Below are 57,671 nucleotides of genomic sequence, written 5' to 3' on the forward strand. Positions count from 1 at the left end.
GCCCAGTGGCCAGCCGGAACGTCGCTGAACGGGTTGGCAGCATAAGCAGAAGCGGTTACGCCCAGTGCCATAGCCATTGCCAGTACTAAAGATTTCTTCATTTTGTTTTCCTCCTTCTCAGAAAAACCTTTAATTTATTATAAGGTGCTTCCGGAGGAAAAGAATTTATCCGCGCCCGCTCGAGTGACCGTGTTTCCTCTGCTTTGCAGATAAATCACTTCTCCTGTTCGCACCATATAATCCATTGTTAATACACTTCGGACATCAAAATGTAAATTACTTTGTTTATTATAACAAATCAACTTAGATTTTGTAAAGTATCAATTCAAAAAACTTTACATGAACTAGCAACATTTTCATAACAAATAACCGGGGCTTTTTATGCCCCGGTTATAAAATATCACTGCTTACAATTCTGCTAAAGCCTGTCATTTTTTATTTTAACTTAAGTGTACGGTTAATATACCGTTTCAGTTCGGAAGCAAACACCATTTGCTGCCAGTCATTTTTCAAGGTTAAAACTTCTTCAATTTCATCCCTGTAATACAGTTTCTTATGATAGTATTTGCCTGTCAGCCTGTTATAAGAAGCATATTCGCCTTTCATAAAGATCTCCAGGCTGGGTTCACGGCGGAAGTTAATGGGTTTTTCCTTTATCTCGTCCAGCCGCATGGCCACAACAATTTCCGAATCGGTTTTTTCGCAAAGATCTTTCAAGGTTGCCTGGTCATACGATTTTAAGCCTTCTTCCGGAATTACGGCAGCTACTTTCTCATCGTCCAGCAGTTCATACTCGGGATACTTGAACTTATCAACCATAATATCCCAATAATAGCCGTTAAAATCACCGGCCCGTTCCACCAGTTCATCGTTAACCTGAATGGGCACAACCGCGACACGCGAGGCTTCCGCTGTTCCTGTATAGGCGACGTTCATAAAAAAGACAGCCAGTGTGACAAATATAATAGCAAATAATTTCTTCATTCCTTTTCCTCCTGAAAATAAGACTGTAGACCATCTGAATAACTACTGATTATGATATCACACTTTATCTAATTGTGCCAGTGTCAATTGTGAACTTTTGCAGAATTTGAAACCAGATATTGCCTCATGAAAAAGCGGGACTGCTTACACAGCCCCGCCTGTCTTTAAAACGTATTATTATATTCACAAACTGTTCAAGCCCAAACCGATATTACACAGATCCGTAATCGTATATACCGTTTGAAAGCTCACTTATCTGAAACCATCAGCAAATCAGAAGCGCAGCTGGATTTCATTCCACAGAGTCTGATGCTTGTCGTCATTCTGGCGGCCCTTCAGGTCATACCACTGAATGCTGTACATCATGTTCTTTGCTAAGGTGTACGACGCATTCAGGCTGTATCCCTTATAGCCCTGAGTAAACATGGCATCCATGCCGCCACCATTCATAGTATGCGCCACAGCAGAGCCTGCGGGTGCATAATAGTATTTTGCCTGTAACCCAATAGAACCAGGTTTGTTGAATTTCGCACCGGCAATATCAGCTGTTACAACAAAACCGTCCTTTTTGGCGCCATCCGCAATATATCCTTTATTATCGCTGTCGGTATGCAGATAAACTACGCCCAGACCGAATTTATCTGCCAGTCTGCCATACAGGTTGACGTTAAAGATGTCCAGATCGTCGCCAGTTGCTGCCTTAAACCGGTCATAGCCTGCGTCAAGCTTAACCTTTTTACCGAGGTTTACGCCAAGATTGGCACCATAGGCTTCATCCATTTCGGGATTCCAGCCCCATGTCTGTGCTTCGGTCGGTTTACCATAATAAGCGCCAATTCTGAATTTTTTGCCGTAGTCTAAGAAGATGCCGTCGAACTTATCATCATAGATGTTACCGTCGCCTAAATATGCCCAGGTGCGGCCAGCCCGTACGTTCATACCACCCAGCCGGCCATTGACATATGCATACGTCATTAATGTTTCTTCTTCTCCGGTGTTAGACATCGCCGGTTTGCCAGTCCGATGGAAGAACTGGTTATTTTCCAGACGGGCTACATAATTCCAGTTGTCATTAACCTTGCCATTGAAAATCAGACGGGTACGCAAACGGTTGCGGGAGGCTTTGTCATCCCCGTTTTTATTGCTTTGATAACTCCAGCGGACCTGGCCGGTAATCTTTACGTTATCAGCTTTCTTTTCCAGAGCTGCCACGCGAACGCCCAGGGCATCCAGTTCATCAGCAAATTCAGCAGCCAGTTTGTCTACGTTGGCGCCTTTTGCCATTGCTTTCGCAACGATCTGGGCCATTTCATAACGGGTCATCAGGCGGTCGCCACGGAAAGTGTCGTCACCATAGCCTTCGATTACGCCGGCAGCTGCCAGTTTGGAGATGCTGTCATAAGCCCAGTGGCCAGCCGGAACGTCGCTGAACGGGTTGGCAGCATAAGCAGAAGCGGTTACGCCCAGTGCCATAGCCATTGCCAGTACTAAAGATTTTTTCATTGCGTTTTCCTCCTTTTAGAAAAACATATTGTATTTATTACAAAACGTTTTTCTGTTCCGGAAGCCTTGCGTTTCCTGCGCGAGTGACCTTGTTTCCTCTGCATCCCGCAATTAATCCTTTACAGAATCACGTCTGCAATCATAAGGAAAATTAATACATATATGAAAGTTATTAGTAATTAATTTTATTAGCAATAATATCACGATTTATTTTTTTTGTCAAGAAAAAACGACATACAAAAAACGGAGCCGCCGAAGCGACTCCGCCTTTCTTTTTTGAAATATTAAATTCTGATTCGACAAGCGTCAAATTAGAAGGTGAACATCAAGTGAGCGCCTAATGTTCTGTTCTTGTCTTTCGAAACTTTGCCCTTCCAATCATAGTAAGCAACGGTGCCGACAATGTTCTTGGCAAAAGCATAGGATGCTTTTACTTCATAGCCCTTCCAGCCTTCGCGGGCAAGAGTCTTGTATACGTAGTCAGCGCCAACAGTCATCGGGGAGCAATCATCGGTGTAGGACATCGGAATCATGCCGCCTACATCCATGTATCTTGCTGCGAGGCCCCAGCTGCCCGGTTTGTTGGCTTTAGCGCCTGCAAAGCCCAGGTCAACTACATAACCGTTCTTGGAGTCGCCGTCCTGAACCTTTTCACTGGTGTGCAGATAACGGAACCCTAAGTTAAAGTCTTTACCCAGACCGGCTTTCAGACCTACGTTGAAAATCTTGTTGTCGTCAACTACCGGAACAATGGCATCCCAGCCATGACCCTCAGTTGCATCCTTAAATACATCATAACCCACATCCAGGCCAACTTTGCCAAACTTGGTCGCTAAGCCTACGCCGTACATTTCATCATACGGAGTGGTCCAGGCTGCATCGTTTGTGGAAGAAGACGGTTTGCCATAGTAAGCATAAATATTAGCTTTGCCAGCACCGTAACCGAGTTTCACGCCGTCCATACGGGCATCATATACAACACCGTCGCCTAATTTGTTCTGGAAACGGCCGGCAGTAACTTTCATGCCGCCGATACGGCCATCAACCCAGGCGCGCTGGAAGCTGGTGTTTTCATCACCAATTCCATTGGTGAAATCCTGTACGTTCTGTACCATAGCAGTGTATTTCCAGCTGTCGTTTACCTGGCCGGCAAACCACAGACGGGAACGCAGGTCATGTTTGCGTTTCTTATCGCCGGCATCTCTCTTGTTGGTGGCATAGTAACGATAACGAACCTGGCCGGTGATCTTTACGTTGTCAGCTTTCTTTTCCAGAGCTGCTACGCGAACGCCCAGGGCATCCAGTTCATCAGCAAATTCAGCAGCCAGTTTGTCTACGTTGGCGCCTTTTGCCATTGCTTTCGCAACGATCTGGGCCATTTCATAACGGGTCATCAGGCGGTCGCCGCGGAAGGTGTCGTCGCCATAGCCTTCGATTACGCCGGCAGCTGCCAGTTTGGAGATGCTGTCATAAGCCCAGTGGCCAGCCGGAACGTCGCTGAACGGGTTGGCAGCATAAGCAGAAGCGGTTACGCCCAGTGCCATAGCCATTGCCAGTACTAAAGATTTTTTCATAGTGTTTTCCTCCTTCTTAGAAAAACAAATTTGTATTTATTACAAAACGTTTTTCCAGTCGGATTCTCCGCACGCTTCCTGCGCGAGTGACCTTGTTTCCTCTGCATCACATGCAGGATATCTTTCCGGAACCACGTCTGTAACCGATAACAGACAGACTATGAAATCCTCATAATCCAAATAGAATGTACCACTTTGTTGAAATTTTGTCAAGTTTTTTATAAAAATTTTTTAGCCATTCTCAATAACGGGTTGTTTTGTTCAGTCAAGTCAAATCCCGATTTATCTCTTCAGTTTTCCTTTTTCACATTTTGGACATTCTGTTTGCGCCCACGCCAGTCGTGCATTTAACAAAAAACGGAGCCGCCTGAGCGGCTCCGCCTTTGTTTAGGGATTATTTTACCGGGTTACGGTTTATTGAACTGTACCGGTGATTGCCTGTGCAGTTATTTATGCCTTCAACAGCAGCTTAGAACGTAATGTTGAATTCAGACCAGATAACTTTGGCATCATCTTCAGCTTTCAGCGCCTCTGTATCATAGTAAGTTACGCTGGCAATCATATTCTTTGCCACCGTTACTTCAGCGCCGACAGACCAGCCTTTGAAGCCGCTGTCAAAGTCGGTTTCGCCATCAATGGTGTGAATCAGGTAGGTGCCTCTGCCCTGATGGTAGTAATTAGCGTTCAAGCCCCAGCTGCCGGGTTCGGAAGCCTCTGCTCCTTTATAGCCTAAGCCGAACACATAACCGTCTTTCTTGGTTTCCGAGCCTCTGTATTTATCGCGGTCGGAACGCAGGTACATAGCATCGAATGCCAGGTCTTTTGCCAGATTGAAATTAGCGCCTACATACCAGATGCCAACATTGTCTTTGCCGTCATAGTCAGCCTCTCCGTCGTCTCCCAATTTGGCTTTTAAATAGCCGGCTTTGGCATTTACAAAGCTGTCTTCAATGTTGCTGCCGATTTCCGCATTCCAGAAACTCTTTGAAACCGAATTGGTAGGAGCATCTTCATTTAAGTCAGTCAGTTTACCGTAGGCACCGCTTACATACCATTTATTGCCATAAGACAGTTTGATTGCGTCATGCTCGCCATCATAGATAGCGCCGTCAGCAAACACATCATCGTCGCGGCCGGCAATTACATTTAACCCGCCCAGACGGCCTTCCAGTTTGGCAATGTTGAACTCGGTTTTTTCATCGCCTGTATTAGACACAGTGTCATCGCCAGAATCATGGAACCACTGCTGGTTCTGGATACGTCCTACATAATTCCAGTTGTCATTTACCTTACCGGTAAAATACAGACGGGTACGCAGGCCGGTTTCACTGGATTTGTCGTCATTATTAGGCTTTTTATAACCGTAATGGAAACGAACTTCACCGGTAATCTTAACATTATCAGCTTTCTTTTCCAAAGCTGCTACGCGTACGCCCAGGGAATCCAGTTCGTCAGCAAATTCAGCAGCCAGTTTGTCTACGTTGGCGCCTTTTGCCATTGCTTTCGCAACGATCTGGGCCATTTCATAACGGGTCATCAGACGGTCACCGCGGAAGGTGTCATCGCCATAACCTTCGATTACGCCGGCAGCCGCCAGTTTGGAGATGCTGTCATAGGCCCAGTGGCCGGCCGGTACATCGGAGAACGGGTTGGCAGCATAAGCAGAAGCGGTTACGCCTAATGCCATAGCCATTGCCAGTACTAAAGATTTTTTCATGTTGTTTGCCTCCTTTAAGACAATTAAAAATTATTATATAAATTGTCAGAAGGCTCTGCAGGCTGTTGCTTCTTTGGGCGAGTTGCCTGGTTTCCTCTCCAGTTCCACCACAACACGCAAAGGTTCCGGCAAATTATATCAAAATAATATTTTATCAGAGTAATTCTAGCACAAACAGTAATTAATTGCAATAAGTATTTTTATTTAATCACCTATCTTTTGCTTTTAATAAAAAGCACTCTTTGTCCCGGTATGACTTTGCGCTGCACAAAACAGCCCGCAAAAAAAGCAGGAGAGCCTTCCGGCTCTCCTGCTGACCGTTCTGTTGTTCAAAATGTTCCCGCTTTATATGCTTCCACTTTTTCCCGCATGGTCATGGGACGGGCTGCTTTATCATCCGTATTCGTCCTGGCTTCCGCTTTTATGCTCCTGTTTGGTTCCGTCTTATCTTTCTTATTTTCCATCTGCATTCCGGCTGAAAGCTTTACAGCGTTTTTACTGCTGCTTAAAATCTCCCGCAGCCTTTTTTCAACCTCGTCCGCGCCCACAACCCCGTCAAAACTCATAACAGGCCGTTCGCCTACCAGCAGGGTGTTTTCACTGTTGGTCCAGACCGGTTCGTACTGCCTGCCTTCGTGGAACACGGAAGACAAATTCCCGGCAATCAGGAAGGCCTGTTCCTGGGGGCTCATGGTACTGGTTTTTTCCGGAGTATAAAAAGGCTGCCCCATTACGGAAATCAACCCGTTTTCTTCATTAACTTTTACCTGTTTGCCGCTCCACTCTGTAATCTTCTTATTATAATTAGTGCGACGCGCCAGACTGGTGGGATGGTCGTTGAACAGTTCCGCGAAACCGCTGGATTTACTGCCGTTCTGTTCCAGGATATGCTGCCACAGGGCCGCTCCGGCGCCCACATTGTACCCGGCTGCCACGGCATAATCAAATGCCAGTTTGTCCGCCTGACTTTCCATCGGTTTTGTCACCCATTTGGCAGTGCCGACAGTACTTACCAGGGCCGCGCCGACAGAAGAAGCCGTGTTCCGGTTCTGGCTGGCATACAGGGCCGCTACAATAGATACCGGCAAAGCCCGCTTCACACCGGCAGCGGGATGGTTTTTCTGTCCATGCCCCATTTCATGGGCAATGACAAAAGCCAGCTCGTCTTCATTATAATTCAACTTTGTAAAAGCGCCGATGTTGACGCTCATGTTATGGCCCAGAGTACAGAACGCATTGAAGGATTTGTCATTATTGACAAAATAATTGTACGGCTTTTTAACGATTGACTCATCGGTAAGCGCCACCGCGTCGGACAGCCGGGTCATGATACGGGCCAGCATGGCGTTGGCCGCAGGATCGGTATTTACACCGTACTTATCCTTGATCTGCCCCATGTATTTGTCCCTGCCATTGTTATCCAGATAGCTGACCTGCTTGTTAAGGTACGCATACTCTGCCCCTACCTGGAACAACGCCAGCCCGGCAGAAAGCCAGTCCCAGGCCAGGGCCTGTTTTGGCATTACGGCTCCTGAGGCAAGGGTCAGACAAAGCGCAGCGGATACAGTAGTACGAAAAACTGTCGATTTTTTCATTGATGCCACCTCCAACAGTTTATGAGCAAATAGAACCTGTGACGGTTAAGACTTTTTTAAAATCGTCCAGCCGTCCTCCTGGTACACCTTGTCTTCTTTCATCAGACGGCCCAGGGCACGCTTAAAGGCTGCTTTGGAAATACCAAATTTCGTTTTAATGATCTCTGCCGGGGTATCGTCACAGTACGGCATGCGCCCGTTCCGGGACTGCAGCGTTTCCAGGATTACCTGCGCATCGTCCACCATGGCGTTTTCTTTCTGCTTGCGCAGTGATACATCTACGTGCCCGTCTTCCCGGATGAACGTAATGCGGGCCGTGATTTGTTCCCCATAGGCAAGATACCGTTTCGGATCTGTTTCGCTCCGGTGCAGAAACGCGATGTGCCGGTCGTTGGTGAAAAGGAAGAAACCGTCTTTGGTAATATTATAAATAGTCCCTGTAACAAGGTCTCCCACTTTGGCGTCCCCGCCAATGGGTTTCGCCGCCCGGGCCAGATCCTTGTCCACCCTCATGGTCACCGCAGGGCGACCGCTTTTGTCCCGGTACAGTTTGATCCATATCTTCTGGTTGGGGTTTACTCTTCCCAGCATTTCCGTATAAGGGAGAAAAACGCCCCGTTCCCCGCCGATATCCACGAATCCCCCGTCTTTTGTTACGTTGATGACTTTGGCGTAGCCTAACTGCCCCTCTTTCATCTTGGGCAGCTTCATGCTGGCGGTAAGGCGCCTGTGGGGATCCAGATACAGGTACACCCGCACTTCATCCCCGGCTTTTACCGGGGTCAGCTGCTGCAGCTTATGCAGCAGGATATCGTCCGACGTATTGCCGGTGCCTGCGTCCAGAAAGGCTCCCATTTCGGAGACCCGGGAAACTTTCATGGTCACTACATCGCCGGCTTTATAACGCAGGTTATTCTCCATCATCGGTCCCCTTGAATTCTTCGCTGGGCGCGTCAGCCCACAGCTGTTCCAGATTATAGAAGTTCCGTTCCTCTTCCAGGAACACATGGACCACTGCATCACCAAAATCCATCAGCACCCAGCGGCCATCGTTATACCCTTCCTTATGGTTGCAGAACACCTGCTGTTCCGCCAGTTTGTCTTCAATGGCATCGGCAATGGCCCGTACCAGGGTAGTATTGGACGCACTGGCAATGACAAAATAATCTGTCATGTAGGATATTCCTTCCATGTTCAGAAGCAGTATATCTTTTCCTTTTTTATCGTCCGCAATCTTTGCAATTTTCTCTGCCAATTCTCTCGGCTGCATGGTCATACAGTCTACCTCCGCTTACGTTTCATTTTAGTTTTTGTTTCAACATGTTCTCAGTTCTTTGGCGCCGCCTGGGGCTTATTGCTGATTACCGGTTTGCGTATCACAGGGGGCGCGCTCTTTTTTGGTGCCGGCTTCGGCGCATTGGATACCGAAGAGGAAGATTTAGATGAACCGCCTGTTCCTGATGAGGAAACGCTTGAGCCGCCGGCTTTCTGTTGCGACGTTGCTTTCTTTTCCGATTCGGACCGGCGGACTTCCGCGGCTTTCTTGCCGGTTTCTGAAGAGGACCTTCTGGCGGCAGCCGCCGCAGCACTCCGCTGCGAATCGCTGTTGCTGCCTTCGCCCAGGTCATCTACGCCTGTCACCGGATCACTGGCCCCCGAATCCTCTTTCAGCGCCATAAAGGGAATGTCTACCTCTGTCAGCGATTTTTCGATTTCCGCCCGGTTGGATCTCCAGTAGCTGATGCCGCTGGAAGGTGAATCATAGAAGTTTCCATACAACATACCAGACTTGATATTGTTGTCGGACATAATATTAAAGCTGCGGGCGGCCTTCAGCATGGTCACCGTGTCCATGTCCGTTTCCACATATTCTTTCGCTGTGGCCAGAAGTTTCGGTATCTTGGTTATATTCTCCACGGAGAACATCTGCAGTCCCAGTGCTTTCAGGAATTTCTGCTGGCGCTGTACCCGGCCGATGTCACCCAGCTCGTCAGACCGGAACCGTACATACTGGCCGCTCTTTTCCCCGTCCAGATGCTGGTACCCGTGCTTGATATCGATTTTCAGGTTAGCCCAGGGATCTTCGTAATGCATGTCCCTGTCAACATACAAGTCCACGCCGCCGATCAGGTTGATGATTTCAATAAATCCCTTCCAGTTCGCCAGGGCGTAATAGTGGATGGGGATGCGCAACAAATTGGCAATCGTCTGTTTGGCCATGGCGACCCCGCCATACGTATAGGCAGAGTTCAGTTTTTCATACCCGGTATGCCCCGGCAGGATGACCATGGTATCCCGGGGCAGGGAAATCAGTGAAATTTTATGGAATTCCGGATCGAAACTGGCTACGATCATGGCGTCGGTACGCTTTGGTTCGCTGTCGTCCGCTTCACTGTCGCCGTCGTCAATCCCAAGCAGCAGCACATTGATGCGCTGGTTCAGTTTTTCGTCTTTCTCAATGGCAGGATCTGCCGCAACGACCTTCTTTTCCGGAGCATGGATGATATTGGTGTACACCCATACCGAACCCCAGAAAACAGAGGTCAGCAGCACAGCCAGCACAACCAGCAGCAAAAACAGCCGTCCCCAGCGAAGTCTCCGCCGTTTAGGCCGGTGATAGTGCCTGTTGTCATTGCCGTTATGTTCCGCAGGGTTTCCGTTTCTTTTTTCTGAATCCATTTATATCCTCTTTTTTATTCTGATTTCAGTTCTTCTTTTTGGGCTTTTCTTTTATGGACTGCGCTGTTTTGGTTTCCGCCGCCAGCTGGTTGTATCCCGCAATGGCGTCCGGATGGATCAGCAGACCGTCTTCCAGCAGATACCGGATGGTGTTTTCATAAGACAGAAGCATGCCTCTGTCCAGATTCTTAAAAGAGGCTTCCCGGATCTCTTCCACGCCTTCAAAATCCCGCCCCGGTTCAATCAGGTCCGCCAGGAAAACAATCTTTGCGGTTTGCGTCATATCAGCTGTGCCTGTGGAATGATACCGGATGGCATCCAGCACTTCCCTGTCATCAGGACTTACGCCATATTTATAGATAGCATAATACACGCCCAGCTTGGCATGCAACAGGATAGGTTGTGCCTCTTCTACCGGATCGACAGGGATTCCCAGTTCCTTTGCTTTGGCAACGCTGTATTCTTTGGAAATCTGACGCCCGCAGTCATGGATCAGTGCCGCCACAGCTACTTTCTGTATATCTGCATGGTAATGCTCCGCCATTTTCAGCGCCGTCTCGTAAACGCGCACGGAATGTTCATAGCGTTTCGGTTTCAGGCTCTGCTGCAAACGGATACGCATTTCTTCTATGGTCATTGTTGAGTTCTTCTCTCCCTTTTCCATAACAAACAGTTAGTCAACTATCTTCACGGCGCAGCCCGGTACAGGCCCCGTTCATAAATATACTGCTCCACCGCCAGAGGCGTCATGCCCCGGATAGGTTTTCCTTCCCGCAGCCGTTTCCGTATTTCAGTTGAAGAAATAGCTGTGTCCGGCACCTCTGCGTGGATGATTTTTTCAGTCACCCAGGCGCCGTAAGCTTTGGTCAGCCTTGCTACACCAATTTTCCCTTCATAACCCGGGCGCTCCGCCGCTACAAAATGTACCAGCCGCAACAGATCCGGAACCCGGTACCAGGTGTACAGCTGTGTCAGGGAGTCTTCGCCTATAATCAGGTAAATCTCCGCATCAGGCCACAGTTCCTGCATGAAGTTTACGGTATCGTAGGTGTAGGATATGCCACCGCGGTCAAACTCCAGACTGCTCACCACAAAATTTTCATATTTTTTTACAGCTAGTTTCACCATAGCCAGACGGTCCTGCCAGGACGCAAAGTCTGACCGGGTCTGCTTATGGGGTGGGATATAGGCAGGTAAAAAAACTACCCTGTCAAAGTCCAGCTGCCGCTGCACCGCATAAGCCATACGCAGATGCCCCACATGGATTGGGTCAAAGGTTCCTCCCATGATCGCCAGCCGTTCCATGACCTTTCCTCCCGCACAAAGAAACATTTTTACCTGCGTTTCGATGATAGAAAAAACGCAAATCATGTTTCCAAAAGTATTACATTATATTATAGCAATCTATCCCTGCTTTTGTAAATAAAAGCAAGAAGAAATCCCCTCTTATTTCACATTTTAAAATACCATAATTCAGGCAAGAGATACAGCGGGAGCGGGGCCGGCGGATTATCCATCACCAGTTCTTTATGTAATATATTACACCTTCCAAAACAACAATGACAGCAATCAGCAGTAAAAGCAGCCTGAACCGGTCTTTTATATCAAAAATGGTTTTAGGCCTTCTCAGAAATTCCGAGAAGGCCTGTAAAAAATTCTTGATTCTTAGCACTGTGCTCCGCTCATCCTGCATATTGCATTCCTTTTTATTCATACCGCAATGCTTCGATGGGATCCAGCAATGCGGCTTTTCGCGCCGGATAAATGCCAAAGAATACGCCGATACCTACAGAGAACACTACGGAAATGATAATGATCGGAACCGAGATAACGGTCTTCCACTCTGCAAAGGTACTGATGGCATAGGAGGCGCCGATACCCAGCACCACACCTAAGAAACCGCCGATGATACCGATAACAGCTGATTCAATCAGGAACTGGAGCAGGATATTATTGTACGTTGCTCCCAGCGCTTTCCGGATTCCGATTTCCCGGGTGCGTTCCGTTACGGATACCAGCATAATGTTCATGATGCCGATGCCGCCTACCAGCAGGCTGATGGCTGCTATGCAGCCCAGCAACATGGTAATGGTGTTGGCCGTGCTCATCATGGTGTCCATCAGCGCCGCCAGGTTACGCACGGAGAAGTCATCGTCATCCGAGTTTTTGATCCGGTGACGGATGCGCAGCAGGTTTTCCACTTCCGCCTGCACGCTGTCAATGACGTTTTCATTCATTGCCTGTATGGTAATGTTATTCACGTACGTGATGCCCATCATACGGTTCATTGCCGTGGTCAGGGGAACGAAGACCACGTCATCCTGATCCTGACCACCGGAAGACTGGCCTTTGGCACCCAGTACACCGACAACCTTAAAAGGTGCTTTATTGATGCGGATGGTCTTGCCTACTGGATCCCCGTCGGGAAACAGGTTCTCCACAATAGTCTTGCCGATGACACAGACCCGGTCCTTGCCTGCCATGTCATGGTCGTTTATATTACGGCCTTCCTCCACCGTATAGTCACGGATATCAATAATGTTAGGGGTCGAGCCCTGCACATTGGTCGTCCAGTTCTGATTGCCCACCACCAGCTGGTAACCGCGGGAGACCATAGGCGCTACATATTTGATCCCGTCAATATTCTTTTCAATAGCTTTGGCATCCTCATCAGTCAGCCGTGCTCCGCTGCCGGCCTGAATGCGGGCCCCGGTAGCCGTACGGCCCCCGGACTGGACGATGAGCAGATTGCTGCCAAGACGGGAAATATTATCTTTAATCTGTTCCTTGACCCCAAAACCCAGACTGACCATGGCGATAACGGCGCCTACGCCGATGATGATGCCCAGCAGCGTCAGCAGTGTGCGCAGCTTGTTGGATATCATGCCGTCAATGGCCATCTTAATAGACTCATTGAACATAATCGTGTACCAGCCTTTCGTCACTGTTCAGGTGACCGTCCCGCATCACCAGGATGCGTTTGGTCTGCTGCCCGATATCCGGCTCATGGGTAACCATGACGATCGTCTTGCCCATGGCATTCAGTTTCTTAAAAATTTCCATGATTTCATAACTGGATTTAGTATCTAAGTTTCCTGTAGGCTCGTCCGCCATAACGATTGCCGGATTATTGACCAGTGCCCGGGCGATAGCCACCCGCTGCCGCTGCCCGCCGGACAGTTCGTTTGGTTTGTGGTCCACACGGTCCTCCAATCCTACATCACGCAGGGCAATCCGGGCTCGTTCCAGCCGCTCTTCCTCCGGCACTCCGGCATAGACAAGCGGCAGCGCTACATTCTGCAGTGCCGTAATTTTGGAAAGCAGATTAAAGTTCTGGAATACAAAACCAATCTTGGCATTCCGGGTACGGGCAAGTTCGTCGTCGCTCAGCCCCGCCACTTCTTTTCCATCCAGGTAATACCTACCGGAAGTGGGACGGTCCAGACAGCCCAGAATATTCATCATGGTGGATTTGCCGCTGCCGGAAGGTCCCATGATAGCGATAAAATCCCCCTCTTCCACGCTGAAGTTCACATGATCCAGCGCCTGCAGGATGGTATCGCCCATGATAAACTGTTTCACTATATCTTCCAGCACAATGACATCTGCCATGTTCATCCCTCATTTCCAATCTTTAATGTCCGCCGCCCGGCATCGGCCCTCTCCTGGTATTGTTTGTCTGCTTCGCTTTCAGCGTTTTCACCAGCAGCTTGTCACCCTGACGCAGTTGGTCGCTCTTGACGGCTACGCTGTCATCGCCGGCCATGCCCACTTCTACATCAATTTCCGTTTCCTGCTTGGTCTTCGGATCGTATTTCTTAACATACTTGCGGCCGCCGTCATAGAAGATGCAGTTCTGGGGAACCATCAGTACATCGCCTGCCTCGCTGATGATAATGTTGGCCCGGGCCGTCATGGTGGGGAACAGTTTATTTTTGGAGTTGATGACATCCACATACACTTTATAATAAACCACATTGTTCGTGGTGGTAGCGCTGCGGGAAATCAGCCGCACCACGCCTTCAAAGGTCTCTTCCGGATAGGAATCAACCGTAAACTCCACTTTCTGCCCCACTTTAATCTGCCCGATATCCGATTCGTCTACCAAAGTCTCAATCTGCATCTTGTCCAGGTTGGCAATGGACATGATGACCTGGGGCGAGCTGATACCGGAACTGATGGTCTGACCGACCGGGGTAGGCTTGCCGATTACATAACCGTCGATAGGAGAATAAATATAAGTATCGTTGGTATTCGACACTGCCTGCTCGTGGGCTGCTTTGGCCACCCTGTAGTTCATCATAGCTGTATCATATTGCTGCCGCGAGATTGCGCCTTGATTCAAAAGCGTTGCATAACGGTTAAGGGTCAGCGTTGCTTCATTCAGAGTAGCTTCCCGCTGCTCTTCCGTAGCTTTCAGTGACGAGTCATCCAGACGCAGCAGCAGCTGTCCGGCGGTCACATGATCGTTTTCCGCCACCAGCACCTCTACGATACGTCCCGTAATTTTGGAGCTGATATCCACGTTGTCCAGCGCGGTAAGGCTGCCGGTAGCCGAAACACTCTTCTGCAGGTTTCCGTATTCCACAGAAGCAGTTTTTACGGTTTCTGTTTTAGCCGCTTTCTGACTCTGGTAGTATTTATAACCCCCGAAACAGGCTCCGATCAACACCGCCAAAAATAAAAGGGCGTACAGATTGTTTTTAATAAACTTCAACATGGTAATCACTCTCCCGTATTGCTTTATCATGTATCTTTACGATAATTTATGTTTTACCGGTTTCTTTATGGCTATATTGTAATTTATAATTATGACATTTTTATGTTAGGAATTACAAAATTACATAATTATTACTATTATTCGAGCTTATAACAATCTCGTCAGTAAACAACGGCTCATCAAGTCCGCGTACAAATTAATATCTTCTCATTTAAGCAGACGGTTTTGCAGCTCCTCCAGGGTTGCGCCGGTAATTCCTGTCACCTGTTTTAAATAACCCAGAGGCGATCCTCCCAGTCTGCACATTTCGTCATGGGCTGTCTGCAGGCAGTCTGCATCTGCCAGATACATCATGCGCAGCACCTCTTTTGCCTGCTCATTCCGGTACTTTTCCGGAAGATTCTCCATCTTCTGTTCCAGCCAGGGCTCCACCACGGTATTGGTCTCCATGTAATCTGCCGCAATGATATCCCAGGAAACGTTCAGAGCGGTCAGCAAAAACACTGTGATAATCCCGGTCCGGTCTTTGCCCCCGTTGCAATGATACAACAGGGCACCGGTCTCCTGAGCCAGCAACAATTCAAAAAACCGGCGTGCGGCATGCTGGGCCTGCTTCGTTGTGATAAATTTACGGTAAATATCCTGCAGATACTGCCGGGGTGTATAGGACGGTCCGCTGGTCATATTGATCAGGGTATCCAGCACGCTGACCTTTTTCTGTGCCGTGCCTGCAAATGCCCCAAAGCCCATCTGGTCGTCGCTTAACAGGGGAATGCGGGAATAAGCTGCAATTCCCCATTGGGGATCCGGGCGTTCTTCACCTTCTATGGCGCTCCGCAGATCCACAACCGTACGGACCCGGCAGGTTCCCAGCAGGTACGTTGCGTCGGCAGCGCTGAGTTCGCTTAAGCGGCCGCTGCGAATCAGTTTGTTCCGCTTTATGGTGCGTCCATCCAGGGTTACAGTCTCCCCCAGATCACGGATATTTTTCTGCTTTTCCAGAATGATAGGAATCATGGGCGGACCTGTCCGTCTCCGCTGATCAGATATTTATAGGTTGTTAATTCCGGAAGGGCCATGGGACCCCGGGCGTGGAGTTTCTGGGAACTGATGCCGATTTCCGCGCCAAATCCGAACTGGAAGCCGTCAGAATAGCGGGTGGTAGTGTTCACATATACACAGGCCGCATCCACCATCTGCTGGAACTTGCGGGCGTTAGCATAATTACGGGTCAGGATTGCTTCACTGTGTTTGGTTCCGTAACGGGCAATATGGTCCAGTGCTTCGTCCAGGCCGGACACAACTTTTACAGAGAGGCGAAGATCTCCGTACTCCGTAGCCCAGTCTTCTTCCGTAGCAGGCAGGGCCTCTTTATCCATTGCGCAGACGGTTTCATCGCCGATGATTTGTACACCGTTCTCTTTGAATACCTCCAGCATATGGGGCAGGAAATCCTGCACCGCGTCTTTATGGACCAGTAACGTTTCCATGGCATTGCAGGCCGCCGGGCGCTGGGTCTTGGCGTTGACCAGGATCGGCTCGGCCTGGGCATAGTCGGCGCCGGCATCCACAAAGGTGTGGCAGACGCCTACACCGGTTTCAATTACCGGTACACTGGCATTTCCTACCACAGCCTGGATCAGCCGTCCGCTGCCCCGGGGGATCACAACGTCCACCAGCCCGTTCAGGGTGATCAGCTCCTGTACTGCCGCATGGTCCGTGCTGGTGATGAATTGGATGCTGCCTGCAGGAATACCGGACTGCTCTGCAGCCTTTCGCAGGACATCAGCGATTTTTGTATTGGAATGAATGGCTTCACTGCCGCCTTTCAGGATTACCGCATTACCGCTCTTCATGCACAGACCAATCGCGTCCGCGGTCACATTAGGCCGGGCTTCGTAAATGATGCCGATTACACCCAGGGGCACCCGGATTTTGGTAATCGTCAGCCCGTTCGGCAATGTACTGCCACCGATGATTTCCCCTACAGGATCTTTCAATGCCGCTACCTGGCGCAGGCCTTCCGCCATGTCCGCCAGCCGGGCAGGGGTTAGCAGCAGCCGGTCCAGCAGAGACTCTTTCAGGCCCTTTGCTTTCCCTGCTTCCATATCCCTGGTATTGGCTGCCAGAATTTCTTCCTGTTCTGCCAGCAAGGCGTCTGCCATAGCTTCCAGGGCTTTATTTTTGATTACCGGTGAAACCGCAGCCAGCTTTCTTGCCGCTGCCGCGGCTTCCGTCGCCTGTTCCCGTATCGTCATCTTCGCACCTTCTTTTCTCACAATATCACCAGGTCATCCCGGTGGATGACTTCATCATAGGTCTTCTCGCCTAAAATGCTTACAATGTCGCTGCTCTTATGTCCCTTAATCTTTTCCAGTTCCAGGGAAGAATAATGCGTGAGTCCACGGGCCAGCTCATTACCGTCTTCATCCCTTACACTGACAGTATGCCCGGCCTCGAATTCACCGGAAACATCCTTTATTCCAGCGGGCAGGATGCTGCTGCCCCCCGGCCGGCGGATGGCTTTCGCACAGCCTGCGTCAACCGTCAGGGATCCTTCAATTCGGGAGCCGAAAGCCAGCCAGCGTTTACGGAACTGCAGACGGTTTTCCCGGGAGATAAACAAGGTTCCCAGTTGTTCCCCCTGCAGGATCCGGGTGATGGCATTGGGTTCCGTACCCGACGCGATAATCATGCTGATTCCGGAACTGGTTGCAGCTTTTGCCGCCTGGATCTTGGTAAACATGCCGCCGGTGCCAAAACCGCTGCCTGCCGCCCCGGCGCTTGCTTCCACTTCCGGTGTAATCTCCCTAACCTCATACACAAGCTTTGCATCCGGATGGGTTTTTGGGTTGGCTGTGTACAGCCCGTCTATATCACTGAGCAATATGTCCAGATCCGCATCTACAATGCCCGCAACCAGGGCAGACATATTGTCGTTATCGCCGATTTTCAGGTCATCCAGGGCCACCACGTCATTTTCGTTGACGATGGGGATGACCCCCTGTTTTAACAGTTCCATAAAGGTGTTGCGTGAATTGGTATAGCGGTGACGGTCCAACACCTCCGTACGGGTCAGAAGCACCTGGGCCACGATCTGTCCGTACTCTGCAAACAGTTTTTCATAGGTATTCATCAGGATACCCTGCCCAACCGCTGCCGCCGCCTGTTTGCCCGGAATGGTCTTCGGTTTTTCCTTCAGTCCCAGCCGTTCCGAGCCAACTGCTACAGCGCCGCTGGTAACCAGGATCACTTCCAGTCCCTTGTTATGCAGATCCGCCAGTTCCCGGCACAGATGATCTATCCGGGCGAAATTGCGGCTGCAATTGGGATAGGTAATGGTACTGGTACCCACCTTCACGACAATGCGTTTTACTTTTGCCAGATCTTTCCGGTTACGAATCATAACATACACTTCCCCTCAGGCACACGTTTCACTATTCCCGGTCAGCCCATTTACTCTTCTGATAGTTGAACACCATATCCAGGATCCGCACAGTCTGTCCTTCCTGGATGCCTGCTTCCAGCAGCGCTTCTTCAATCTTCAGGCGTTTCCAGATCAGCTGGAACCGGTACAGCGCTTCTGAATTATCAAAATTCGTCATGGCTACCAGCCGTTCAATGTTCTTGCCTTTTACTTCAAAATCGGCATCTTCGGCGCCCCGGATGATTTCAAAGCTGTCCGGATCGCCTTCTTCGACAACTCCGATCTCTTCTTCCGGTTCCGCCACATACTGCCGGGCCATCTCGTAAGCTTTCCACATCAGCTCCTGCAGGCCTTCTCCTGTGGCCGCGGAGACCGGCATGATCTCATAGCCTTTTTCTTCAACATATTCTTTTAATATAACAAAATTATCCGCACTGTCCGGCAGGTCCATCTTGTTGGCAACCACCAGCTGTTTACGGCGGGCCAGTCTGGCGCTGTAGGCTTCCAGTTCATGATTGATCTTCTCAAAGTCCTCAATGGGGTCACGGCCTTCACAGCCGGAAACATCAACGACATGAAGCAAGACTTTGGTCCGTTCAATGTGACGCAGGAAGTCATGGCCCAGGCCCACGCCTTCCGCGGCGCCTTCAATCAGCCCGGGAATGTCCGCCAGCACAAAGCTCTGTTCTTCACTCAGGCGCACAACTCCCAGCACGGGAGTCAGTGTGGTAAAATGATAGGCCGCGATTTCCGGTTTTGCCGCGCTCACCCGGGAGATGATGCTGGACTTGCCCACGCTGGGATAGCCCACCAGACCCACATCTGCCAGCAGCTTCAGTTCCAGCCGCAGCCAGCCTTTGGTTCCCGGTTCCCCTTTTTCCGCAAAGGTCGGGGCCCGTTTGGTGCTGGTGGCATAGCAGGCGTTTCCTTTTCCGCCCCGGCCGCCTTTTGCCGCTACAAACTCCTGCCCGTCTTCCGTCAGGTCCGCGATCATGATATTTGTTTCGTCATCCCGAACTACGGTACCCAGAGGAACTTTAATGATTACATCTTCCCCCCGGTGCCCGGTCATATTGGAAACGCCGCCATTGTCACCGCGCTTCGCTATGAATTTCCGCTTATACCTGAAATCGATCAGTGTGTTCAGGCTGTTATCCGCCCGCAAAATCACGTTGCCCCCCCGGCCGCCGTTTCCGCCGTTGGGACCGCCTTTTTCTACAAATTTCTCACGGCGGAAGCTGCTCATGCCGTCGCCGCCGTTACCTGCTTCTACATAAATTCTTGCTTTATCAATAAACATAAATGGACTCCTGACTACTATATAATATTTTAATTATAAATTATATCACAAAAGCTTACCATGCGGCAACAACGCCATCGGCGCGGGGCTCGGTAGCTGCCGCGTAAACGCCGTCAGGCTGACGGACAATGATCTGGCCTCTGCCAAAAGATGTAAACTCTTCCATAACCTTGATGTCATGTCCCCGCTGCTTCAGATTTTCTACCATTGTTTGATCAAACGATGCTTCCACTTCCACGGTTTTTCCACCTGTCCACTGCCAGCGGGGCGCATCCAGCGCTTCCTGGGGATTTAACCCGAAGTCAACCAGGTTATTGACCACCTGCACCTGCCCCTGGGGCTGCATAAAGGCTCCCATGACGCCAAAGGGACCTACCGGCTCCCCGTCCTTCATTAAGAATCCGGGAATAATGGTATGGTACGGTTTTTTGCCCGGTGCCAGGCAGTTGTCATGTTCCGGATCCAGGCTGAAATTCTTCCCCCTGTTATTCAGCAGGATGCCTGTACCCGGCACGGACAGTTTGGAACCGAAATTATTGAAATGGCTCTGGATCAGGGACACCATGTTTCCTTCCTTGTCTGCCGTACAGAGATAAACGGTGCCGCCGCAATTCAAATCTACCGGTCTGGGAAGATGAGCTTCGGTTCTTATTTCACCCGCACGTTTTTTACCGTATTCTTTACTGAGGAAATAATCCACGTTTGCTTTCATATAACGGGGGTCCGCAATATACATTTTTCCGTCCGTAAAGCCAATCTTCATGGCCTCCAGCTGCTTATGTACCGTTTCCGGATTATCCTTCTCTGCAAGAGATACATGACGCAAAATATTAAGGGTCATCAGGACAACCAGACCATGTCCGTTAGGCGGAATCTCACACACATCACAGCCACGGTAATTCAACCGGATGGGTTCTACCCACTCCGGTCTGTAATTATGCAAATCTTCTTCGGTAAGATAGCCCCCTGTTTCACAGGAGAAACGGATTATTTCCCGGGCAATATCACCTGTATAAAAGCTGTTACAGCGGCTTTCAGCAAGCCTGCGTAACGTTTTTCCCATCTCCGGAAGCTTCACAACACTTCCCGGGTCCAGCTCTTTATTATTAAAAAATGTCTCCAGCATGGGGAGATACATTATTTCATTTTTCAGCCCGGAAACTTTTGGGGCATTCTTCTTCCACAGCTTGCTGCAAACCGGCTGCAGGGGAAAACCTTCTTCCGCGTAGCTGATTGCAGCTTCAAAGAGGGAGCCAAACTCTGCAGCACCAAAACGTTCGTGAAGTGCTTTCCACGAGGCAGGCGCTCCGGGAATTGTCACTGTCTCCCAGCCATGATCCGGCATGTCTGAAGAGGACAGATCCAGTATTTCGCCGCTGTCCGCATAATTATCCTTTGCCCGGTCATACGTACCAAGTTTCCCCAGTACTTTTTCTCTTGTAAGCGCCATAGGGGACGGACCGCTGCCGTTTAATCCGTACAGTTTTCCTTTATACCAAACCAATGCAAAAAGGTCGCTGCCTATACCATTGCTCGGCGGTTCCAGAACGGTAAGACTGATTGCTGTCGCGATTGCCGCATCAACAGCGTTGCCTCCTCTTTTCAACACGTCGAGCCCGGCCTGCGCTGCCAGGGCCTGGGACGTGCAGACCATGCCGTTTTTTCCATACACCACGCTGCGACGTGACGGATATTTGTTCGATGCGCCATCAAATGAAATGTAGCTGGCCATAATGCCCCCCTCGGTTAACAGTAAGATGAATTATCGTTATTATGTTAAATTATATCATGTCATAATGAAAGAAAGAAATAATAAAGTTAAAAAAGGTAATTTGAAGCGTGGGTATCTTCCGGCAGTCCTTTTGTATTGAAGTTATGATAAACTGCCTGAGACCGGGAGGCTTTGTATCAGCGGGAGCAAATCATCCTTGCCCGCTTCTTTATACAAGTCGTCCAGATTGCAAAGTTGCTTTCCATATCCGTACCTGCTGTAAAACTCTAAAAATTTAACAGCCAGCAGCGACAGGGGGCGCCCTTTCACTTTGACGACAGATTTATATATTACTGCTTCCGCATCGGTGATTTTTTTAACGACCAGGGTTTCTTCCAGTTTTTCATCTTTCGAGATGGGAATAATCGTTACTGCTGTATCAGCGACAGCCCAAAACAAGGCTGTATTACGCGTGGTGCTTACGCATTTGACAGAGGGGACAAAGCCTGCTTTATCGCAACATTGTTTAAATTTTTCGTAATAACCGGCAGAAACACTTAAGGGTATATCCTTCAACTGATTCAGGCAAATGCTCTTTTTCCGGTGTTCTTTAAGCCATTTGGACTGCCTGTTAAAAACAGCTGCAAAATATTCGTTTGTTCTGAACAGTTCTTCAAAGTCGCTGTTCCGGTCAGGCGGTGTGCTTAACAACCCGATTTCGCCAATCCCGTTTAATAGCTGTTTGCCCTGTTCCACCGAACTGGATTCATGAAGCGCGAAACTGATATCAGGGTAAACCTTAACAAACTCTCTGAGCATCCGTTCTACCAGCGGCCTGCAACGGGAACTTGCGACACTGAGGTGCAGCGTGCCCTTGGCTCCGCGTTTATAGCGGCGGATGTCTTCCATCGTTGAATCGTTCAGCGAGCAGATGTATTTCGCTTTTTCATAAAGAAGGCGCCCTGCTTCCGTCAGAACAATCCGGCGGCTTCCTCTCTCTGTGAGTATCAGCTTTGCCCCGTAGTAAGTTTCCAGATGGCGCAACTGCTTGCTCAGGGTAGGCTGCGCCACATGAATCACTTCCGAGGCGGTTGTAATATTACCTGCCGCAACAACGGAGATGAAATTTCGCAACACGTTTAGATCCATGACTGTTCTCCATTCCTTGTTTTGTTACTATTATAATCTCAAAGAATTTGTTTTGCAATTATATTACAGTTTATTAAATCAATTATTCTTTTTTTTCATAATTTATCAAACAAATTACCATTTTATTGTTATTTAAAAATATGGTATGGTAGTGTTAATAAAGCAGAAATTGTGTCCGGCTGAAAAATGTAAGCCGGTATCACAAATACGAAAAAATATAAAGGAAGTGTCTGTCATGGCATTACTGTCTCTGTTATTTTTACTGATCGCTATTTTCCTGGGATTTTTCCGCCATATGAATACGGGGCTGCTGGCAATCGGGTTTTCCCTGGTTTTGGGCCGGTTAAACGGAATCCCCGACAAAGAAGTCATCAACGGGTTCAATTATTCTCTGTTCATGATACTGTTGGGCGTAACCTATCTGTTCAGCCTGGCGCAGCTCAACGGTTCCCTGGAACTGCTGGCAAAAAAAGTCGTAGCGCTGGCCGGAAAACACACTTTCATGATTCCTATCGTCATTTATGTTTTCTCCGTAGTGCTTTCGGCCCTGGGCCCCGGCACGGTTCCTACCATGGCGATCATGATGGTGTTCTCCATGGCGCTGGCTGCTGAAATGGGCATCAATCCGGCCATGCTTTCAGCCTTATCCGTGTTGGGCGCATCCGGCGGAGGTGTGTCACCGCTGGCAGCTACGGGCATTATCGGTATCAATCTCTGTGCCGGTTTCGGACTGACCGGCATTGAAAAACAGTTCCTGATGAACGGCATTTTATCTTCTACCGTATACGGAGCAATTGTTTATTTTCTGCTGGGAGGCTACAAGCTCCATTCAGATAAGGTGATAAGCCAGGACGATATTCCGCCCTTCAACAAAAAACAGATCATAACGCTGATCGGAATCGGAATCATGGTCATACTGGTATTGTTCTTCAAAGTGAATGTCGGTCTGACCGGCTTTGCGGTGGCCATGGTTCTTTCCTTCCTGCGTGTGGCAGATGAAGGAGAAGCAATCAAGAAGATTCCCTGGGGCACGTTGTTGCTGATTACAGGCGTTGGCGTGCTGATGCACATTATCATTAAACTCGGAGGGATCAAATTGTTGTCAGAAGCGCTGGCGAGCGTCATGACACCGGCCACCTCCGTAACCATCATGGGCATTACGTCCGGCATTATGAGCTGGTTCAGTTCAACCTCCGGCGTAGTTATGCCGACGCTGATCCCCACCATTCCGGAAGTGCTTGGAAAACTTGGAGTAGCAGGGCCTGCGCTGGAGCTGGAAATGGCCACGGCCATCACCATGATCTCCAACACTGCAGGCATCAGTCCCCTCTCCACCGGCGGCGCCCTTGCGCTGGCCGCCTATTCTTCTGCAGCCAATGCTTCGCCACAGCTGCAACATCGCCTGTTTATCCGTATGTTCTCAATTTCCGCACTGGGCGTGGTAGTATTGAGTATTTTGGCATACTTCGGACTGTATCGCATGTTGCTTTGAAAATGGCAAAAAAATAAGCATCCGGTATTTTCACCAGATGCTTGTATGCCAGAAATATGGCGGAGTGGCCGAGATTCGAACTCGGGCGAGCCTTGCGACCCCTAACGATTTAGCAAACCGTCCTCTTCAGCCAGCTTGAGTACCACTCCGTTACATTGCCGCAAAGGCAACTCACTTGGCTATTATAGCTTATTTTTTATGAATTGACAAGCTTTTCTTCAATATTTTTTACATTTTATGTCCGAGCCGGCTCCGGATAAATCCGGAACACCGCCCTAACCGGCAGGGAACAAAAAATTAAAAATACTGATAGGACAGACCCGGCTTGCCGGGCCTGTCCTTTTTTTAGTTAAATTACTATGCGACTAACAAATCTTCCCAGAAAATTATTTGCCGGGGAAGAAGGGCCAGAACATAGGAATCAAGATCAGGGAGATTACGAAGCAAACGATTACCAGACCGGTACCTGCTTTTACGTAGTCCATGAATTTGAATCCGCCGGGGCCTAATACCAGGGTGTTAGGCGGCGTGCCTACCGGGGTAGCGAATGCGCAGGATGCTGCAACGGCGATAGCCATCAGAACGGCTGCCGGATCAGCGCCCAGCTGTTTGGAGATTGCGATACCGATCGGGCACAGCAGAGCTGCGGATGCCGTGTTGGACATGAACTGGGTCAGGCCGCAGGACAGGATAAACAGTACAGCGGTCACGATCATCGGGGACGGGGTTCCGCCCATCAGACCAACGGCCCATTCAGCGATAACTTTGCCGGCGCCGGTCTTGCTCATAGCAGAGGATACAGGCATCATGCCGGCGAACAGGAAAATGGTTACCCAGTCGATGGAAGCATAAGCCTGTTTTTCAGTTAAGCAGCCGGTCAGTACGGAAACGATAGCGCCGGTGATGGCGGCCATTTCCAGGGTAACGCCTTTGATACCCAGAGCCATGGTCAGAACTACGGCTAACAGGATGATACCGGAAACAGCCATCTTCGTGGAAGAAGTTTCGTTAGCTTCAATTTCCTGTTCAACTTCCGTATCTTCGGAAATCGTACGTTTCGGTAACAGGTGTTTGCCGATGAACATCATGTAAATCAGGGCTGCCAGGGTCAGAGGGATACCAATCTTCGCGAATTCAAAGAATCCGAAAGCGCGGTAGCCGGCCTGTTCCAGAGCGCCGGATGCGATGATGTTAGGAGGCGTACCTACCAGGGTGATGATACCGCCAACGCCGCAGGCGAATGCCAGAGGCATCAGTTCGGTAGAAGCAGGGATCTTTGCTGCTGCGCACACGCCCAATACTACAGGCAGTAAGCAGGCAGCCGTACCGGTGTTGGACAGAACGGAGGATAACCCCGCGCCGACCAGCATAACACCAACCATCAGGCTGTTTTCACCGGTACCGGTGAATCTTACAACGGTTTCACCGATTTTCTGGGCCAGGCCGGTGTAGAACATTGCTGCGCCTACAACGAACATACCTGCGAACAGAACAACGGTGGAGTTGGACAGGCCGCTAAATACCTGTTTTGCAGGGATAAATCCCAGCAGGCCGCAGGCAATAGAGCCAGCCATAGCAGTAACTGCCAGAGGAATGATTTCGGTAACGAAGAATAAGGCAATTACGGCTAACAGAATGAGACACTTTGTGGACTGAGCCATTATATAACTCCTCCTCTTTTAAAATTTATATCGAGCGTACGGCCTAATACGCAGCGGGCAGTGTTCCGTACGCTTAATATACACTATGTAATTCTCAAAGTTCATGGCATTATTATAGCACTACTCTTTAGATTTTAAAAGTACATAAGCCATATTAACGCCTGTTTTTTTGAAAACAAGTTTTCATTGAAAAAGACTAACGTCTTTTCCTGACAAACTTTTCCATTTGTCAATACCCTTTTGGGGCAGATACAAATTTCTTTAAAAAAGCCTGTTCCGAATGAACGGTATGCACATTCAGAAACAGGCTTAAGGTACTAAAGGCTACTTGCCGCAAATATTATTTGCCGGCAGGTCCGATCATAGCCAGCATGGTACCAGCTGCAACGGCGGTACCGATAACGCCTGCTACGTTGGGGCCCATAGCGTGCATCAGCAGGAAGTTGGAAGGATTGGCCTTCTGACCTACAACCTGGGATACACGGGCAGCCATCGGAACTGCGGATACGCCCGCGGAACCGATCAGCGGATTAACCTTGCCACCGGAAGTGATTTTCATAACCTGGCCAAAGAGACAACCCAGCGCAGTACCGGCTGCGAAAGCAACCAGACCTAAGCAGATGATCAGGATGGTCTGATAACGCAGGAACTTTTCAGCTTCCATGGTTAAACCGGTACCAACGGACAGGAAAATCGTTACGATGTTCATCAACGCGTTCTGGGCAGTGTCGCTCAGACGGTCCAGGCAGCCGGCTTCCTTATACAGGTTACCTAACATCAGCATACCGATCAGGGCGCAAACCGGAGGTAACAGTAAGGAAATGAAAATGGTGGAAGCAATCGGGAAAATGATGCGTTCAAACTTGGTTACAGTACGCAGCTGGTCCATTTTGATCATGCGGTCCTTTTTGGTGGTGCATAGCGTCATGATAGGCGGCTGGATCAGCGGAACCAGAGACATGTAGGAATAAGCAGCTACGGCGATAGCGCCCAGCAGATGGGGAGCCATCTTAACGGTCAGGTAAATAGCGGTCGGGCCGTCAGCGCCGCCGATAATACCGATAGAAGCAGCTTCACGCAGGTCGAAGCCTAACAGCATAGCGCCGATTAAGCAAACGAACACACCGCCCTGGGCAGCAGCGCCCAGCAGCAGGGTCTTCGGGTTAGCCAGCAGCGGACCGAAGTCGGTCATAGCGCCAACGCCCATGAAGATCAGCGGAGGGAATACTTCGTGGTTGATACCGTACAGGATAACCTGCATAACACCGGGTTCATCAAAGAAGCCGGTCTTAGGAATATTGCCCAACAGGCAGCCGAAAGCGATGTTGGACAGCAGCAGAGGTTCGAAACCTTTGCCGATAGCCATGTAGAGCAAAATCAAGCCTACAAGGAGCATGATTACGTTACCGCTGGTCAACCCCTCAAAACCGGAGTCGTTCCATACGGACTGGAGAGATACAATCAGAGCTTCCATATATAGTCCTCCACTCAGTTTAAGTTTTTAATGTTCAACACTGGATAACGAGACTATTATCCAGTTATATCAATCCCGGGTGGTTCCCTTGCGGGAACCACCCCGGAATTGATAAGAAACAACTTACATCAAATCAAATTACATAACGATCATTACGTCGCCGGTGTTAACAGTAGAGCCTGCGGAAACGCGAACGTCAGCGATGGTGCCGTCAGCCGGAGCCATGATTTCGTTCTGCATTTTCATAGCTTCCAGAATCAGCAGAACCTGACCGGATTTTACAGCGTCGCCAGCTTTGCATTTAACTTCCAGAACTTTGCCGGGCATCGGAGCGGTAACGGTAGCAGCACCAGCAGCAACCGGTTTGGCAGCCGGAGCCGGAGCCGGAGCCGGAGCAGCTTTCGGAGCGGGAGCAGCAGCTCTCGGAGCCGGAGCAGCAGCGCGCGGAGCAGCAGCAACAGCGCCGCCCTTTTCTTCAACTTCTACTTCATATGCAGTGCCGTTAACGGTAATGGTATAAGCTTTCATGGATATAAATCCTCCCTTGAATTTTTAATTTAGGTAATCTTACCCAATTTTAATAATTAATTAGCAAAACGGTTGTACCGTCTGTGCTTCAGCGCGTGCGCCAACAGCCCAGGAAGTAGCCGGAGCAGCAATGCGTACTGCTACAACATTTTCGGAGCCGCCGCAGGCAGCAACTGCAGCAGCAATAACCGCCGCAATTTCTTCGCTCTTGTCTTCAACTACCGGAGCGGCAGCAACAGCAGCCGGTGCGGCAGCAACAGGAGCGGCAGCTTTGGGAGCTGCTTTTTTCTTTGTGGGATCAACCATTTCGATCAGATGCATCAGTACGCCGAGTACGATCAGAACACCGAACACGACGATCATGTTGATGATTGCGATCAGAAACGGGTTATTAGTTACAGGACCCATTCATTTCACCTCGTTTATATGTTTAAAATTAGCGTCGAGTTCTGCCCGTTTAATTATACCGGGAAGTTGCCATGGCGTTTCGCCGGACGGCTCTCGCGTTTGGTTTCCAACATATGCAGAGCGCTGATAACTGCCGGACGGCTGTTCTTCGGCTCGATGATAATATCTACCATGCCGCGTTCAGCTGCAATGTACGGAGTCGCAAATTTGTCAACATATTCTTCGGTGCTCTTCTTCTGGGTTTCCGGATCCTGTTTCTTGAAGATGATGTTGGCAGCGCCAGCAGGTCCCATAACAGCGATTTCAGCGGTCGGCCAGGCAATAACCTGATCTGCGCCCAGTTCCTGGGAGCACATTGCCAGATAGGATCCGCCGTAAGCTTTACGGGTAACCAGGGTGATCTTCGGAACAGTAGCTTCGGAGTAAGCGTACAGCATCTTAGCACCATGACGAATGATTCCGCCATATTCCTGTACAGTGCCGGGCAGGAAGCCAGGTACGTCTACCAGGTTCAGCAGAGGAATGTTGAAAGCGTCACAGAAGCGGATGAAACGAGAGGATTTATCGGAAGCATTGATGTCCAGGCAGCCTGCCATAACTTTCGGCTGGTTGGCAATGATACCGATGGTTTCGCCGTCCATACGGGCGAAGCAGGTGATGATGTTCTGAGCCCAGTATTTCTGGTTTTCATAGTATTCGCCGTTATCTACGATAGCTTTGATAACATCGTACATATCGTATGCTGCATTGCTGTTATCCGGGCAAATGCTGTTCAGCTCTTCTGCGGTACGGTTCGGATCGTCGCCAGTGTCAACGATCGGAGCGGTTTCCATGTTGTTGGAAGGCAGGAAGCTTAACAGATAGCGGATCTGCTGGATGCAGTCGGCGTCATCTTCAGCTGCGAAGTTCGCAACACCGGAACGGGAGTTGTGGGTCATAGCGCCGCCCAACTGTTCCTGGGTTACTTCTTCACCGGTTACGGATTTAACAACCGCAGGACCGGTAATGAACATCTTGGAAGTTTCTTTTACCATGTAGATGAAGTCGGTCAGGGCCGGGCTGTAAACAGCGCCGCCTGCGGACGGTCCCATGATAGCGGAAATCTGGGGGATAACACCGGAAGAAATGGTGTTGTTGAAGAACAACTTGCCGTAGCCGCCCAGAGCGTCGATAGCTTCCTGGATACGGGCTCCGCCGGAGTCGTTCATGCCAATGCACGGAGCGCCCATCTTCAGGGCCAGTCTCTGAACTTTGGCAATCTTGTTGGCATGCATTTCGCCCAGGGAACCGCCTTCAACGGTGAAATCCTGAGAGAATACATAAACCAGGCGACCATCGATTGTGCCGTAACCGGTGGTTACGCCTTCACCAGGCAGGTCTTTTTTCTCCTGGCCGAAGTTGTTGCAGCGATGACGGACGAAACGGTCCAGTTCTACGAAAGAACCTTCATCCAGCAAAGCGGCAATTCTTTCCCGTGCGGTCATTTTGCCTCTCTCATGCTGTTTGGCAATAGCCTTCGGACCGCCGGCGCCGATAATTACTTCGGACTTTTTGAGCATTTTCTCAATTCGTTCTTGAGTAGTCAAGTTTTGACACCTCCATAAATTATTGGGAGAACTTATTTTTATATATTACACCCCGCCCGTATTTTGGACGGGCGGGCCATGTAACCGAAACAAATTACAAACCGATCAATCTTTTTAAATTAAGCTTTGTGCGGAGTGCAGAGTTCTAACAGGATGCCGACAGATTTCGGATGAACAAATGCGATGTCCATTCCGCCAGCGCCGCCGCGGGGAGCTTTGTCGATCATAACGCCGCCTTTTGCCTGTACGTCAGCAATAGCAGCTACCAGATCGTCAACCAGCAGGGCTACATGCTGGATGCCCTGGCCGTTCTTGGCAATGTATTTGCCGATCGGGCCATCGTTGTTTTCGGTGATGTCAACCAGGAGCTCGATTAAGTTCGGGCCGCATTTAATGAATACGGTTTTTACGCCCTGAGACGGAACTGCTTCTTCACCGGTGCATTCCAAACCCAGAATATCGGTGTAGAATTTCTTGGAAACTTCCAAGTCTTTGCAGGCAACACCAATGTGATCAATCTTTGAAACTGTAAATGCCATAAGAATCATCCTCCTAGTAAATAAAATTATTTATTTTAAGGCACTTCTTATTTGAGTACCTTAGAAACAATATTATCGACTACAGAATACGGTTCCGTTTCCCTGCGCTGAAGTTTCTCGATGGTCTCATCGAATTCAGCGGTGCGAACCACATTTTTATCTATGTAACGGTTAACACGAACATTGACCATATCCGTAACTTCGGATTTGATTCTTGCTTTACGGATATCGTCGAGTTTGCCGGTCTTCATCAGGAAGTCCCGATGCGCCAGGATGGAATCCACTACAGCTTCGGTACCCTGGTCCTTGCTGGCAATCGTACGGTTGATAGGCGGACGCCAGCCGGCATTCTTTTCGTTGTTTAACTCCAGCATCATTTCCATTTCAATATTCAGCTTATCGGCGCCTTCCCGATCTGCCTTATTGATTGTGAGCAGGTCGCCGATTTCAAGGATACCTGCTTTGATAGCCTGGATATCGTCACCCATACCGGGGATGACAACTACCATGGTCGTATCGGCCGTCTTTACGATATCAACTTCAGACTGGCCTACGCCAACGGTTTCAACCAAAATAATATCCATGCCGAACGCGTCCATCAGCTTAACCGCGTCACCGGCCTTCTGGGACAAGCCGCCCAGACTGCCACGGGTTGCCATGGAACGAATAAAGATTCCGGAATCCATCATCAGATCCATCATGCGGATACGGTCGCCTAAGATAGCGCCGCCGGAATACGGGCTCGTGGGGTCAATTGCTACAATACCTACAGTCTTACCGCGTTTACGGAACTCTTTTGCAATCTTATCTGTCAGGGTCGATTTACCTGCGCCGGGAGGCCCTGTTATACCAATAACATAAGCATGTCCGGTGTGAGTGTAAATCTTGGTCATTATATCAACTGCATTGTCATATTCATTCTCAACAGCTGTTATACCTTTGGAAAGCGCAAGACGATTTTGTTTTAAAATTTCCTCTACAATGTCCATAGCTCTTTATCACACCGCCTTGTTGATAATAGTTATGAAAGATGCAAGACCGGGAAAAGCTCCCGGCTTGCATCTTTAAGTTTTAAGAAGGAATTACTTTACGTTAGCGTTGATGAAGTCAACAACTTTGCTGGTCGGGGTGCCGGGGGTGAATACTTCGGCAATGCCGGCAGCCTTCAGGCCGGGGATGTCAGCGTCAGGAATAACGCCGCCGCCGATAACCAGAACGTCGGTCATACCTTTTTCCTTCAGCAGTTCAACTACTTTCGGGAACAGGGTGTTGTGAGCGCCGGACAGCAGGCTCAGAGCTACTACGTTAACGTCGTCCTGCAGAGCAGCTTCAGCGATCTGCTCGGGGGTCAGGCGAATGCCAGTGTAAATTACTTCAAAACCAGCGTCGCGCAGAGCACGAGCTACAACTTTTGCACCACGGTCATGTCCGTCCAGACCCGGTTTTGCAACTAATACTTTAATGTTAGCCATTATATTATTACCTCCGTTAATTTTTGCTTTAATTTCAAATTATAATGCGGTATGAGCTTTGTATTCGCCGAATACTTCACGCATTACGCCGCAGATTTCGCCTTCGGTTGCATACGCTTCAACAGCTTCCAGAATCAGCGGAACCAGATTTACATGTTCATCAGCGCAAGCAGCTTTCAGAGCAGCCAGTTTAGCAGCTACAGCAGCGTTGTCGCGTTTTGCTTTAACTTTGGCGATCTTGTCAGCCTGCAGTTTGCCTACAGAGCCGTCTACGCGCAGCAGGTTTTTCGGAGGTTCTTCTTCCTGGGTGAATTTGTTAACGCCAACGATGATGCGACGGCCAGCTTCGATATCCATCTGCCATTTGTAAGCGGAATCCTGGATTTCTTTCTGGATGTAGCCTTTAGCGATAGCTTCGGGAGCGCCACCGAGTTCGTCAATCTTTTCAATGTAATCCCAAGCTTCTTTTTCGATCTTGTTGGTCAGAGCTTCTACATAGTAGGAACCGCCCAGCGGGTCGATGGTATCAGCCAGGCCGGATTCGTACGCAACGATCTGCTGGGTACGCAGAGCGATGGTAACGGATTCAGTGGTCGGCAGAGCCAGAGCTTCGTCCTTGGAGTTGGTGTGCAGGGACTGGGTGCCACCCATAACAGCTGCTGCAGTCTGTAAAGCAACACGAACGATGTTGTTGTTGGGCTGCTGAGCAGTCAGCATGGAACCAGCAGTCTGAGTGTGTACACGCAGCATCATGGATTTAGCTTTCTTAGCGCCAAAGCGTTCTTTCATAACTTTAGCCCATACGCGGCGGGAAGCACGGAATTTAGCAACTTCTTCCAATACGTTGTTATGAGCATTCCAGAAGAAGGACAGACGGCCTGCAAAAGCGTCAACGTCCATACCAGCTTTGATAGCAGCTTCTACATAAGCGATGCCGTCAGCGATGGTGAATGCGATTTCCTGGGAAGCGGTGGAACCAGCTTCACGGATGTGGTAACCGGAAATGGAGATGGTGTTCCATTTCGGAACGTATTTGGCGCAATATTCAAAAATGTTGGTGATCAGACGCATGGACGGTTTCGGCGGGAAAATGTAGGTGCCGCGTGCAGCATATTCTTTCAGAATATCATTCTGAATGGTGCCGCGCAGTGCGTCGGAAGGAACGCCCTGTTTCTTGGCAACAGCAATGTACATGCACAGCAGTACGGATGCCGGAGCGTTGATGGTCATGGAGGTGGAAACTTTGTCCAGAGCGATCTGGTCAAACAGGATTTCCATATCAGCCAGGGAGTCGATAGCTACGCCTACTTTACCAACTTCGCCTTCAGCCATCGGATCGGTGGAATCATAACCGATCTGGGTCGGCAGGTCGAATGCGCAGGACAGGCCGCTGCCACCGTTAGCTAACAGGTAACGATAACGTTTGTTGGATTCTTCAGCAGTGGAGAAACCAGCATACATACGCATGGTCCAGAATTTGCCACGGTACATGGTCGGCTGTACGCCACGGGTGAAGGGATATTCTCCAGGAAAGCCGAGGTCTTTTTCATAATCAAAGCCTTCGATATCCAGAGGGGTATACAGACGATTGGGTTCCAGGTGTGCACGTTCCGGGAATTTAGCGCTGGCAGCATCAGCTTTCGCCATGTACGCATCAAATCCCGCTTTCAGAGTTTCATTTGCCATTCTCAAATCCTCCTTAAAAATATAAATATAAATTTGGTTTCGCAACGCGGATTGGACAGTTCCGCATCACGGTGAGAGTGTTCCGTCAGAGACGGCTTTGTATGGCAAGATCCATTGGGATCCAGTCAACAATCGGAAAATCACAATTGGACGATTGTGATTTTGCATTTTTAGGGGGTGGGACTGAGCATCAGCCCCACCCGACTAATACATTGTAAACTATTTTACACAATAATTCAAGCGTTTGCCAAATTATTTTTATTCAGCCGGTTTTTCCATGGAGCCGGTCTCTTCGAACCATTTGTAAACGTCGAATGCTTCGGAGAGGATATGCGGGGTCTGGCTGTTGCCGCACTTCTCGCATGCTCTCTTGAAGTAATCATACAGGTACGGCTGATACTTCGGGTTGGCAATCTGATCGATGATGATCGGAGCTTTTTCTTTCGGGGTCAGGCCGCGCAGGTCAGCAACGCCGCGTTCGGAAACGATAACGTCAACGTCCAGGGTTGCATGGTCAATGTGGCTGCAGAACGGAACTACGGAACTGATCTTGCCGCCCTTTGCCAGGGAGTTGGTGAAGAATACGGTCAGGTAGCCGTTACGTGCGAAGTCGCCGGAACCGCCAACACCGTTCATCAACTTGGTGCCGCAAATATGGGTGGAGTTAACGTTGCCATAGATATCAACTTCGATAGCGGTGTTCATAGCGATAACGCCGATACGACGGGCAACTTCCGGGCTGTTGGAAATTTCCTGCGGACGGAGCAGCAGATATTTTTTGTAGAAGTCTACGTTTTCATAGAACTTCTTCTGGCATTCCGGAGACGGAGTCAGAGCGGTACCGGAAGCAACGCGCAGTTTGCCGGCGTCGATCAGGTCGAACATACCGTCCTGGATTACTTCGGTGTAAACGGTCAGATCTTTGAAGTCGGAGTTAACCAGACCGTTGATAACCGCGTTGGCAACGGAGCCTACGCCGGACTGTAACGGCAGCAGGTTAGCCGGCAGACGGCCTTCCTTAACTTCGTTCTTCAGGAAGTTAACCAGGTTCTGGCCCATATGTTTTGCGTCTTCGTCGATTTCGCCCAGCGGACGAACTTTATCGGTGATGTCGCAGGGAACTACAGCTACGATCTTATCCAGTTCGCAGGGGATATACGGAGTACCGATACGGTCTTCCGGTCTTTCAATAGGAATCGGTTTACGGTTCGGAGGATCCAGCGGAACATAGGAGTCATGCATGCCTTCCAGGCTTACCGGCTGGGTGGTGTTAACTTCTACGATTACTTTCGGAGCAGTAGCAACGTAAGAGGAGCTGTTGCCCATGGAAGTGGTCGGGATCAGGCCAACTTTGCCGTCGCCCAGGTCGTTGATCTTGCAGACTTCAACGATAGCGAAATCAATTTTCTTACGGTCAGCCATGAAGCCGTAACGGGCCATCTGTGCGAAATGGGACAGATGAATGTCGGCATAACGAACTTTGCCGGCGTTGATAGCTTTACGCAGGGTTGCATTGGTCTGATAAGGCAGGCGGCGGTCCATGCAGCCAGCTTCAACCATGGCAGCATCAATTTCCGGACCTACGGACGCGCCGGTCCAAACATTAACTTTGAAAGGAGTCTTTTTTGCTTTTTCAGCCAGAGCCAGAGGCACAGCCTTCGGATAGCCGGACGGAGTAAAGCCGCTGACGCCGAGGCAGTCGCCGTCTTTGATCATTTCAGCAGCTTCTTCAGCAGTTTTAAATTTGCAAACTACTGATTCACAAACACGATCTTTGATGTCTTCAAAACCTACCATAATAATTACCTTCCTCCTTAAAATATTATGAGAAAATTTCCGCGGCAAGCCGCGGGTAAAACAAACCTGGTTCCGCAAATCCCGTATCTAAATTTACGGAAACAAGGTTTGCTTTGAATCCGAAATTATTATAACACAAAAGAAACAAAAAAGCGAATGGAATTACATAAAAAATGGACCAAATCAAAATCTCCGGTAAAACGCCTTCAGTTTTTGATTTGTCCATAACCAGAAACATACTATTTCAAAGCAACTTTGTTTTCCGAATCTGATTCTACCAATTATCGACGTTTTGCGCAAGACGATTTACACATTTCGTTTTTTTTTAAAAGGAAACATTCTCTTCTGCTTCGTTACGCGCTCTGTTATTCGGAGGCAAACCTATTAAAGTGCCAGATTACGACTAACAACGCGTTCAACAGCCAGAAAAGGACCCCCATACGCACATTGAACAGGACATGATCGCCGATGCCCCCGATTGTGACGCCAAGGCTCATCAGCAGGTAACCTGCCGCAAAAGCCCTCGCCCATAAAAACCTTGCCTTCCGGGCCAGCTTTACAGCCAGATAAAGCATGCTGAACCAGGCACACAGGAACAGAATCAGTCCCGGGATCCCCAGCTCCGCAGCAACATTTAAAAACAGGTTGTGGCAGTGATACATAATTACGTCCGGATTTTTAAAATAGAAATCGTATTCCGGAAAAACATAACGGTAATTGTACCAGCCGATCCCCAGCGGATGATCCTCCACAACCGCCTGGGCAATTTCCAGGTAGGCCAGCCTCATGGCGGCCGAAGAATCTTCCGTAACATGCCGGAGAGTATTCAGGCGCTGCCAGACGGCCGGGCCTGCCAGCGCGGCTCCTGCCAGCGCGACACCTAAAAGATACAGGATGCCTTTCCGGTAAAAGACAAGGACAAAGGCCAGCACCTCCACCGCCATGGCCACCCAGAAACCCCGGGAAAACGTAAACACCTCGCAAAGGATGACCAGCAGCAGGATGCCGAACATCCCCCAGCGTTTCCGCGAATTTTTCTCCACGCCGATGTATCCCATGATATAAGCTGCCACGATGCATAAGTAACCGGAAAAGATGTTGGGATTCTCCCAACTCGAAAAGACACGGTTCCGCAACAGCGGGTTCGCTTCCCGGTCAACCCATAACGCATCGGTAGCGCCGCCAAAATAGTGCTGTCCGATCCCAATCAGGACGGATACAACAGCTACCCATCCCAGAACCCGCAGCATGCGCACGGGAAAAGGCTGACGCATAAAAATCTTCCAGAACGGCAAGCCTTCTTCGTAAGGAGCCGGCTTTGCAAAACGGCTTTTCCCCGCAAAACAGTTCCCGAAACGCGTGACCAGCCAGACGACGGACACATACTGCCCCACAACATAAAAGAAATTAAACGTACAATCAAAGGGGTGGGTAACCAGCGGATTATGCAGGGAAACATAACCTGTGGCCAGCAGCAGGAGCAACAGCCATTTTAAATGACGGGGCCAGACGCGCAGCTGTGGAACACTGCGTTCCTTCCATGCAACCTGCAGTCCCATCAGCAGCGCCAGAAGAATCACAACGCTGAGCAGGGTCTGGTCAATGGCGATACACCCCGCGATCAGCAAAAGAAACTTCTGCATCTTACGGTATTCTTTTGCCGTTACGTTTGTATCTTCTATCATCTCCGCACCTTAAACCATTCGTTTCTCCGGATTTCAAATTGCACAATTTCAAAATGCACAAAAACACGGAATCCCAAAATGCTGCGCATTCATAATGAATCAGCTTTTATTCTTATGTTCTTACGCTCGCTTTAAACGTCCCCACCAGATACAGGGAACCGCAGACGCAGACGACACCGTCAGCACCTGCTGCCTCACAGGCCTGCCGGTATGCCCGGCTGACAGAATCCGCCGCTGTGGCATTGCTGCCGACCCGGGCAGCCAGGTCAGTCGCTTCCGCTGCCCGGGGACCGTCATCGGCCCGGACGGTAAACACCGTATCAATCGGGCGGAACAAAATCCGGATTACCTCATCTACACTTTTGTCCCCCATCATACCGAAAACAAAAGCCCGTTTCCTGTCCGGATAATATTTGTCCAGCGCGTTCCGCAGGGCTTCCGCCCCGTTGGGATTATGGGCCCCGTCCAGGATCACATCCGGAGAGCTGCTGATTTTTTCCAGCCGCCCCGGCCATTTCGTATGGGCCGCCCCCAGATGCAGATGCTCCTCCGTAATCCGGGAATCCTGCTTCGATACAATTTTGGCTGCCACAATGGCAAGGGAAGCGTTGACGATCTGATGCGCCCCCGGCAACTGTATCTCATACTCTGAAGCATAATTAGTCCCGGCCATCAGCCTGAACTTCTGTCCATCGACAGAACTGCTGATTTCCTGTCCCCGGAAGGACCTGCCGTACTCATACAGCGGAGCCTCCTTCAGGGCGCCCATCACCCGGATCGGTCCCAGGGCGTCGCCTTCCGCCCCGGTGACCACCGGCACCTTTTCCTTGATGATGCCGGCTTTTTGCAGGGCAATTTCTTCTATTGTATTACCCAACACCTTAGTATGGTCCAGGGCAATATTGGTAATCACGGAGACCAATGGCTTGATTAAATTGGTAGAATCCCATAAGCCCCCCAGCCCTACCTCGATCACGGCGTAATCCACCTGCTGCAGGGCGAAGTAATGAAATGCCGCTGCTGTCAGGATTTCAAACTGGGTAGGCTGCTCGCAGGCTTCCTTTTTCACCAAGTCATCCGCAAACTCACGCACCGTGGTCAGAACTTTCGCGAAGTCTTCATCCGGAATATCTTTTTCATTGATCTGGATCCGCTCGTTATAACGGACAAGGTGCGGGGAAGTGAATTTTCCCACCCGCAGCCCTGCCTCCGCCAGAATCGCGGCAATCATGGTGGTGACGCTGCCTTTGCCGTTGGTTCCGGCCACGTGAATCGTTTTTACCTGGTTTTCGGGATGGCCCAGCACAAACAGAAGCTGCTGGATCCGCTCCATTCCCAGGCGGATGCCGAACTGGCCCAGACTTTCCAGATATGCGATACTTTCCTGATAATTCATAGTGTATTCTGCCTTAAATCGTTTTCAGATATGCCAGCCGTTCTTCAATGGTTTTGATCTTGGCCGCGAATTCTTCCGCTTTCACCTGTTCTTTTTCCACAACCTCTTTCGGCGCTTTGGCCAGGAAGCCCTGGTTCTGCAGCTTGCCGCTCACCCGCTGCATCTCTTTCTGCAGTCCGGCCAGTTCCTTATTCAGACGGGCGGTTTCCACCTCCACGTCAATCAGCGCTTTCAGCGGCAGATATACTTCCACGCCCGCATTCACGGAGGCCATGGCATTTTCCGGTTTGCCGGCAGTCAGCGGCAGCAGTTCCATGTCGTCCACATTGGCCAGCAGATGGATATAGGCGGCATTCTCCCGGAACACTTCCGTCAGTTCGCCCGATACCAGCAGGATCGCGGGAACTTTTTTGCCCGGGTTCACATTCACCTGGGACCGCATTTCACGGATGGACCGGATGGCGTTCATGATGGCTTCCATGCCCTTTTCCGCCGCCTTATCCTGCAGGGCGGGATCCGCTTTCGGCCAGGCGCTGATCATGATGCTTTCGGTGTCATGGGGCAATGCCTGATAGATTTCTTCCGTAATAAACGGCATGTAAGGATGCAACAGTTTCATGGCGCCGGTCAGCACAGTCACCAGCACCTGCTGGGCCGTTGCCCGGGCCTCTTCCCCGGCTTTGCCGTACAGTCTCGGTTTGATCAGTTCAATATACCAGTCGCAGATCTCGCCCCAGATGAAATCATACACGGTCCGGCCGGCTTCGCCCAGTTCAAACTTATCCAGCAGCGCGGTCACATCCGCAGCCACATCCTGCATGCGGGAAAGGATCCACTTATCCGCCAGTTCGTAAGGCGCCCGTTTCGCGTCGGCCTGATAGCCTTCCAGATTCATCAGCGCGAAGCGGGAAGCGTTCCAGATTTTATTGGCAAAGTTACGGGTGGCTTCCAGACGGCTCCAGTAGAAACGCATATCGTTGCCGGGCGTATTGCCGGTGATCAGCATGAAGCGCAGGGTGTCGCAGCCATACTGTTCGATCACCTGCAGCGGATCGATACCGTTGCCCAGGGATTTGCTCATCTTCCGGCCCTGTTCATCCCGCACCAGGCCATGGATGAACACCCGGTCAAAGGGAATGTCCTTCATGAATTCCATGCCCATAATCAGCATGCGGGCCACCCAGAAGAAGATGATATCGTAGCCGGTCACCAGTACGCTGGTGGGATAGAACTGTTTCAGGATATCCGTTTTTTCCGGCCAGCCCATGATGGAGAATGGCCACAGGGCCGAACTGAACCAGGTATCCAGCGCATCTTCATCCTGATGCACGTGACCGCCGCACTTCGGGCATTTGTCCAGATCCGTGCGGGATGCGATTTCCGCGCCGCAGTCATCACAGTACCAGACAGGGATACGGTGTCCCCACCAGATCTGACGGCTGATGCACCAGTCGTGCATGTTTTCCATCCATCCCAGATAATTCTTGGTAAAACGTTCCGGCACGAACTGGGTGCGACCGTCTTTTACGCAGTCCGTGGCAGCCTTCAGCAGCGGCTCCATCTTCACGAACCACTGGGTGGAGATCAGAGCCTCGATAGGTTCGCCGCAGCGCTGGCAGTGACCTACGGAGTGGGGACAGTCTTCAATTTTTACCAACAGTCCCAGTTCGTCCAGGTCTTTTACGATATTCTTACGGCATTCATAGCGTTCCTGTCCTTCATAGGGTCCGGACTCTTTGGTCATGATACCGTCTTTATCGATGACAACGATGGCTTCCAGGTTCTGCCGCAGGCTCATCTCATAGTCGTTGGGGTCATGGGCCGGGGTGATCTTCACCGCGCCGGTACCGAATTCCGTATCAACATAGTCATCGGCGATAATGGGAATTACCCGGTTCATGATCGGCAGCAGGATTTTTTCGCCTACCAGCTTGCCGTACCGCTCGTCTTTCGGATTTACGGCCACCGCCGTATCGCCGGGGATGGTTTCCGGACGGGTGGTGGCAATGGTCAGGTATTCCCCTTCATGGCCGATGATCGGATACTTGATATACCACAGATGGCCCGCGTCGTCCTTGTGCTCTACTTCAATATCGCTTAACGCCGTATTGCAGTTGACGCACCAGTTGGTGATGCGGGTGCCCCGGTAGATCAAGCCTCTTTCATATAAGGAAACAAACACTTCCCGAACTGCGCGGGAGCAGCCTTCATCCAGGGTAAAGCGGATGCGGTCCCAGTCACAGGAAATGCCCAGGCATTTCAGCTGGTCGATGATCCGGTTACTGTACTGTTCTTTCCAGGCCCAGACCCGTTTCACGAACTCTTCCCGGCCCAGATCATAGCGGGTCAGTCCTTCATTCTTTTTAATTTCTTCTTCTACTTTAATCTGGGTTGCCAGTCCGGCATGGTCGTAGCCGGGGAACCAGATCGTATTATCCCCCATCATACGGTGCCAGCGGATCAGGATGTCCTGCAGCGTGTTGTCCAGGGCATGGCCCATGTGCAGCTGTCCCGTAATATTGGGAGGCGGAATGACAATGGTAAACGGTTTTCTGTCCGGGTCCGGTTCCGCGTGGAAATATTTATTCTTTTCCCAGAACTGATACCATTTCTTCTCCACCGATGCGGGATCATACGTTTTAGGGATGTTGTGCTCTTCTGCCATGTTCTTTCCTCCTGTGAACCTATAAAAATTTAATTATTACCAAACTCAATGCTTAAGGCAACACTGATTAATTCGTCCGCACGCAGGCCTGTTAATCAGCGTCTGCTGATAAAAATAAAAAATCCTGTTGCGACATTGCAACAGGACGAATGACCGTGGTACCACCTGAATTCTCTGTTCATCATTCAGGTGAAACTCCGGCTTATCTTACGCAAATACGGATTGAATCAATATTTGTGTGATATGTTGCCCACCTGACTATGGACAAAGCTCTTATTGATTACGTAACGTGTAACACGGGAACGCTTACGCATACAACAGCACAACGAAAAAACTTACGTCTTCTTCATTATTAATTATTGCTGTCATACTTCAGCGTTCCGGCTCCCGGGCTACCTTCCTGCATTTCCACCGGACGGTTTTCACCAGCCCCGTCCTCTCTTCAGGTTTTCCTGCAGTACTCCTCCCGCTCACGGCCGTTTTCTATAAAAATTGTACTTTTTTAGTTTATCAACCTCAGGTAACGCTGTCAAGCAATATTTTTGTCCAGGAAATAAAAAGCGCATAACCGTTTGAACTTGTCCGGCGTAAAAACAAAAAACATTTTATAAAAATTTCACAATTTCCCTGATTCATGCGCCATGCGGCGAAGCCGATGCTAACTGGGGTTAGCGCATGTTAACAAGGAAAAATTCCTATTGACAAATCAATTTCACGGCCTTATTATTGTCGTTAATATCCGGAAAGGCAATTTCGTTCCACTGCCCAATGTTGCATCTGCCTTATAAGGATACGCCGATCGAATGCGTTTCTTTGCAGACGGATTAACCGGTTCTTCCTTACGTTCTACAGCAAAGGGCAGCGTCCGGCGTGCGCAGCATCATAAAACGCCCAAAAAATTTTTAAAGGAGTGTTTTTATGAGCTCACTGCATGTTACTTCCAACCGTGAAAAGATTGCCATGCGCATCTCCTGGTACAGCATCGCAGTCAACGTCTTTCTGTCCCTGGGCAAATTCATCGCCGGTATCTTCGGCCATTCCGCCGCCATGGTCTCCGACGCCATCCATTCGGCCTCGGATGTTTTCGCAACGTTCATCGTCATGGCCGGCATCAAGATCTCCGGAAGAGCGTCGGACGACGACCACCAATATGGCCATGAACGCCTGGAGTGCGTGGCTTCCATCCTGCTTTCAGTTATTTTAGCCCTGACCGGGCTGGCCATCGGCTACGCCGGCATAGAGAAGATCCTGAACCAGGATACCGAGTCCATCGCGATTCCCACGTTCCTGCCCCTGGCTGCCGCTATCATTTCTATTGTAGTAAAAGAAGCCATGTACTGGTATACGCGCCACTATGCACTGATGCTGGAATCCGACGCGCTGATGGCCGACGCCTGGCACCATCGCAGTGATTCCCTTTCGTCCATCGGCAGCTTCATCGGTATTCTGGGCGCCCGCATGGGCTACCCCATCCTGGATCCCATCGCCAGCGTGGTAATCTGCCTGATGATCCTGCAGGCCGGATATGAAATCTTTATGGGCGCCATTGACAAAATGGTTGACAAAGCCTGCTCCAAAGAAGAAGAAGATGCCATGCGGGCCAAGGTTGCCGCGGTTCCCGGCGTCAGTCACATCGACCTGCTGCGCACCCGTCAGTTCGGCAGCCGCATCTTTGTGGATGTGGAAGTCAGCGCCGACGATAACCTGACCCTGCTGCAATCCCACCAGATTGCGGAAGAAATCCATCATTCCATAGAAAAAGACTTCCCCAATGTCAAGCACTGCATGGTACACATCAATCCCCTGAGCGAAGTGTCCCATGAGTGTTACGGAGAGCACCGCCATTAAACCGGGGTTCCGGAACCCAAAAACGCTTGCATATAATTCTTACATTTAAATATCCCGCCTTTTCAGGCAAATAAAAAACCCGCATGGTCCAGATGCGGGTTTTTTATTTGCAGCTGTGTCAAAAGGAGAAGGAGAAGGATGGGAATTTGCTAAATGACTTGTGAATAGCAAACGATTTATCAAAATATTTCGCCCTGCAAGTAATAGAATAAGACCGTTTCTGCTTGCGCAGGAACGGTCTTGATATCATTCACTGGCATCTTCCCACTCTCACCTAGAAAGATACTTCATGTCCAACATCACTATCCTGTCGCTCGCAGGTTAAGCAAGGATGCTTATACAGTTTACACTCCGGTTATACGGTGACGGGATCACATCGGAATTGCGCCGATTTAATAAACTGCACGAAATATTTATTTGATGGTTTAATTATAACGATTCCTATTAAGTCTGTCAAGCTATTTATTTTAATTTTTTCATATTTTCTGTCAGCTGTATGATTATTCTTCCAGAGTCACTTCGGAATCTGCTGTCAGAGCAGCCATGATCCGGTTAATAAAGTCCAGCCGCATGGTGGGCTGAAGGACAGAATAGGCTGTAATCTGTTCGTCCGCAAGCCCCAGCGCTTTCTTAAAAGCCGCGCGCTGCGACATGGCCGCATTCCGGCTGAGCTTATCCGCTTTGGTAAGCACGACATGTATATTAAGCCCGCACTCACGCATCCATTTATAGGCCTCAATATCACTTTCCATCAGCTGATGACGTATATCCATAAGCTGGCAGACCAGCGCCAGATTCGGCGCCTCTTCCAGATATTTGCGGATAAAACCGGACCACTGTTCCTTGTTCTTATGATTGGTTTTGGCGAACCCGTAACCGGGAAGATCCACCAGATAGAACTGTGTCCTGTCTTCGGCCTGTTCCGTAACCCGCTTGGCATCCAGCCGGTAAAAATTCAGCGTCTGTGTCTTGCCGGGCGAAGAACTGACCCTGGCCAGCCCGTTCCGGCGGCAGACCGAATTGATCAAAGAAGACTTACCTACATTGGATCGCCCTATAAAAGCTACTTCAGGCAAATATGGCTTGGGATACTGTTCCGCACGGACTGCAGATGTAATAAATTCCGCACGGATCACATCCCAGTGTTCTTTTGTCATGCGCACCTCCTTATCTGCTCAGACTAACGCCGGACCGTACCCGGCGTTCCTTATGACAATTTCTGTGCCCGTTTTCCTATCTCTCTCGCAATATACACACCGCTGGCACTGGCCTGGGACAGGCCTCTCGTAATGCCGGCCCCGTCTCCGGCCGCAAATAAATTGGGGATTTTCGTTTCCAGATGTTCGTCCAGGTCCAGGCGTGAGCTGTAGAATTTTACCTCCACGCCATACAAAAGCGTATCCGCATTGGCCATGCCGGGAGCGATCTTGTCCAACGCATAAATCATTTCAATAATATCGTCCAATTGCCGTTTCGGAAGCACCAGACTTAAGTCACCCGGCGTCGCGTTCAGGGTAGGACGCGTAAAGCTTTTAGCCAGCCGCCTTTCATCGGTACGGCGCCCTTTGACCAGGTCTCCGAAGCGCTGCAGCAGTACGCCGCCGCCTAACAGATTGGAAAAGGAGGCAATCCGTTTTCCGTACTGATGCGGTTCTTTGAAAGGTTCCGTAAATTTGTTGCTCACCAGCAGGGCAAAATTCGTATTCTCACTCTGCCGTGCCGGATCCGCATAGCTGTGGCCGTTTACGGTGACGATGCCGTCCGTATTTTCCGCAACTACATAGCCGTTGGGGTTCATGCAGAACGTCCGCACCAGGTCATTGTACTGTTTGGTACGGTACACCAGCTTGGCTTCATACACTTCATCGGTAATATGCTTGAAGACCGCGGCCGGCACTTCCACCCGGACGCCTATGTCTACCGCATTATTGGTAAAGGCAAGCCCCAGCTTCCGTCCCTGTTCCGTAAACCATTCCGCGCCGGCTCTACCGGGAGCCGCAATCAGATAGGTGCTGCGCAGTTCGCCTTTCGACGTATCCAGCACGAATTCATCCGCTTCCTTGCAAAAGCTGTTCACTTTCGTATCACAGAAAATATCAACCTTTTTGCTCAGGTCTTCGTAAATATTTTCCATGATCTGCAGATTGTTTTCCGTACCCAGATGGCGGACCTTGCCGTTTAACAGATGCAGGTCATAGCCCAGGGCCTTGCGGCCGATGGAAGAATTCTTGGTTGTAAAGGTTTCGCCGGGCGCGCCGTACCTGCAGTTGATGGAATCCACGTAATCAATCAGGTCCATCACGGTCTGCTTGGGCAGATATTCAGGCAGCCAGCCGCCGAATTCGGTAGTAAAGTTGTATTTGCCATCAGAGAAGGCACCAGCGCCGCCGAACCCGCGCATGATCGCGCAGGGAACACAGCGCAGGCAGTGGTCGGTTTTGCCGGCAGCCAGCGGGCAGTGACGTTTCGCCACCGCATGCCCTTCTTCCAGCATTACTACGGAAAGCCCGGGGAACTTTTCACTGAATTCCCAGCAGGCAAAAATCGCGGCAGGTCCGCCGCCAATTACAGCAACATCATATTTTTTCCGCATACTACCGCCCCTCATTCTTCCGGAAATGCTGATGCGATGCGTCCGCATTTCCCTTTATCTGATTACATTATACTACAACTGCGCCGATACCGTCACGGCTTCAGCGCCAGTTTCAGCACTTCATCCATATGGGTTACCGGAACAAAATGAATATCCTCCCGGACCTTTTGCGGCAATTCCGCCAGGTCCTGCATATTCCGCTCCGGCAGCAGCACGGTCTTCACGCCATAGCGGTGCGCGGCCAGCATTTTTTCCTTGATCCCCCCAACGGGAAGTACCTTGCCGGAAAGGGTTATTTCGCCGGTCATGGCCAGATCTGCTTTGACAACCCGTCCCGTTAACGCGGAAACCATCGCCGTCACCATGGTGATACCGGCGGAAGGCCCGTCCTTGGGAATGGCGCCTTCCGGCAGATGGATATGGATATCCGTTTTATCATAAAAGTCTTCTTTTAATCCCAGCTCTTTGTAACGGGAACGGATATAGGTGTATCCGGCCCGGGCCGACTCTTTCATCACGTCGCCCAGCTGACCGGTCAGGGTCATGCCGCCCTTCCCTTCCGCCGCCAGCACTTCCACTTTCAGCAGTTCGCCGCCCACGCTGGTCCAGGCCAGCCCTGTCACGATACCGACCTCTTCCCGGGCGCGCATATCCGATTCCAGATAGATGCAGGGGCCAAGGTAGTCCGTCAGATTCTTCACGGTAACTTTCGCGTCCGTTTCCTTTGCCGTGACAATACGGTAGGCAACTTTGCGGCACAGCTTCGCGATCTGCCGTTCCAGACGGCGCACGCCTGCTTCCCTGGTATAATCCCGGATGATCTTCCGGATGGCGCCGGACGTAATGGAAAGGGTTTCCCGGGTCAGCCCGTTGGCTTCCATCTCCTTCGGCAGCAGATGCAGCCTTGCGATATTCAGTTTCTCATCTTCCGTGTAACTGGATAACTCAATGACCTCCAGCCTGTCCAGCAGGGCGGGAGGAATGGTATCCGACGTATTGGCCGTTACGATCCAGAATACAGAAGACAAATCAAAGGGATATTCAATAAAATGATCACTGAAGGCATGGTTCTGCTCCGGATCCAACGCTTCCAGCAGCGCCGAAGCAGGATCGCCCCGGAAATCACTGGCCATCTTGTCCACTTCATCCAGCAGGAACAGCGGATTCAGGCAACCGACTTTCTGCATCCCGTGGATGATGCGTCCCGGCATGGCTCCGATGTAGGTGCGTCGATGCCCGCGGATTTCCGCCTCATCCCGCACGCCGCCCAGGGAAACCCGGGTAAACTTGCGGTTGATGGCTTCCGCAATCGACACGGCCATGGACGTCTTGCCCACGCCGGGAGGGCCTACCAGGCATAAGATCGGCGCCTTATTGGTTTTTGCAAGCTTTTGCACCGCCAGGTGTTCCAGGATGCGTTCCTTGACTTTTTTCAGGCCGTAATGGTGTTTGTCAAGGATCCGGGCAGCCTTGTTAATGTCAAAACCGTTTTTGTCATATTTTCCCCAGGGGAGATCCAGCACCGTGTCCAGATAATTCCGGATTACTGCACTTTCCGCCATCATGGGGGGCATCTTGAACAGACGGTCAACCTCTTTGTTCAGCCCTTTCAGCACTTCGTCCGGTAAGGGCAGCGCCTTTATTTTTTCCCGGTACTCTTCCGCTTCCGCGTGAACATCTTCGGCGTCACCCAGTTCCTGGCTGATGACCTTGATCTGTTCCCGCAGGTAATACTCTTTCTGGTTTTGTTCAATATTCTGATGCACCTTCTGGGCAATGTCTTTTTCCAGTTCGGAAATCGTCATTTCCTTATGCAGGATCTCGTACAGTTTTTCCAGCCTGGATTTCACAGACACCGTTTCCAGAAGCAGCTGTTTTGTTTTCAGATTCACGTCCAGATACCCGGCAATGGTATCCGCCACAACGCCTGCATCCGGGTTGTCCTTGAAGGAAAGCAGTACCTCCGGACTGATTTTTTTGCCCAGCAGCACCCACTTTTCAAACTCGGATATCACCATGCGCCGCAGGGTTTCCAGTTCCAGCCCTTCTTCCGGCAGGGTCCTGGCCGACAGTTCCGTAAAGGAAGCAGCCCAGCCGCCTTCCGCGTCTTCCGACACACGGTCCGCCGACGCGCGGAACAGGCCTTCTACCAGAATCCGCACAGCGCCCCCCGGAAGTTTCAGCATCTGTCTGATTTCAGCCACAACGCCTACCCGGTACAGATTCGCCAGTTCCGGTTCTTCTGTTTCTGATTTTATCTGGGAAACGATCAATATTTTTTTGCCGTGCCGCATTGCCGCATTTACGGCATTTAACGACCTTGCCCTGGCAATGTCAAGATTCATCACCATGCCGGGAAAGATGACCATGCCGCGCAAGGGCAGCAGGGGCAAAATTCGGGAAAAGGTATCCAACTCAAATCCTCCGTCAGGCAACAATCAGCTGCGGTTCCACATGCCGCCGTACCGTATCCTCAGTTACTACGCATTTCACCACATCGGTGCGGGAAGGAACTTCGTACATTACGTCCCGCATGATTCCCTCGATAATGGCGCGCAGACCGCGGGCGCCGGTCTCCCTGCGCAATGCTTCTTCCGCGATGGCCACCAGGGCGCCGTCTTCAAACACAAGCTCCACATCATCCATGCTCAGGAAATGCTGGTACTGTTTGATTAAAGCATTTTTTGGTTCCTTCAGAATCCGCACCAGCGCTTCCTTGTCCAGGGCGTCCAGGGAAACCATGACCGGCAGGCGTCCCGCGAACTCGGGAATCAGGCCGAACTTCATCAGGTCTTCCGGCATCGTCTGTTTAAACAGGGAATCTTCCGCCTTCAGTTCCGTTTTCTTTTTGATATCCGCGCCAAAGCCCATGGCTTTGGTGTCGATACGCTCTTTGATAATGCTCTCCAGACCCGCAAACGCGCCGCCGCAGATAAACAGGATATTGGTGGTATCGATCTGCAGGAACTCCTGGTGGGGATGCTTGCGTCCGCCCTGGGGCGGAACATTGGCTGTCGTGCCTTCCAGGATTTTCAGCAGAGCCTGCTGCACGCCTTCACCGGAAACGTCCCGGGTAATGGAAACGTTTTCCGACTTTCTGGCGATCTTATCAATTTCATCGATATAAATAATGCCTCTCTGGGCTTTTTCAATATCGTAATCCGCGTTCTGGATCAGGCGAAGCAGGATGTTTTCCACGTCTTCGCCCACATAACCCGCTTCGGTCAGCGTCGTAGCGTCCGCAATGGCAAAGGGAACCTGCAGGATTTTTGCCAGCGTCTGAGCCAGCAGCGTTTTCCCGCTGCCGGTAGGCCCCAGCATCAGGATATTGGATTTCTGCAGTTCCACATCCTTATCTTCCGGCCGCGTGCTTCCGTAATTGATGCGTTTGTAGTGATTATACACCGCGACAGCCAGCGTCTTTTTCGGCTCTTCCTGCCCGATTACGTACTCATCCAGAACCGCCTTGATCTCTTTCGGGGTAGGAAGGTTCTCCAGGGCTTTCGGCGCCGTAATGTTATTATCCCGTTCATACTCTTCCTTCAGCACTTCCGAGCATAATTCGATGCATTCATCGCAAATATACCCGTTGCGACCGGCCAGCATCCGCTTGACCTGGTCGCCCCGTTTTCCGCAGAAGGAACAAATCACATCACTGTTTTTATTATTATCGGAAAAACTCATCTGTAACTCCTCTTAACTGTAGTATTTATGCTTCCGGCATACGGTCCACGACCTGGTCGATGATGCCGTAAGCCAAAGCTTCTTTTGCTGTCAGGAAATTATCCCGGTCCGTATCCGCGGCCACAGCTTCTTTGGTCTTGCCTGTATGCTTCACGATTACATCGTACATTTCTTCCCGGATCCGCAGGATATTTTTCGCGTGGATGGCAATATCGGAAGCCTGTCCTTCGTATCCGCCCAGGGGCTGATGGATCATAACCTCCGAATGCGGCAGGGCATAACGTTTTCCTTTTTTGCCCGCCATCAGCAGGATGGAAGCCATGCTGGCGGCCAGCCCTACGCAGATGGTAGACACATCGGGTTTGATGTACTGCATGGTATCGTAAATTGCCATGCCGGCGGTCACGCTGCCGCCCGGGCTGTTAATATATAAATGGATATCCTTGTCCGGGTTTTCCGATTCCAGGAACAGCAACTGCGCAATGACGACATTCGCTACTTCATCCGTAACCGGGCCCGTCAGAAAAACGATCCTGTCTTTCAACAGGCGGGAATAAATATCATAGGAGCGTTCGCCCCGGTTATTCTGCTCAACCACAATAGGAACATAATTCATATCGTTCACTCCTTCCAGGTTTGCTTTAACTGTGTGTTACTTTTAGGATAAAAGGGCTGTCTGTACATGTGCACAGACAGCTCCTCATGTTTTACCGCTTATTTATTATTTTGCGTTGTCCAGAATTACATGGGCAGCCTTGTGACGCAGGATGTTGGCCAGAAGCAGTCCCATGTTGTTGTTCTTGCGGATGATGGTCTTTACATCTTCCACACGGGCGCCGTTCTGGTCCGCGATGGACTGGAGCTGGGCATCTACATCGGCCATGTCCACCTGAATGTTTTCTGCTTTGGCGATGGCATCCAGCACCAGATCGGTGCGGACATTCTTTTCCGCGCCTTCCCGCTGGGCTTCACGCAGTTTCGCCATATCCATGCCGGTGTACTGCATGTACTGTTCCAGCGTCATCTTGCGGCTTTCCAGGTTCAGTTTGATCTCTTCCACCATCTGGGTGATGCGGTCTTCGATCATAACGGCCGGAATTTCCATCTTGGCATTGTTTACGGCAGTATCAATCAGAGCGTTTTCATATTCTGTTTTGGCTTCCCGCTCCGCAGCTTCCTGCATGCGTTTCTTATAATCTTCTTTCGCTTCCGCAACGGTTTTGTAGCGGGTGTACTTGGCGATGTATTCATCGTTCAGTTCCGGCAGTTCCTTATGCTTTACAGCCTGGATATGCACTTTGAAGATGGCCTGTTTGCCGGCCAGTTCGGGAACGAAATAGCTTTCCGGGAAGGTTACGTCTACATCAGTGTCGTCGTCTTTCTTCAGACCGATCAACTGGTCTTCAAAGCCGGGGATGAAGGAGCCGGAGCCGACTTCCAGCGGATAACCCTTGCCTTCGCCGCCGCTGAAGGCTTCGCCGTCAACCGTGCCGGCAAAGTCGATAATGGCGAAGTCGCCTTTTTCGATGACGGTCTCGTCATCGGTATCCACCATCTTAGCACCGCGGTTGCGCAGGTCTTCCAGTGCTTTGTCAACGTCTTCGTCGGAAACGCTGGCTTCTTTTTTCTCCACATGGATGCCTTTGTATTCACCCAGTTCCGGTTCCGGTTTCAGCACAACCTTAACTTCCGTTTCAAAGTCCTTGCCTTCTTCAAAGCTTTCAAACGCTTTCTTCTCATCCAGCACTTCCGGATCGGAAACCGGCATCAGTTTTTCTGCTTCAATCGCTTCCTGGTAAGCCCGGTTCACACAGATATTGAATGCTTCTTCCTTTACGGCACCTTTGCCGTAATGCATTTCGATAATATTACGAGGCGCTTTGCCCGGACGGAAGCCGGGGATCCTTACCTGGTTCGCAATCCTTGCCACAGCCTGTTTAAAGCTTTTGTCAACTTCAGCAGCAGAAACAGAAATTTTTAATGTCGCATCGTTTCCTTCTCTGGTAACACTTACATTCATTTGAAAAAATCCTCCCTTAATATATGTTACTATTTGTAATAACCCTGTAAATTTTGGGGTACAAAAACCACCCCATTTTCACAATGCTACAATATAATATCACAACGTACTCTATTTGACAAGCAAACACACCGAAAAAGCCCCTTTCAAAAGAAAAATTTCTGTGAAACCTGCAAAGAGTCTGACGGTTCCCCCGAAACCGGACATTCTCTTTCAGAAAAGGCTTTCCCGGTAATAAAAAAATCCCGGTCATCAGACCGGGATGGATTTGCATGGAGCGGAAAACGAGACTCGAACTCGCGACCCCAACCTTGGCAAGGTTGTGCTCTACCAACTGAGCTATTTCCGCATCGGTAACAACATGGTTGATTATAAAGTAACATTTTAGTTTTGTCAACAACTTTTTTAGAAAATTCCCAGCACCATCTGGCTGATATTTTTCGCGTGGTCGCTGGTCCTCTTCATGTTAATTAAAATTTCCAGGAAGACCAGGCCGGAATCCGGATGGCAGGTGCCTTCATTCAGACGCCGGATATGGTTCTTGCGCATTTCCTTTTGCGCCGCTTTCACCTGGCGGCACACGCTCCAGGCTTCTTCCGCCAGCTTGGGGTCGTTTTTCGCAAAGCTTTCCATACTGACTTCCAGTGAATGTTCCATCAGCTTGCCGATTTCCGCAATCTCCTGCTGCGCTTCCGGGGAGATTACGATTTTTTCCTCAAAAATTTTACGGCTGCGCTTCACCAGGGTCTGGGCATGGTCGCCGATCCGTTCCAGATCGATGCAGGCATGCATCAGGGCCATGTGCTTGGCAGACAGGGAACTGCCCAGTCCTTTTTCGGAAATATGGGTCAGGTACCGGGTGATTTCTTCATTCAGCTTATCCACAATCGGTTCATGTTCCAGCACGTACTGCACCTTGGCAGGATCGTATTTCACAAGGGACTCCACCGCCGCGTGCATGTTTTTCCGGGCCACTTCCCCCATGCGGATCACTTCTTTTTCCGCCAGTACGATAGCGATGGACGGGGTTGCCAGCATCGCGTCATTCAGGTACAGCGGTTTCACGGAAATCTTATCGCCCTTATCCGGCAGCAGTTTTTCAATGAGATGGGTAAACGGAGTGATCAATGGCAGGAAGATCAGGGTGTTCAGCACGTTGAAGGCGCTGTGGGAGTTGGCGATCTGCCGGGCAATATCCCCTGCCGGGGAAATCGCCAGCACGACTTTGACAAACAAAGGCAGAAACGCAAGGAAAATCACGCAGCCGAAGGAGTTGAACAGCACATGGGACAGCGCCACCTGCTTGGCCGAAGTGTTGCTCCGGGAAGCCGCCACGATGGCCGTCAGGCAGGTGCCGATATTATCGCCCAGCAACACCGGAATAGCCCCTTCCAGCGGAAGCAGGCCCTGACCGGCCATGGCCATCAAAATGCCGACCGTAGCCGCGCTGGACTGGACCATAATGGTAAAGATGATACCCACGATAACCCCCAGCGCCGGGTTATCGGCAAAACGGGAAACGAACTCTACAAACACCGGACTGCTGCGCAGGGGGGACGCCGCGGCGCTGAGCACCTTCATACCCAGCATCAGCAGGCCGAAGCCCAGCAGGATCTGACCGATGAACTGGCCCTTCTTGCGTTTGGCAAGGACGCGGGTCATGGCCCCGACAAAGATCATGACCGTAAAATAATCGGTCAGCTTGAACGCAATCAGCTGGGCCGTAAAGGTCGTCCCGATATTGGCCCCCATGACCACGCTGAACGCCTGCTTTAACGTCATCACACCGGCGTTGACCAGGCCTACCGACATCACGGTGGTTGCCGCGGAAGACTGCAGGGTCGCCGCTACCAGCGCGCCCAGAAGCACGCCCATCACCGGCACGCCCGTCAGGGACTGCAGCACCTTCTGCAGCCGGGCGCCGGCAGCCTGCTGCAGACCGCCGCCCAACAGTTCCATACCGTATAAGAAAAGTCCTACGCCGCCTAAAAAAGCAAAAAGATGTACTATCATAAATGTGTCACAGTCTTCTTCTCTTATCGTTTGACTCAGCTATCGATCTCAAAAAATATAAGGCAGACCTGCTCATCACAAGCAGCCAAAAAATCAGCCGGAGGTTCTCCGGCTGATTTTAATGTACGGAAACAACGGAAACGCTTTCTGTTCCTCTCCGCCTCGTCAGCCAGTGTTTCCTGATTTAACTTTATTCTTTTCCTGCCATTTTCTTGTAGTTGGCGATCCGTTCCATGGCATCCGCTTCGGTCTTCTTATACAGCTCTTCAGCCAGCTGCGGACGGACTTTCTGCAGGGACGCGAAACGCACTTCGCCCAGCAGGTAGTCACGGAAGCTTTCGGTAGGTTCTTTGGAATCCAGGATGAACGGATTCTTGCCCTGGGCCTTCAGTTCCGGATTGTAACGGTAGGTTGCCCAGTAACCGCAGGCAACGGCGCGTTTTTCTTCCAGCTGGCTGCAGCCCATGCCGGCTTTCAGGCCGTGGTTGATGCACGGGCAGTACGCGATGATCAGGGACGGGCCGTCGTAAGCTTCCGCTTCCGTCAGCGCCTTCACCAGCTGATTCTTGTCCGCGCCCATGGAAACCTGCGCCACATACACGTAGCCATAGCTGATGGCCATCATGCCCAGGTCTTTCTTCTTGGTGCGCTTGCCGCTGGCAGCGAACTGCGCAATGGCAGCGGTCGGGGTCGCCTTGGAGGACTGGCCGCCGGTGTTGGAGTACACTTCCGTATCCAGAACCAGAACATTAACATTCTTGCCGCTGGCCAGCACGTGATCCAGTCCGCCGTAGCCGATGTCATAAGACCAGCCGTCGCCGCCGAAGATCCAGTGGCTGCGTTTGATAAAGAACTGTTTCAGGTCAAGGATTTCCTGCAGCGCTGCGTCCGCGCCTGCTTCTTTCGCCAGCAGTTCCGCCAGCTTGTCCGCCCGTTCCCGGGTGCCTTCGCTGACATTCTTGTTTTCTTTCCAGTCTTTCATGGCAGCCTGCAGATCCGCAGAGCCTTTGCCTGCAGCCAGCGCCGCATCGATCAGTTCTTCCACGCGGTCCCGGGACTGTTCCACGCCCAGGAACATACCTAAACCATATTCCGCGTTATCTTCAAACAGGGAGTTAGCCCAGGCCGGACCGTGTCCTTTCTTGTTCACGGTATACGGCATGGACGGGGAAGAAGCGCCCCAGATGGAGGAGCAGCCCGTAGCGTTGGCCACCATCATACGGTCGCCGAACAGCTGGGTCACCAGTTTTACATACGGCGTTTCGCCGCAGCCGGAGCAGGCGCCCGAGAACTGCAGCAACGGCTGTTCGAACTGGGAACCTTTCACCGTATTCTTCTTCATGGGATTCGGTTTTTCCGTCACTTCATTCACCGCATAATCCCAGGCAGGCGCTTTGTCAAGCTGGGAATCCAGCGGTTTCATGAACAGCGCCTTGCCGGGCGCCGGGCAGATCTGGGCGCAGTTGCCGCAGCCCTGGCAGTCGTACGGGGAAATTACCATGGCAAACTTGCTGCCGTCTTTTACGCCCATGGCCGGTTTGGACGGATAGCCGATCTTTTCCGCTTCCGCGTCGTTCAGCAGCACCGGACGGATGGCAGCGTGCGGGCAGACAAACGCGCACTGGTTGCACTGGATGCATTTTGCCACATCCCATTCCGGCACGTTGATGGCGATGCCGCGTTTTTCGTAAGCGGAAGTGCCAACCGGGAAGGTGCCGTCGGCGTGACGGGCCATAATGCTGACAGGCAGTTTGTCGCCTTCCTGCCGGTTAACCGGAACCAGAATGTCGTCGATGAACGCATTGCCGGTCTTTTTGGTTTCCACTTTGTCTTTTGCATCAGCCCAGGCAGCGGGAACATCAATCTTCACAATGGCTTCGATGCCTTTGTCGATGGCCGCATTGTTCATGTCAACCACATTCTGGCCTTTCATGCCATAGGATGCTTCCACGGCGTCCTTCAGATATTTCACCGCGTCGGCCAGCGGAATGATATCCGCCAGTTTGAAGAACGCGGACTGCATGATCATGTTAATGCGGCCGCCCAGACCGATGGACTGGGCAATCTTCACCGCGTCAATGATATAGAAATTAACCTTCTTCTTCGCAATGTACTGTTTTACGGCAGCCGGCAGTTTCTCGTCCAGTTCTTCCGGAGACCAGCTGCAGTTCAGCAGGAAGTTGCCGCCCTCTTTCAGGCCGGACATAATATCATATTTGTAAACGTAGGACTGATTGTGAACTGCCACATAGTCAGCGTCTTTGATCAGGTACGGTTCCATGATGGGCTCTTTGCCGAACCGCAGATGGGATACGGTAATGCCGCCGGATTTCTTGGAATCGTAAGCGAAATAACCCTGCGCATACATGTCGGTGTGGTCGCCGATGATCTTGATGGCGCTCTTGTTGGCGCCAACGGTACCGTCGGAACCCAGGCCCCAGAACTTGCAGCCCTTGGTTCCCTTCGGGGTGGCGTTCAGGATCTTGCTGCTGGTCAGGGAGGTGTTGTTCACGTCGTCGTTAATGCCAACGGTAAAGCCATTCTTCGGCGCAGCCTGACGCAGGTTTTCAATAACCGCGTACATTTCGGTGGGCGTAAATTCTTTGGAACCCAGACCGAAACGGCCGCCCACGATGACCGGTTTCATGTCGCTCTGATAGAACGCGCTGCAGACATCCTGATACAGCGGTTCGCCCAGGCTGCCCGGCTCTTTGGTGCGATCCAGCACAGCAACCTTTTTCACGGTTTTCGGAACCGCAGCCAGGAAATGTTTCACGGAGAACGGACGGTACAGATGAACCGCCAGCACGCCGATCTTTGTGCCTTCTGCCGCATTGACCAGTTCCGCGGTCTTGATGGCGGTCTCCTGGCCGGAGCCCATAACCACGATCAGCTGGTCCGCGTCCTTCGGACCGTAGTAATTGAACAGATGGTATTCACGGCCGGTGATCTTGCTGACTTTGGCCATGTATTCTTCCACGATTTCCGGAACCGCTTCATAGTATTTGTTAACGGCTTCGCGGCTCTGGAAGTAAGTATCCGGGTTCTGGGCCGTGCCGCGCATAACCGGAGCATCCGGATTCAGGCCACGCTGCCGGAACGCTTTTACAGCTTCCCAGTCCAGCATGTCCGCATAATCTTTGTAATCGAATACTTCAATCTTCTGAATTTCATGGGACGTACGGAAACCGTCAAAGAAGTTCAGGAAGGGAACGCGGCCCTTAATGGCGGCCATGTGGGCTACGCCGGTCAGGTCCATAACTTCCTGCACGCTGCCTTCCGCCAGCATGGCGAAACCAGTCTGACGGCAGGCCATTACGTCCTGATGATCGCCGAAGATGCTCAGGTTGCTGGTAGCCAGCGCACGAGCGGAAACGTTGAACACGCCCGGCAGCAGTTCGCCGGAAATTTTATACATGTTAGGAATCATCAGCAGCAGACCCTGGGAAGCCGTGTAGGTAGCCGTCAGGGCGCCCGCCTGCAGCGAACCGTGTACCGCGCCTGCAGCGCCGGCTTCAGACTGCATTTCCAACAGTTTTACCGTCTGTCCGAACAGATTCTTTTTGCCTGCGGAAGCCCATTCATCCACGTGTTCCGCCATAGGCGAAGACGGAGTGATGGGATAAATGCAGGCTGCGTCAATAAAAGCATAGGATGCATAAGCGGCGGCTTCGTTGCCGTCCATCGTTTTCATGATTGCCATAGATCGATTCCCCTTTTCATTAAACTCATCAATACATCATTCTGTTTTGTTATTTCTAACTAATATCATAATGAGCCATTATAATATTATTCACTTTATTATATCGTATCAACGACTCTTCCGCAATGTTAAACTTGTTGTATTTTGTATTCTTACCAATTATAAATAATGTGATATAATATTATCGAAAGAAGGTGTTGTCTTTGAATATTTTACTTACACTGCTGAATGAAAAACTGCAAGACCTGCTTCATGCGGAAACGGAAATTACCGAAAGCAAAACGGAAACGCTGCTGACCTACGCAAACCCGTACGGCGGAAAACCGTTGCAGGTACTGTACCGGCCCGGGGAAGATTTTAAAGTGACCCTGAACAAAACGCCCCGCTATTACCAGCAGGATTCCACCAAACGTCTGCTGGCCGACGTGGCCGGTTACGCGGAAGGAAAAACCGTTTCCCTGGACTGCACGGACCACAACGGAACCGAAAGCAGATCGGACCGTGTCGTCAACGCTGCCGACCTGGAAGGCATAGATTTGGACGCTCTCATTGCACTGGCCGTCCGCGTCAGTCTGCTGGACAGCGTTGAACTGAAAGACCTGCTGGCAAGCGGCGGCACGGTCAACGCGCATTTCTGGAACGCCAAAAAGGATTTCCGGTACCGGCAGATCGGGGACCGGCTGGAAAAAATCTGATTCGCAACAAAACAAAAAGCGCCTCTGCAAACAGGTAAACCCTGTCCGCAAAGGCGCGTTTTATTTCATCCAGCCAAGCTTGTCCGCCAGATACGTTCCCGTACCCGCCGCAACCGAATTCAGCGCCGAACGGCAACCGTCCAGCAGCCACTCGAACATCAGCAACGGAACCGCGGCACGCAGCGGCAGCCCCAGCATAAAAAGAAGAACCAGCACGCAGTACAGCCCGCTGCCCCGGTGTTTCATCCCCGCCAGCGAGAACAGCAGGACCCAGATAAAGAAACCGACACCCGGGAGAACGGAAACCGGCATGCCAACATACCGAACCGCCAGCATACAGGCAATTCCCAGATACAGCACCGTGCCT

At 50.7% G+C, this 57,671-nt stretch carries 44 protein-coding genes, 2 tRNA genes and 1 other annotated feature (1 of these 47 cut by a window edge); of the genes, 3 read left to right on the forward strand and 43 right to left on the reverse strand.

From position 1 onward, the window contains the following. Positions 1-435 precede the first annotated feature (435 nt). The 19 genes from BM159_RS01040 to BM159_RS01135 form a co-directional block, all read right to left on the reverse strand. Positions 436-984: a hypothetical protein gene (locus BM159_RS01040; protein ID WP_093912407.1), complete on the reverse strand. Its 549-nt coding sequence runs from the start codon at positions 982-984 to the stop codon at positions 436-438. A 273-nt stretch (positions 985-1,257) separates the two neighbouring features. After that, positions 1,258-2,487, reverse strand: a complete 1,230-nt coding sequence (locus BM159_RS01045; RefSeq protein WP_093912408.1) for an S-layer homology domain-containing protein — start codon at positions 2,485-2,487, stop codon at positions 1,258-1,260. Between the two features lie 311 nt (positions 2,488-2,798). Beyond that, positions 2,799-4,061 carry an S-layer homology domain-containing protein gene (locus BM159_RS01050; RefSeq protein WP_093912409.1) on the reverse strand — a complete coding sequence of 421 codons (1,263 nt, stop codon included), beginning with the start codon at positions 4,059-4,061 and terminating at the stop codon, positions 2,799-2,801. Between the two features lie 469 nt (positions 4,062-4,530). After that, entirely contained in the window at positions 4,531-5,778 is a 1,248-nt protein-coding gene (locus BM159_RS01055) for an S-layer homology domain-containing protein (protein WP_093912410.1), read from the reverse strand. A 329-nt stretch (positions 5,779-6,107) separates the two neighbouring features. Further along, on the reverse strand, positions 6,108-7,373 hold the full coding sequence (locus BM159_RS01060) for a M48 family metallopeptidase (protein WP_093912411.1): 1,266 nt from the start codon (positions 7,371-7,373) through the stop codon (positions 6,108-6,110). Positions 7,374-7,418: 45 nt separating this feature from the next. Then, positions 7,419-8,294, reverse strand: a complete 876-nt coding sequence (locus BM159_RS01065; protein WP_093912412.1) for a S1-like domain-containing RNA-binding protein — start codon at positions 8,292-8,294, stop codon at positions 7,419-7,421. Continuing rightward, positions 8,284-8,643: a ribosome silencing factor gene (gene rsfS / locus BM159_RS01070; protein WP_093912584.1), complete on the reverse strand. Its 360-nt coding sequence runs from the start codon at positions 8,641-8,643 to the stop codon at positions 8,284-8,286. Before rsfS ends, BM159_RS01065 begins: the two co-directional genes overlap by 11 nt. A 56-nt stretch (positions 8,644-8,699) precedes the next feature. Further along, positions 8,700-10,052, reverse strand: a complete 1,353-nt coding sequence (locus BM159_RS01075) for an LCP family protein (protein WP_093912413.1) — start codon at positions 10,050-10,052, stop codon at positions 8,700-8,702. Between the two features lie 25 nt (positions 10,053-10,077). Next, a complete protein-coding gene (gene yqeK, locus BM159_RS01080; protein WP_093912414.1) occupies positions 10,078-10,689 on the reverse strand; it encodes a bis(5'-nucleosyl)-tetraphosphatase (symmetrical) YqeK in 612 nt (203 codons plus the stop codon). Positions 10,690-10,739: 50 nt separating this feature from the next. Next, the gene (gene nadD / locus BM159_RS01085) at positions 10,740-11,357 is read right to left on the reverse strand and encodes a nicotinate-nucleotide adenylyltransferase (RefSeq protein WP_093912415.1); all 618 of its coding nucleotides are present in this window, start codon (positions 11,355-11,357) and stop codon (positions 10,740-10,742) included. A gap of 401 nt (positions 11,358-11,758) precedes the next feature. Next, positions 11,759-12,973, reverse strand: a complete 1,215-nt coding sequence (locus tag BM159_RS01095) for an ABC transporter permease (protein ID WP_093912417.1) — start codon at positions 12,971-12,973, stop codon at positions 11,759-11,761. Beyond that, on the reverse strand, positions 12,963-13,664 hold the full coding sequence (locus BM159_RS01100) for an ABC transporter ATP-binding protein (RefSeq protein WP_177205838.1): 702 nt from the start codon (positions 13,662-13,664) through the stop codon (positions 12,963-12,965). Before BM159_RS01100 ends, BM159_RS01095 begins: the two co-directional genes overlap by 11 nt. Before the next feature lie 22 nt (positions 13,665-13,686). Beyond that, positions 13,687-14,772 (reverse strand): efflux RND transporter periplasmic adaptor subunit, encoded by a 1,086-nt coding sequence (locus tag BM159_RS01105; RefSeq protein WP_093912419.1) that lies wholly within the window; start codon positions 14,770-14,772, stop codon positions 13,687-13,689. A gap of 207 nt (positions 14,773-14,979) precedes the next feature. Further along, positions 14,980-15,789, reverse strand: a complete 810-nt coding sequence (locus BM159_RS01110; protein ID WP_093912420.1) for a tyrosine-protein phosphatase — start codon at positions 15,787-15,789, stop codon at positions 14,980-14,982. Further along, entirely contained in the window at positions 15,786-17,030 is a 1,245-nt protein-coding gene (locus tag BM159_RS01115) for a glutamate-5-semialdehyde dehydrogenase (RefSeq protein ID WP_093912421.1), read from the reverse strand. The genes BM159_RS01110 and BM159_RS01115 overlap by 4 nt, the downstream gene beginning before the upstream one ends. A 17-nt stretch (positions 17,031-17,047) precedes the next feature. After that, positions 17,048-18,175 carry a glutamate 5-kinase gene (gene proB, locus BM159_RS01120; protein WP_425443209.1) on the reverse strand — a complete coding sequence of 376 codons (1,128 nt, stop codon included), beginning with the start codon at positions 18,173-18,175 and terminating at the stop codon, positions 17,048-17,050. A 34-nt stretch (positions 18,176-18,209) separates the two neighbouring features. Further along, a complete protein-coding gene (gene obgE / locus BM159_RS01125; protein ID WP_093912423.1) occupies positions 18,210-19,499 on the reverse strand; it encodes a GTPase ObgE in 1,290 nt (429 codons plus the stop codon). Between the two features lie 55 nt (positions 19,500-19,554). Further along, the gene (locus BM159_RS01130) at positions 19,555-21,231 is read right to left on the reverse strand and encodes a gamma-glutamyltransferase family protein (protein ID WP_218149465.1); all 1,677 of its coding nucleotides are present in this window, start codon (positions 21,229-21,231) and stop codon (positions 19,555-19,557) included. Between the two features lie 141 nt (positions 21,232-21,372). After that, positions 21,373-22,359: a LysR family transcriptional regulator gene (locus BM159_RS01135; protein WP_093912424.1), complete on the reverse strand. Its 987-nt coding sequence runs from the start codon at positions 22,357-22,359 to the stop codon at positions 21,373-21,375. Between the two features lie 235 nt (positions 22,360-22,594). On the opposite strand from BM159_RS01135, the gene BM159_RS01140 reads away from it, so the two are divergent. Continuing rightward, positions 22,595-23,851, forward strand: a complete 1,257-nt coding sequence (locus tag BM159_RS01140; protein WP_093912425.1) for an SLC13 family permease — start codon at positions 22,595-22,597, stop codon at positions 23,849-23,851. Positions 23,852-23,908: 57 nt separating this feature from the next. On the opposite strand, the gene BM159_RS01145 is transcribed toward BM159_RS01140, so the two are convergent. The 14 genes from BM159_RS01145 to BM159_RS01215 all read right to left on the reverse strand — a co-directional run bounded on the left by BM159_RS01145 (position 23,909) and on the right by BM159_RS01215 (position 40,748). Beyond that, positions 23,909-24,000, reverse strand: a tRNA-Ser gene (locus BM159_RS01145). Positions 24,001-24,237: 237 nt separating this feature from the next. Beyond that, positions 24,238-25,512, reverse strand: a complete 1,275-nt coding sequence (locus BM159_RS01150) for an SLC13 family permease (protein ID WP_093912426.1) — start codon at positions 25,510-25,512, stop codon at positions 24,238-24,240. 340 nt (positions 25,513-25,852) lie between these two features. Beyond that, positions 25,853-26,986, reverse strand: coding sequence for a sodium ion-translocating decarboxylase subunit beta (locus BM159_RS01155; RefSeq protein ID WP_093912427.1), 1,134 nt, complete (start codon positions 26,984-26,986; stop codon positions 25,853-25,855). Between the two features lie 138 nt (positions 26,987-27,124). Beyond that, positions 27,125-27,514, reverse strand: a complete 390-nt coding sequence (locus tag BM159_RS12205; RefSeq protein ID WP_093729415.1) for a biotin/lipoyl-containing protein — start codon at positions 27,512-27,514, stop codon at positions 27,125-27,127. A gap of 60 nt (positions 27,515-27,574) precedes the next feature. Next, positions 27,575-27,922, reverse strand: a complete 348-nt coding sequence (locus BM159_RS01165) for an OadG family transporter subunit (RefSeq protein ID WP_093912428.1) — start codon at positions 27,920-27,922, stop codon at positions 27,575-27,577. Positions 27,923-27,975: 53 nt separating this feature from the next. Then, the gene (gene mmdA, locus BM159_RS01170) at positions 27,976-29,481 is read right to left on the reverse strand and encodes a methylmalonyl-CoA decarboxylase subunit alpha (protein ID WP_093912586.1); all 1,506 of its coding nucleotides are present in this window, start codon (positions 29,479-29,481) and stop codon (positions 27,976-27,978) included. 146 nt (positions 29,482-29,627) lie between these two features. Beyond that, the gene (gene mce, locus BM159_RS01175) at positions 29,628-30,047 is read right to left on the reverse strand and encodes a methylmalonyl-CoA epimerase (protein WP_093912429.1); all 420 of its coding nucleotides are present in this window, start codon (positions 30,045-30,047) and stop codon (positions 29,628-29,630) included. A gap of 47 nt (positions 30,048-30,094) precedes the next feature. Then, complete coding sequence (gene meaB / locus BM159_RS01180) at positions 30,095-31,036, reverse strand: methylmalonyl Co-A mutase-associated GTPase MeaB (RefSeq protein WP_093912430.1); 942 nt, start codon at positions 31,034-31,036, stop codon at positions 30,095-30,097. Positions 31,037-31,129: 93 nt separating this feature from the next. Continuing rightward, on the reverse strand, positions 31,130-31,519 hold the full coding sequence (locus BM159_RS01185; RefSeq protein WP_177205839.1) for a cobalamin B12-binding domain-containing protein: 390 nt from the start codon (positions 31,517-31,519) through the stop codon (positions 31,130-31,132). 39 nt (positions 31,520-31,558) lie between these two features. Next, positions 31,559-33,205, reverse strand: coding sequence for an acyl-CoA mutase large subunit family protein (locus tag BM159_RS01190; RefSeq protein ID WP_093912432.1), 1,647 nt, complete (start codon positions 33,203-33,205; stop codon positions 31,559-31,561). A 258-nt stretch (positions 33,206-33,463) separates the two neighbouring features. Beyond that, positions 33,464-35,002 (reverse strand): succinyl-CoA:acetate CoA-transferase ScpC, encoded by a 1,539-nt coding sequence (gene scpC, locus BM159_RS01195; protein ID WP_093912433.1) that lies wholly within the window; start codon positions 35,000-35,002, stop codon positions 33,464-33,466. Positions 35,003-35,367: 365 nt separating this feature from the next. Next, entirely contained in the window at positions 35,368-36,687 is a 1,320-nt protein-coding gene (locus BM159_RS01205; protein ID WP_093912435.1) for an O-antigen ligase family protein, read from the reverse strand. A gap of 112 nt (positions 36,688-36,799) precedes the next feature. Next, a complete protein-coding gene (locus tag BM159_RS01210) occupies positions 36,800-38,083 on the reverse strand; it encodes a bifunctional folylpolyglutamate synthase/dihydrofolate synthase (protein ID WP_093912436.1) in 1,284 nt (427 codons plus the stop codon). A gap of 13 nt (positions 38,084-38,096) precedes the next feature. After that, positions 38,097-40,748, reverse strand: coding sequence for a valine--tRNA ligase (locus BM159_RS01215; protein WP_093912437.1), 2,652 nt, complete (start codon positions 40,746-40,748; stop codon positions 38,097-38,099). A 138-nt stretch (positions 40,749-40,886) separates the two neighbouring features. After that, positions 40,887-41,231: a binding site (T-box leader), on the reverse strand. 435 nt (positions 41,232-41,666) lie between these two features. Between BM159_RS01215 and BM159_RS01220 the strand changes: the two genes are divergently transcribed. After that, on the forward strand, positions 41,667-42,596 hold the full coding sequence (locus BM159_RS01220; RefSeq protein ID WP_093912438.1) for a cation diffusion facilitator family transporter: 930 nt from the start codon (positions 41,667-41,669) through the stop codon (positions 42,594-42,596). 500 nt (positions 42,597-43,096) lie between these two features. Here the strand turns inward: BM159_RS01220 and yihA are convergent, their stop codons facing one another. The 9 genes from yihA to nifJ all read right to left on the reverse strand — a co-directional run bounded on the left by yihA (position 43,097) and on the right by nifJ (position 56,609). Next, positions 43,097-43,753, reverse strand: a complete 657-nt coding sequence (gene yihA, locus BM159_RS01225) for a ribosome biogenesis GTP-binding protein YihA/YsxC (protein WP_093912439.1) — start codon at positions 43,751-43,753, stop codon at positions 43,097-43,099. A gap of 50 nt (positions 43,754-43,803) precedes the next feature. Beyond that, positions 43,804-45,189 carry an NAD(P)/FAD-dependent oxidoreductase gene (locus BM159_RS01230; protein WP_093912440.1) on the reverse strand — a complete coding sequence of 462 codons (1,386 nt, stop codon included), beginning with the start codon at positions 45,187-45,189 and terminating at the stop codon, positions 43,804-43,806. A 92-nt stretch (positions 45,190-45,281) separates the two neighbouring features. Next, positions 45,282-47,603, reverse strand: a complete 2,322-nt coding sequence (lon, locus tag BM159_RS01235; RefSeq protein WP_245763604.1) for an endopeptidase La — start codon at positions 47,601-47,603, stop codon at positions 45,282-45,284. A gap of 13 nt (positions 47,604-47,616) precedes the next feature. Next, positions 47,617-48,873, reverse strand: coding sequence for an ATP-dependent protease ATP-binding subunit ClpX (clpX, locus tag BM159_RS01240; protein WP_093912441.1), 1,257 nt, complete (start codon positions 48,871-48,873; stop codon positions 47,617-47,619). A 25-nt stretch (positions 48,874-48,898) separates the two neighbouring features. Further along, positions 48,899-49,489, reverse strand: a complete 591-nt coding sequence (clpP, locus tag BM159_RS01245; protein WP_093912442.1) for an ATP-dependent Clp endopeptidase proteolytic subunit ClpP — start codon at positions 49,487-49,489, stop codon at positions 48,899-48,901. A 105-nt stretch (positions 49,490-49,594) separates the two neighbouring features. Beyond that, positions 49,595-50,893: a trigger factor gene (gene tig / locus BM159_RS01250; protein WP_093912443.1), complete on the reverse strand. Its 1,299-nt coding sequence runs from the start codon at positions 50,891-50,893 to the stop codon at positions 49,595-49,597. 273 nt (positions 50,894-51,166) lie between these two features. Beyond that, positions 51,167-51,242: transfer RNA gene (locus BM159_RS01255), tRNA-Gly, on the reverse strand. Between the two features lie 56 nt (positions 51,243-51,298). Then, complete coding sequence (locus tag BM159_RS01260) at positions 51,299-52,906, reverse strand: Na/Pi cotransporter family protein (protein WP_093912444.1); 1,608 nt, start codon at positions 52,904-52,906, stop codon at positions 51,299-51,301. Positions 52,907-53,096: 190 nt separating this feature from the next. Then, positions 53,097-56,609 carry a pyruvate:ferredoxin (flavodoxin) oxidoreductase gene (gene nifJ, locus BM159_RS01265; RefSeq protein ID WP_093912445.1) on the reverse strand — a complete coding sequence of 1,171 codons (3,513 nt, stop codon included), beginning with the start codon at positions 56,607-56,609 and terminating at the stop codon, positions 53,097-53,099. 203 nt (positions 56,610-56,812) lie between these two features. On the opposite strand from nifJ, the gene BM159_RS01270 reads away from it, so the two are divergent. Beyond that, on the forward strand, positions 56,813-57,304 hold the full coding sequence (locus tag BM159_RS01270; protein WP_093912446.1) for a hypothetical protein: 492 nt from the start codon (positions 56,813-56,815) through the stop codon (positions 57,302-57,304). A 60-nt stretch (positions 57,305-57,364) separates the two neighbouring features. On the opposite strand, the gene BM159_RS01275 is transcribed toward BM159_RS01270, so the two are convergent. Then, positions 57,365-57,671: the 3' end of a cation:dicarboxylate symporter family transporter gene (locus BM159_RS01275; protein WP_093912447.1), read on the reverse strand. It continues 863 nt past the right edge of the window; 307 of the gene's 1,170 nt are visible here — the last part of the coding sequence; its start codon lies off the right edge, out of view — the gene reads right to left on this strand; it ends in the stop codon at positions 57,365-57,367.

Origin of the sequence: Succiniclasticum ruminis DSM 9236, from assembly GCF_900112895.1 — a bacterium.
GTDB lineage: Bacteria > Bacillota > Negativicutes > Acidaminococcales > Acidaminococcaceae > Succiniclasticum > Succiniclasticum ruminis.

Coding starts and splice junctions, on each gene's coding strand:
- BM159_RS01040 (WP_093912407.1), bottom strand. CDS start 984: ATGAAGAAATTATTTGCTATTATATTTGTCACACTGGCTGTCTTTTTT.
- BM159_RS01045 (WP_093912408.1), bottom strand. CDS start 2,487: ATGAAAAAATCTTTAGTACTGGCAATGGCTATGGCACTGGGCGTAACC.
- BM159_RS01050 (WP_093912409.1), bottom strand. CDS start 4,061: ATGAAAAAATCTTTAGTACTGGCAATGGCTATGGCACTGGGCGTAACC.
- BM159_RS01055 (WP_093912410.1), bottom strand. CDS start 5,778: ATGAAAAAATCTTTAGTACTGGCAATGGCTATGGCATTAGGCGTAACC.
- BM159_RS01060 (WP_093912411.1), bottom strand. CDS start 7,373: ATGAAAAAATCGACAGTTTTTCGTACTACTGTATCCGCTGCGCTTTGT.
- BM159_RS01065 (WP_093912412.1), bottom strand. CDS start 8,294: ATGGAGAATAACCTGCGTTATAAAGCCGGCGATGTAGTGACCATGAAA.
- rsfS (WP_093912584.1), bottom strand. CDS start 8,643: ATGCAGCCGAGAGAATTGGCAGAGAAAATTGCAAAGATTGCGGACGAT.
- BM159_RS01075 (WP_093912413.1), bottom strand. CDS start 10,052: ATGGATTCAGAAAAAAGAAACGGAAACCCTGCGGAACATAACGGCAAT.
- yqeK (WP_093912414.1), bottom strand. CDS start 10,689: ATGACCATAGAAGAAATGCGTATCCGTTTGCAGCAGAGCCTGAAACCG.
- nadD (WP_093912415.1), bottom strand. CDS start 11,357: ATGGAACGGCTGGCGATCATGGGAGGAACCTTTGACCCAATCCATGTG.
- BM159_RS01095 (WP_093912417.1), bottom strand. CDS start 12,973: ATGTTCAATGAGTCTATTAAGATGGCCATTGACGGCATGATATCCAAC.
- BM159_RS01100 (WP_177205838.1), bottom strand. CDS start 13,664: ATGGCAGATGTCATTGTGCTGGAAGATATAGTGAAACAGTTTATCATG.
- BM159_RS01105 (WP_093912419.1), bottom strand. CDS start 14,772: ATGTTGAAGTTTATTAAAAACAATCTGTACGCCCTTTTATTTTTGGCG.
- BM159_RS01110 (WP_093912420.1), bottom strand. CDS start 15,789: ATGATTCCTATCATTCTGGAAAAGCAGAAAAATATCCGTGATCTGGGG.
- BM159_RS01115 (WP_093912421.1), bottom strand. CDS start 17,030: ATGACGATACGGGAACAGGCGACGGAAGCCGCGGCAGCGGCAAGAAAG.
- obgE (WP_093912423.1), bottom strand. CDS start 19,499: ATGTTTATTGATAAAGCAAGAATTTATGTAGAAGCAGGTAACGGCGGC.
- BM159_RS01130 (WP_218149465.1), bottom strand. CDS start 21,231: ATGGCCAGCTACATTTCATTTGATGGCGCATCGAACAAATATCCGTCA.
- BM159_RS01135 (WP_093912424.1), bottom strand. CDS start 22,359: ATGGATCTAAACGTGTTGCGAAATTTCATCTCCGTTGTTGCGGCAGGT.
- BM159_RS01140 (WP_093912425.1), top strand. CDS start 22,595: ATGGCATTACTGTCTCTGTTATTTTTACTGATCGCTATTTTCCTGGGA.
- BM159_RS01150 (WP_093912426.1), bottom strand. CDS start 25,512: ATGGCTCAGTCCACAAAGTGTCTCATTCTGTTAGCCGTAATTGCCTTA.
- BM159_RS01155 (WP_093912427.1), bottom strand. CDS start 26,986: ATGGAAGCTCTGATTGTATCTCTCCAGTCCGTATGGAACGACTCCGGT.
- BM159_RS12205 (WP_093729415.1), bottom strand. CDS start 27,514: ATGAAAGCTTATACCATTACCGTTAACGGCACTGCATATGAAGTAGAA.
- BM159_RS01165 (WP_093912428.1), bottom strand. CDS start 27,922: ATGGGTCCTGTAACTAATAACCCGTTTCTGATCGCAATCATCAACATG.
- mmdA (WP_093912586.1), bottom strand. CDS start 29,481: ATGCTCAAAAAGTCCGAAGTAATTATCGGCGCCGGCGGTCCGAAGGCT.
- mce (WP_093912429.1), bottom strand. CDS start 30,047: ATGGCATTTACAGTTTCAAAGATTGATCACATTGGTGTTGCCTGCAAA.
- meaB (WP_093912430.1), bottom strand. CDS start 31,036: ATGGACATTGTAGAGGAAATTTTAAAACAAAATCGTCTTGCGCTTTCC.
- BM159_RS01185 (WP_177205839.1), bottom strand. CDS start 31,519: ATGGCTAACATTAAAGTATTAGTTGCAAAACCGGGTCTGGACGGACAT.
- BM159_RS01190 (WP_093912432.1), bottom strand. CDS start 33,205: ATGGCAAATGAAACTCTGAAAGCGGGATTTGATGCGTACATGGCGAAA.
- scpC (WP_093912433.1), bottom strand. CDS start 35,002: ATGGTAGGTTTTGAAGACATCAAAGATCGTGTTTGTGAATCAGTAGTT.
- BM159_RS01205 (WP_093912435.1), bottom strand. CDS start 36,687: ATGATAGAAGATACAAACGTAACGGCAAAAGAATACCGTAAGATGCAG.
- BM159_RS01210 (WP_093912436.1), bottom strand. CDS start 38,083: ATGAATTATCAGGAAAGTATCGCATATCTGGAAAGTCTGGGCCAGTTC.
- BM159_RS01215 (WP_093912437.1), bottom strand. CDS start 40,748: ATGGCAGAAGAGCACAACATCCCTAAAACGTATGATCCCGCATCGGTG.
- BM159_RS01220 (WP_093912438.1), top strand. CDS start 41,667: ATGAGCTCACTGCATGTTACTTCCAACCGTGAAAAGATTGCCATGCGC.
- yihA (WP_093912439.1), bottom strand. CDS start 43,753: ATGACAAAAGAACACTGGGATGTGATCCGTGCGGAATTTATTACATCT.
- BM159_RS01230 (WP_093912440.1), bottom strand. CDS start 45,189: ATGCGGAAAAAATATGATGTTGCTGTAATTGGCGGCGGACCTGCCGCG.
- clpX (WP_093912441.1), bottom strand. CDS start 48,873: ATGAGTTTTTCCGATAATAATAAAAACAGTGATGTGATTTGTTCCTTC.
- clpP (WP_093912442.1), bottom strand. CDS start 49,489: ATGAATTATGTTCCTATTGTGGTTGAGCAGAATAACCGGGGCGAACGC.
- tig (WP_093912443.1), bottom strand. CDS start 50,893: ATGAATGTAAGTGTTACCAGAGAAGGAAACGATGCGACATTAAAAATT.
- BM159_RS01260 (WP_093912444.1), bottom strand. CDS start 52,906: ATGATAGTACATCTTTTTGCTTTTTTAGGCGGCGTAGGACTTTTCTTA.
- nifJ (WP_093912445.1), bottom strand. CDS start 56,609: ATGGCAATCATGAAAACGATGGACGGCAACGAAGCCGCCGCTTATGCA.